Annotated in this window: 52 protein-coding genes (2 of these 52 cut by a window edge); 40 read left to right on the top strand and 12 right to left on the bottom strand. The window is 40.5% G+C overall.

The features are described 5' to 3' along the window. Positions 1–613, top strand: the end of a protein-coding gene (gene ezrA, locus ACIQCE_RS11350; protein WP_400495092.1) for a septation ring formation regulator EzrA. Its footprint begins 1,091 nt before the window's first position; the window shows 613 of its 1,704 coding nt (coding positions 1,092–1,704); its start codon lies beyond the left edge, outside the window; the stop codon is at positions 611–613. A gap of 40 nt (positions 614–653) precedes the next feature. Here the strand turns inward: ezrA and brnQ are convergent, their stop codons facing one another. Beyond that, positions 654–1,997: a branched-chain amino acid transport system II carrier protein gene (gene brnQ, locus ACIQCE_RS11345; RefSeq protein ID WP_400495091.1), complete on the bottom strand. Its 1,344-nt coding sequence runs from the start codon at positions 1,995–1,997 to the stop codon at positions 654–656. Positions 1,998–2,394: 397 nt separating this feature from the next. Here brnQ and ACIQCE_RS11340 point away from each other — a divergent pair, with 397 nt between their 5' ends. The 5 genes from ACIQCE_RS11340 (at position 2,395) to ACIQCE_RS11320 (ending at position 8,683) form a co-directional block, all read left to right on the top strand. Then, positions 2,395–3,540 (top strand): cysteine desulfurase family protein, encoded by a 1,146-nt coding sequence (locus tag ACIQCE_RS11340; protein ID WP_400495090.1) that lies wholly within the window; start codon positions 2,395–2,397, stop codon positions 3,538–3,540. A 5-nt stretch (positions 3,541–3,545) separates the two neighbouring features. Beyond that, positions 3,546–4,751 (top strand): tRNA uracil 4-sulfurtransferase ThiI, encoded by a 1,206-nt coding sequence (gene thiI / locus ACIQCE_RS11335; protein ID WP_400495089.1) that lies wholly within the window; start codon positions 3,546–3,548, stop codon positions 4,749–4,751. Positions 4,752–4,840: 89 nt separating this feature from the next. After that, complete coding sequence (locus ACIQCE_RS11330) at positions 4,841–5,053, top strand: alpha/beta-type small acid-soluble spore protein (RefSeq protein ID WP_353854936.1); 213 nt, start codon at positions 4,841–4,843, stop codon at positions 5,051–5,053. Between the two features lie 225 nt (positions 5,054–5,278). Beyond that, complete coding sequence (gene mbcS, locus ACIQCE_RS11325) at positions 5,279–6,856, top strand: acyl-CoA synthetase MbcS (protein WP_400495088.1); 1,578 nt, start codon at positions 5,279–5,281, stop codon at positions 6,854–6,856. Positions 6,857–7,330: 474 nt separating this feature from the next. Next, positions 7,331–8,683, top strand: a complete 1,353-nt coding sequence (locus ACIQCE_RS11320; protein WP_400495087.1) for an amidohydrolase family protein — start codon at positions 7,331–7,333, stop codon at positions 8,681–8,683. 336 nt (positions 8,684–9,019) lie between these two features. Here ACIQCE_RS11320 and ACIQCE_RS11315 read toward each other — a convergent pair whose 3' ends face one another. From ACIQCE_RS11315 to ACIQCE_RS11290, 6 genes are all read right to left on the bottom strand, one after another. Further along, positions 9,020–9,940 carry an iron-hydroxamate ABC transporter substrate-binding protein gene (locus ACIQCE_RS11315; protein WP_400495086.1) on the bottom strand — a complete coding sequence of 307 codons (921 nt, stop codon included), beginning with the start codon at positions 9,938–9,940 and terminating at the stop codon, positions 9,020–9,022. Between the two features lie 242 nt (positions 9,941–10,182). Beyond that, complete coding sequence (locus ACIQCE_RS11310) at positions 10,183–10,782, bottom strand: response regulator (protein ID WP_353854939.1); 600 nt, start codon at positions 10,780–10,782, stop codon at positions 10,183–10,185. Continuing rightward, positions 10,779–11,915: a sensor histidine kinase gene (locus ACIQCE_RS11305; RefSeq protein ID WP_400495085.1), complete on the bottom strand. Its 1,137-nt coding sequence runs from the start codon at positions 11,913–11,915 to the stop codon at positions 10,779–10,781. Before ACIQCE_RS11305 ends, ACIQCE_RS11310 begins: the two co-directional genes overlap by 4 nt. Positions 11,916–12,029: 114 nt before the next feature. Beyond that, positions 12,030–13,079 carry a Delta(5) desaturase DesA gene (gene desA, locus ACIQCE_RS11300; RefSeq protein ID WP_353854941.1) on the bottom strand — a complete coding sequence of 350 codons (1,050 nt, stop codon included), beginning with the start codon at positions 13,077–13,079 and terminating at the stop codon, positions 12,030–12,032. Positions 13,080–13,267: 188 nt separating this feature from the next. Further along, positions 13,268–14,710, bottom strand: coding sequence for a DEAD/DEAH box helicase (locus ACIQCE_RS11295; RefSeq protein ID WP_400495084.1), 1,443 nt, complete (start codon positions 14,708–14,710; stop codon positions 13,268–13,270). A gap of 115 nt (positions 14,711–14,825) precedes the next feature. Then, positions 14,826–15,629, bottom strand: coding sequence for an NAD kinase (locus ACIQCE_RS11290; protein WP_353854943.1), 804 nt, complete (start codon positions 15,627–15,629; stop codon positions 14,826–14,828). Positions 15,630–16,089: 460 nt separating this feature from the next. Here ACIQCE_RS11290 and sppA point away from each other — a divergent pair, with 460 nt between their 5' ends. The 13 genes from sppA to ACIQCE_RS11225 all read left to right on the top strand — a co-directional run bounded on the left by sppA (position 16,090) and on the right by ACIQCE_RS11225 (position 28,727). Continuing rightward, the gene (gene sppA / locus ACIQCE_RS11285; RefSeq protein ID WP_400495083.1) at positions 16,090–17,091 is read left to right on the top strand and encodes a signal peptide peptidase SppA; all 1,002 of its coding nucleotides are present in this window, start codon (positions 16,090–16,092) and stop codon (positions 17,089–17,091) included. A gap of 14 nt (positions 17,092–17,105) precedes the next feature. Beyond that, positions 17,106–17,630: an RDD family protein gene (locus tag ACIQCE_RS11280; protein WP_400495082.1), complete on the top strand. Its 525-nt coding sequence runs from the start codon at positions 17,106–17,108 to the stop codon at positions 17,628–17,630. A 114-nt stretch (positions 17,631–17,744) separates the two neighbouring features. Further along, complete coding sequence (locus ACIQCE_RS11275) at positions 17,745–18,437, top strand: DUF2953 domain-containing protein (RefSeq protein ID WP_400495081.1); 693 nt, start codon at positions 17,745–17,747, stop codon at positions 18,435–18,437. A 14-nt stretch (positions 18,438–18,451) separates the two neighbouring features. After that, on the top strand, positions 18,452–18,904 hold the full coding sequence (gene ytfJ, locus ACIQCE_RS11270) for a GerW family sporulation protein (RefSeq protein ID WP_353854947.1): 453 nt from the start codon (positions 18,452–18,454) through the stop codon (positions 18,902–18,904). 110 nt (positions 18,905–19,014) lie between these two features. After that, positions 19,015–19,515, top strand: coding sequence for a thiol peroxidase (gene tpx / locus ACIQCE_RS11265; protein WP_400495080.1), 501 nt, complete (start codon positions 19,015–19,017; stop codon positions 19,513–19,515). 88 nt (positions 19,516–19,603) lie between these two features. Then, positions 19,604–20,578, top strand: coding sequence for a class I SAM-dependent methyltransferase (locus ACIQCE_RS11260; RefSeq protein ID WP_400495079.1), 975 nt, complete (start codon positions 19,604–19,606; stop codon positions 20,576–20,578). A gap of 231 nt (positions 20,579–20,809) precedes the next feature. Further along, on the top strand, positions 20,810–21,994 hold the full coding sequence (locus ACIQCE_RS11255) for an acetate kinase (protein ID WP_353854950.1): 1,185 nt from the start codon (positions 20,810–20,812) through the stop codon (positions 21,992–21,994). Positions 21,995–22,094: 100 nt separating this feature from the next. After that, positions 22,095–22,610 carry a MogA/MoaB family molybdenum cofactor biosynthesis protein gene (locus tag ACIQCE_RS11250; protein ID WP_400495078.1) on the top strand — a complete coding sequence of 172 codons (516 nt, stop codon included), beginning with the start codon at positions 22,095–22,097 and terminating at the stop codon, positions 22,608–22,610. 174 nt (positions 22,611–22,784) lie between these two features. Further along, a complete protein-coding gene (locus ACIQCE_RS11245) occupies positions 22,785–23,996 on the top strand; it encodes an argininosuccinate synthase (protein WP_400495077.1) in 1,212 nt (403 codons plus the stop codon). Further along, complete coding sequence (argH, locus tag ACIQCE_RS11240; RefSeq protein WP_400495076.1) at positions 23,993–25,363, top strand: argininosuccinate lyase; 1,371 nt, start codon at positions 23,993–23,995, stop codon at positions 25,361–25,363. Before ACIQCE_RS11245 ends, argH begins: the two co-directional genes overlap by 4 nt. Before the next feature lie 399 nt (positions 25,364–25,762). After that, a complete protein-coding gene (locus ACIQCE_RS11235) occupies positions 25,763–26,518 on the top strand; it encodes an SDR family oxidoreductase (protein ID WP_400495075.1) in 756 nt (251 codons plus the stop codon). A gap of 61 nt (positions 26,519–26,579) precedes the next feature. Beyond that, positions 26,580–27,266, top strand: a complete 687-nt coding sequence (locus ACIQCE_RS11230; RefSeq protein WP_400495074.1) for a metal-dependent hydrolase — start codon at positions 26,580–26,582, stop codon at positions 27,264–27,266. A 138-nt stretch (positions 27,267–27,404) separates the two neighbouring features. Further along, positions 27,405–28,727, top strand: a complete 1,323-nt coding sequence (locus ACIQCE_RS11225; protein ID WP_353854957.1) for a DRTGG domain-containing protein — start codon at positions 27,405–27,407, stop codon at positions 28,725–28,727. Positions 28,728–28,766: 39 nt separating this feature from the next. On the opposite strand, the gene ACIQCE_RS11220 is transcribed toward ACIQCE_RS11225, so the two are convergent. Continuing rightward, entirely contained in the window at positions 28,767–29,069 is a 303-nt protein-coding gene (locus ACIQCE_RS11220; protein WP_353854958.1) for a YtpI family protein, read from the bottom strand. Positions 29,070–29,216: 147 nt separating this feature from the next. On the opposite strand from ACIQCE_RS11220, the gene ACIQCE_RS11215 reads away from it, so the two are divergent. Further along, positions 29,217–30,158 carry a DHH family phosphoesterase gene (locus tag ACIQCE_RS11215; RefSeq protein ID WP_400495073.1) on the top strand — a complete coding sequence of 314 codons (942 nt, stop codon included), beginning with the start codon at positions 29,217–29,219 and terminating at the stop codon, positions 30,156–30,158. A 49-nt stretch (positions 30,159–30,207) separates the two neighbouring features. Here the strand turns inward: ACIQCE_RS11215 and ACIQCE_RS11210 are convergent, their stop codons facing one another. From ACIQCE_RS11210 to ytrH, 3 genes are all read right to left on the bottom strand, one after another. Then, positions 30,208–30,393 carry a YtzJ family protein gene (locus tag ACIQCE_RS11210; RefSeq protein WP_400495072.1) on the bottom strand — a complete coding sequence of 62 codons (186 nt, stop codon included), beginning with the start codon at positions 30,391–30,393 and terminating at the stop codon, positions 30,208–30,210. Between the two features lie 109 nt (positions 30,394–30,502). Continuing rightward, positions 30,503–31,006 carry a sporulation membrane protein YtrI gene (ytrI, locus tag ACIQCE_RS11205; RefSeq protein ID WP_400495071.1) on the bottom strand — a complete coding sequence of 168 codons (504 nt, stop codon included), beginning with the start codon at positions 31,004–31,006 and terminating at the stop codon, positions 30,503–30,505. Then, positions 31,003–31,344: a sporulation membrane protein YtrH gene (gene ytrH, locus ACIQCE_RS11200; RefSeq protein ID WP_353854962.1), complete on the bottom strand. Its 342-nt coding sequence runs from the start codon at positions 31,342–31,344 to the stop codon at positions 31,003–31,005. The genes ytrI and ytrH overlap by 4 nt, the downstream gene beginning before the upstream one ends. A 137-nt stretch (positions 31,345–31,481) precedes the next feature. On the opposite strand from ytrH, the gene dnaE reads away from it, so the two are divergent. From dnaE to ACIQCE_RS11165, 7 genes are all read left to right on the top strand, one after another. Continuing rightward, the gene (gene dnaE, locus ACIQCE_RS11195) at positions 31,482–34,817 is read left to right on the top strand and encodes a DNA polymerase III subunit alpha (RefSeq protein WP_400495070.1); all 3,336 of its coding nucleotides are present in this window, start codon (positions 31,482–31,484) and stop codon (positions 34,815–34,817) included. Between the two features lie 147 nt (positions 34,818–34,964). Continuing rightward, positions 34,965–36,197, top strand: coding sequence for an NADP-dependent malic enzyme (gene ystJ / locus ACIQCE_RS11190; protein WP_353854964.1), 1,233 nt, complete (start codon positions 34,965–34,967; stop codon positions 36,195–36,197). Between the two features lie 303 nt (positions 36,198–36,500). After that, complete coding sequence (gene accD, locus ACIQCE_RS11185; RefSeq protein ID WP_400495069.1) at positions 36,501–37,376, top strand: acetyl-CoA carboxylase, carboxyltransferase subunit beta; 876 nt, start codon at positions 36,501–36,503, stop codon at positions 37,374–37,376. Next, the gene (gene accA, locus ACIQCE_RS11180) at positions 37,361–38,338 is read left to right on the top strand and encodes an acetyl-CoA carboxylase carboxyl transferase subunit alpha (protein ID WP_400495068.1); all 978 of its coding nucleotides are present in this window, start codon (positions 37,361–37,363) and stop codon (positions 38,336–38,338) included. The genes accD and accA overlap by 16 nt, the downstream gene beginning before the upstream one ends. Before the next feature lie 322 nt (positions 38,339–38,660). After that, a complete protein-coding gene (gene pfkA / locus ACIQCE_RS11175) occupies positions 38,661–39,620 on the top strand; it encodes a 6-phosphofructokinase (RefSeq protein WP_353854967.1) in 960 nt (319 codons plus the stop codon). Between the two features lie 27 nt (positions 39,621–39,647). Continuing rightward, positions 39,648–41,408 carry a pyruvate kinase gene (gene pyk, locus ACIQCE_RS11170; protein WP_400495067.1) on the top strand — a complete coding sequence of 587 codons (1,761 nt, stop codon included), beginning with the start codon at positions 39,648–39,650 and terminating at the stop codon, positions 41,406–41,408. Between the two features lie 97 nt (positions 41,409–41,505). After that, on the top strand, positions 41,506–41,892 hold the full coding sequence (locus tag ACIQCE_RS11165) for an FxsA family protein (protein ID WP_400495065.1): 387 nt from the start codon (positions 41,506–41,508) through the stop codon (positions 41,890–41,892). Positions 41,893–41,916: 24 nt separating this feature from the next. Here ACIQCE_RS11165 and ytvI read toward each other — a convergent pair whose 3' ends face one another. Beyond that, positions 41,917–43,035, bottom strand: coding sequence for a sporulation integral membrane protein YtvI (gene ytvI, locus ACIQCE_RS11160; protein ID WP_400495064.1), 1,119 nt, complete (start codon positions 43,033–43,035; stop codon positions 41,917–41,919). A 103-nt stretch (positions 43,036–43,138) separates the two neighbouring features. Here ytvI and ACIQCE_RS11155 point away from each other — a divergent pair, with 103 nt between their 5' ends. From ACIQCE_RS11155 to ACIQCE_RS11095, 13 genes are all read left to right on the top strand, one after another. Further along, entirely contained in the window at positions 43,139–43,603 is a 465-nt protein-coding gene (locus ACIQCE_RS11155) for a DUF441 domain-containing protein (RefSeq protein WP_353854971.1), read from the top strand. Between the two features lie 373 nt (positions 43,604–43,976). Next, on the top strand, positions 43,977–45,095 hold the full coding sequence (citZ, locus tag ACIQCE_RS11150; RefSeq protein ID WP_353854972.1) for a citrate synthase: 1,119 nt from the start codon (positions 43,977–43,979) through the stop codon (positions 45,093–45,095). A gap of 149 nt (positions 45,096–45,244) precedes the next feature. Beyond that, positions 45,245–46,516, top strand: a complete 1,272-nt coding sequence (gene icd / locus ACIQCE_RS11145; protein ID WP_400495063.1) for an NADP-dependent isocitrate dehydrogenase — start codon at positions 45,245–45,247, stop codon at positions 46,514–46,516. A gap of 34 nt (positions 46,517–46,550) precedes the next feature. Continuing rightward, positions 46,551–47,489, top strand: a complete 939-nt coding sequence (gene mdh, locus ACIQCE_RS11140; protein ID WP_353854974.1) for a malate dehydrogenase — start codon at positions 46,551–46,553, stop codon at positions 47,487–47,489. 184 nt (positions 47,490–47,673) lie between these two features. Next, entirely contained in the window at positions 47,674–48,402 is a 729-nt protein-coding gene (locus tag ACIQCE_RS11135) for a response regulator (protein WP_353854975.1), read from the top strand. Next, entirely contained in the window at positions 48,395–50,137 is a 1,743-nt protein-coding gene (pnpS, locus tag ACIQCE_RS11130) for a two-component system histidine kinase PnpS (RefSeq protein ID WP_400495062.1), read from the top strand. Before ACIQCE_RS11135 ends, pnpS begins: the two co-directional genes overlap by 8 nt. Positions 50,138–50,388: 251 nt before the next feature. Beyond that, the gene (gene polA / locus ACIQCE_RS11125; protein ID WP_400495061.1) at positions 50,389–53,028 is read left to right on the top strand and encodes a DNA polymerase I; all 2,640 of its coding nucleotides are present in this window, start codon (positions 50,389–50,391) and stop codon (positions 53,026–53,028) included. A 31-nt stretch (positions 53,029–53,059) separates the two neighbouring features. After that, positions 53,060–53,893, top strand: a complete 834-nt coding sequence (gene mutM / locus ACIQCE_RS11120) for a DNA-formamidopyrimidine glycosylase (RefSeq protein WP_400495060.1) — start codon at positions 53,060–53,062, stop codon at positions 53,891–53,893. Positions 53,894–54,065: 172 nt separating this feature from the next. After that, on the top strand, positions 54,066–54,698 hold the full coding sequence (gene ytaF, locus ACIQCE_RS11115) for a sporulation membrane protein YtaF (protein WP_400495059.1): 633 nt from the start codon (positions 54,066–54,068) through the stop codon (positions 54,696–54,698). Between the two features lie 13 nt (positions 54,699–54,711). Further along, positions 54,712–55,317 (top strand): dephospho-CoA kinase, encoded by a 606-nt coding sequence (gene coaE, locus ACIQCE_RS11110; RefSeq protein WP_400495058.1) that lies wholly within the window; start codon positions 54,712–54,714, stop codon positions 55,315–55,317. A 169-nt stretch (positions 55,318–55,486) separates the two neighbouring features. Then, a complete protein-coding gene (locus ACIQCE_RS11105; RefSeq protein ID WP_400495057.1) occupies positions 55,487–56,509 on the top strand; it encodes a glyceraldehyde-3-phosphate dehydrogenase in 1,023 nt (340 codons plus the stop codon). A gap of 234 nt (positions 56,510–56,743) precedes the next feature. Next, positions 56,744–57,124 (top strand): adenosylmethionine decarboxylase, encoded by a 381-nt coding sequence (gene speD, locus ACIQCE_RS11100; protein ID WP_353856723.1) that lies wholly within the window; start codon positions 56,744–56,746, stop codon positions 57,122–57,124. 183 nt (positions 57,125–57,307) lie between these two features. Further along, a protein-coding gene (locus tag ACIQCE_RS11095; protein WP_353854982.1) for a cytosolic protein crosses the window boundary here: on the top strand, positions 57,308–57,671 show its 5' portion. Its footprint extends 23 nt past the window's final position; 364 of the gene's 387 nt are visible here — the first part of the coding sequence; its start codon is at positions 57,308–57,310; its stop codon lies beyond the right edge, outside the window.

Genomic DNA, 57,671 nt, shown 5'->3' with positions numbered 1-57,671 from the left:
GCAAATTCGCGAGAAGCTTGATCGTGATCATGTGGCGTATTCGTTATTAATGGACGAAATAGACCAGCTTGCGACTTTTATCGATGAAGCAAAGGAATTGCATGAAGCATTTAAAGAACATCTTCAATCATTACGAAAAGAAGAACTGCAAGCAAGAGAAACGCTTGCTGAACTCAAAACGATACTGACGGATACGGTGCGTCAGTTGCAAAAAAGTAACATTCCAGGCATACCTGCTGACATAAAGGATCGAGCCCAAAAGGCGCAGGACATGATTCAGCAAGCCCATGAACAGCTTGAGAACCTGCCGCTTAATATGACAGCAGTCAATCAGCAATTAAAAGAAGCGTCTGAAACAGTGAGAAGTGTCTATAACGATACACAAGACATGCTGAATAAAGTTGATCAAATTGAACGTATTATTCAATATGGCAATCGTTTCAGAAGTCAAAATCATATTTTATCAGAGCAGTTAAAAGAAGCAGAACGAAGATTTTATGCATACGATTATACAGGTTCATTTGATGTGGCAGTAGCAGCGGTTGAAAAAGCATCACCTGGAGCAGTTGAGAAGCTACTGGCTCAACAGAAAAAAGAATATCAGCATCAATAAAAAAGCTGAAGTCCATTTACCGGACTTCAGCTTTTAAATGTTATGATGCTTGTTCTTGACGCTGCTCTGGAGCAGAAGAAGTGAAAAGAGAAATAATGAATCCAACAACAATTCCGAGTAAAGCAGGAACAATCCAGCCAATGCCAAGATCATATAAAGGTAATAATGTCATAAAGACGTCTTTTACTGGACCAATTGGGATGCTGGCAGCCGCTAAGCCGTCAAATAAGCTCACACAGCCAGTTAAAATTAAAGATATAACATAAACAGGTCTTCTATGACCAACCCATTTATCTGCCAGTGACAGGACAATGATCACAATGGCTAGCGGGTAAATAGCCGTTAGAACTGGCACAGAGAAAGCGATAATATGAGCAAGTCCAAAGTTTGAAATGATAAAACTGAATAATGTCACAAGTGTTATGACCATTTTATAAGAAAGTTTAGGTAATAACTTTGAGAAATACTCTCCGCATGATGTGACAAGACCAATACTAGTTGTTAAACAAGCCACAGTAATAGCGGCACCTAATACAATATTTCCTAGACTGCCGAATAGAAATTGAGAGGACTGAGCCAAAATTTTGCTTCCGTCTCCAATGAATCCAATCGCATGTGTACTAGAAGCGCCTAAATAAGCTAGTGACAGATATACAAATGTTAATCCGCACGCAGCAATAAGCCCAGCTTTGATACAAGCAGAAGCGAGAGCCTTTTTACTTGTCACACCGCGTCCTTTAATGGCATTGATGATGACAACACCAAACACAATAGAAGCAAGAGCATCCATTGTTTTATATCCTTCTAGAAATCCTTTGAAAAATGAACCATTGCTATATGAGGCGTCTGGTGTGCCAATGATTCCCATTGGCGTTAAAATGGCTTTCACAATGATAACAAAGATAATCATAAATTTAATCGGTGTAAGAATTTTCCCTACACGGTCGACAACCTTTGTTGGATTTAAAGCAAGATAATACGTAATACCAAAGAATACAAGTGTGAATAAAAGAAGCGACAGCCAAGCTGGTACACCAGCTAAAAATGGTAATGCTCCAATCTCATATGATACCGTTCCTGTTCGAGGAATGGCAAAAAGAGGTCCAATAGATAAGTATAAAATGACTGTAAACACTGTGCCGAATGTCGGGTGTGCTTTATCAGCAAGCCCTTTTGCATCACGACCTGTTAATGCGATTGCGATAATGCCAAGAAGTGGTAAACCAACACCTGTTAATAAAAATCCGCCCATTGCTTTCCACACATTTTGCCCAGCATATTGGCCGAGCTCTGGTGGATAAATCATATTACCGGCGCCGAAGAATAAAGCAAATAGCATAAAACCTATAATAACCGTATCTTTCGTCGACAAAGTTGCCTTCATTGAATAAAGCCTCCATTGTTATGTTGAAATATTCTGTTAATTAGTTGCTAAAAATCGTTCTTAATCAACATTCACTAATTATAAAGGATGTACGTCTGATGTCAACATGTGTTTTCATACAAAAGTCATGAATTTTTCTATTTCAGTATTTGAAGAAAAATAATAAATATTCGTAAGAAGCGAGCTGTTTGGCGGGGAAATAATTCGCTTCCTGTTTTTTATCATATTAAAATATTCTGACATTTTAGATGGCGATATGACAATGGCACTATGCATGATATAGTGAAAATGGAAAGTTGTCAACCTGCCATTTATCAGATGAATTCTCGGTCTATTTGCAATATGTTAACATATAGATAAACTTTTTTAAAAAAGCTTTTCTATAAGGAGTTCCGATATGATTTATCTTGACAATAGTGCAACAACAAAACCTTACCCAGAGGTTTTACATGTATATCAACAAGTAAGTGAACGGTTTTTTGGAAACCCGTCTTCCCTTCATCAACTTGGAATTGATGCAAATCGATTACTAAGTGAGACACGAAAGCAAATGCTTCAATATGTAGGCTTGAAACAACACGAGATCATTTTTACTTCTGGTGCAACAGAAGCGAATAACATTGCTATTAAAGGTGCTGCTCTCGCCAAAATGAATCGAGGCAAACACATTGTGACATCAACAATTGAGCATCCCTCTGTCATTGAATCATTCAAACAGCTTAAAGCGTTATTTGGCTTTGACATCTCCTATATTCATGTAAATAATCATGGACATTTAGATTTGACTTCATTGAAAGAAGTTCTTCGTCCTGATACGGTGCTCGTGAGTATCATGCATGTGAACAATGAAACGGGTGCCATTCAGCCAATTGAAGAGGCTGGCAAAATCATACGTGAGTATGCAAAAAACGCACTTTTTCATGTGGATGGTGTGCAAGGGATGGGGAAGGTAGAACTGAATAAACAACAAATCGATATCGACCTTTTGACAATGTCAGGCCACAAAATTCACGGGTTGAAAGGGACAGGTGCTCTCTTTTTTAAGAAAGGCACTGTGCTTACGCCTCTATTCACAGGAGGAGAGCAGGAGTTTGGTATACGTTCAGGTACAGAAAATCCTGCCGGAGCCGTCAGCTTAGTAAAAGCAGTGAAACAATCATTTGAAAAACTGGAGAAGCACCGCAATGAAATGCTGTTGCTCAAAACAAAGTTGCTTGACCAGCTTGCTGAAATAGATGGTGTCGTTATCAACACACCGAATATGCAAAGTGCTCCGCACATTGTGAATTTTTCTGTGCCAGGTATTCAAATAGAAGTCCTTCTCCATATGCTTGAAGAAGAAGGCATTTTCGTTTCCACAACATCCGCATGTTCAGCAAAGAAAAAGGAACCAAGTCGTGTACTGTTAGCCATGGGGAAATCAGAAGAAGTAGCTAAAAGCAGTATGAGAATCAGTTTAACATATGGACAAGGTCCTGAGCTCGTTTCACATGTCATCACATCCATCACACAAAGTGTGAAAAAATTAAAAGGAATGAGATAATCAACATGAAGTATGATCACATTTTAGTCCGTTTTGGTGAAATCTCTACAAAAGGGAAAAATAGAAAAAAATTCATTGAAAAACTGAGACAGCATATTCGATTCGTCCTGAAAGACTTTGAAGCATTAAAGTATGCTTCTGACAGAGACCGCATCACGATCATGCTAAATGGTGAAGATCCAGCGCCCATTTCAGATTGTCTAAAAGGTGTGTTCGGCATTCAAAGCTTTAGTCTTGCTGTTAAATGTGAAACAAATCTTGATGCGATCAAGCAGGCGGCACTAACTGCTGTACAAGAAGTGTATGAAAAAGGCAATACATTTAAAGTCACCACAAAAAGGTCATACAAACAATTTGAGCTTGATTCAAATGAAATGAACCGTGAAATTGGCGGACATGTGTTGCGAAATACAGAAAACTTGACTGTCAATGTAAAACAGCCGGATGTCCATTTGCGAATTGAAATCAGAGAGCACGCCACTTATATTACTTTTAAAGATGTAAAAGGAGCAGGCGGATTGCCAGTAGGTTCAAGCGGAAGAGCGATACTTATGCTGTCAGGCGGCTTTGACAGCCCAGTAGCAGGCTATCATGCCATGAAACGCGGCATTCAAATTGAAGCGCTTCATTTTTTTAGTCCGCCGTATACAAGTGAACGTGCAAAGCAGAAGGTGATTGATCTTGCAACCGACCTTGCCTCATATGGAGGTGAAGTCAAGCTTCACATTGTTCCGTTCACAAAAATCCAAGAGCTGATTCACAAACAAGTGCCAGAAAACTATACGATGACCTCGACGAGACGAATGATGCTGAAGATTGCCGATAAAATAAGAGCAAAGCGTGATGCACTTGCAATTATTACTGGGGAAAGTCTAGGCCAAGTAGCAAGTCAAACACTCGAAAGCATGTATGCAATTAATCATGTCACAAACACACCAATCATTCGTCCACTCATTGCAGTTGATAAAAATGACATTATCGAAGAGGCGAGACGAATTGGCACATATGATACAAGCATTCAGCCTTTTGAGGATTGCTGTACGATCTTTACACCACCTTCCCCAAAAACAAAACCAAAGCTTGAGAAAGTAGAAAGGTACGAAAGCTTTGCTGATTTCGAGCCGCTGCTTGACGAAGCATGTGAGCAAATGGAAACAATCGTTGTCACAAATGAAAAGAAAACGGCGGATCAATTTGCTGATTTATTTTAAAAAGAAAATTTCATAATAATTACCATCAAATCAATCGCATGAAGTCATGTGTTTCTACACAATCTATATTCACAAGGAGGTGAGAACACATGGCTCAACAAAACAGACAAAGCAGTTCTAACCAATTACTAGTACCAGGCGCTGCTCAAGCAATCGACCAAATGAAGTATGAAATCGCTTCTGAATTCGGTGTAAACCTTGGACCAGAAACAACAGCTCGCGCTAACGGATCAGTTGGTGGAGAAATCACTAAGCGTCTTGTATCTTACGCTCAACAACATATGGGTGGCGGATCTTTCTAAGACACACAATGAAAAAGCTATGGCTTATGAGCGGGATTATTCCCGCTCTTTTCTTTTTGTACATATGAATTGTTAGAATATTTATAAAAATGGAGACGAATCAAAAAAATTATGGCATAATACTAGGAGTAGGTCCTAATCTAAGCATTTTTCAGTTATGAGTGTTAAAATAGGTAAATCGAAACATAAAAGGTTTCAAAGAAAGAGGCTAAAAGGAGCGGTACCATGAAAAGAGAAGACTTAATTGCACCAGCACAATATAACTTAGTAAGTGAGATTGAAGCTTTCAGTCAAGACCGCGGGAAGATGGCCCTGCATTGGCAAGATGGAAATGGTCATGAAGCGCATTTGACATATGCAGCTTTAGTAGAAGAGGCCAATAAAATAGGTCATGTTTTATTAGATGCAGGGTTTAAAAAAGGCGATAAAATCATTGTGATGGTGCCGCGCATGTTAGAAGCATACAGCATTTATTTAGCTATTTTAAAAACAGGCATGGTGGTCATTCCTTGTTCAGAAATGCTTCGTGCAAAAGATTTAGATTACCGAATTTCACATGCAGAGGCAAAGGGAGCCATCGTTTACGCTTCATTCATACAATCGTTTGAGGGAACGAATGACCCGAAAGATTTTAAAACATTCTCAATTGGCAAAAATGATCAAGGTTGGACAAATATTGTAGAACAAAAGAACAATAAACCAAGTGAGCTTCAAATGGCACAAACAGACCGATCAGACATGGCATTTCTATCCTATACATCAGGCACAACAGGAAACCCAAAAGGGGTTGTTCATACTCATGGCTGGGCTTATGCCCATTTACGTACGGCGGCCAAAGCATGGCTCTCCATTCATGAAGGAGATAAAGTATGGGCAACAGCAGGACCAGGATGGCAGAAATGGGTGTGGAGTCCTCTCTTATCTGTCCTAGGCAGTGGAGCAGAAGGCTTTGTATACGGAGGGACATTTCATCCGAACACGTATTTAGAGCTGCTTGAAAAAAATGAAATCAACGTTCTGTGCTGTACACCAACAGAATATCGCTTTATGGCCAAAGTAGATAACTTGGATCAATATCAATTGCCAAAGCTCCACAGTGCAGTGTCTGCAGGAGAACCTCTCAATCGTGAAGTCATTGATACATTCAAAAAGTATTTTAATGTAGATGTACGAGATGGCTACGGTCAGACCGAAAGTACATTGCTTGTGGGCGTGTTAAAAGGAATGGACGTCAAGCCGGGCAGTATGGGGAAACCAACACCAGGTAATGAAGTGGATATCATTGATGAGGAAGGCAATGTATGTGCACCAGGAGAAATTGGTGACATTGCTGTTCATCTTGAAACGCCGGCACTATTTAAGGAATATTACAAAGATGAAGAGCGTACAAAAATGCAGCGCCGCGGAGATTATTTTATCACTGGTGACCGGGCAAAAAAAGACGAAGACGGTTATTTCTGGTTTGAAAGCCGCAGTGATGACATCATTATCAGCTCAGGTTATACCATTGGACCATTTGAAGTAGAAGATGCACTCATCAAGCACCCAGCAGTCAAAGAATGTGCCGTCGTCGCAAGCCCTGACGAAATTAGAGGATCGATCGTTAAAGCTTATATCGTACTTCGTGACGCATCTGCACAAAGTGACGAGCTCATCAGAGAGCTGCAAACACATGTGAAAAATACCACCGCACCATATAAATACCCGAGAGAAATCGAGTTCATTGATGAACTCCCTAAAACACCGTCAGCGAAAATTCGACGTGTGGAGCTTAGAGAAAGAGAACTTGCGCGAAAAGCATAATCAATCATACTGGAAACGAAAAGAAGCGTTTGGATGGAAGACATCCAACGCTTTTTTTATTGTGTCGTATCTTAAGATGGATGTTCCAGATACAACAAATATTTTTTATCGAAGTGACCGATCAAGTATTCAATGAGAGGGTGAAGAGACAATTAAGTGAGGGTATATGCTACTTTTGATATTTTTTGGGAAAGAAAGTTACATGAAAAATAGGAGAAGCATTTTTTGAGCTTCCCTTCTGGCAATTCGCAATTTCATGAGGTGTGAGTGATTCATTGGCAGCTAATTGTTTTAAGATCAATGTAATGTAGTCAAAAGGTAAACAAGACGTGAAGCGGAAGCGCATATATCGCATTTTCAAATGGACATCATGTATTCTAAGTCACTTTCCTTCTAATTTGAACCTGTTCTGATTTAAAATGACAATGATGGGTGAGATACCTCACCCTCGCCACATGAAAAAGGGGGATAATGATGAAAAAGACTCTATTTAAAGATGCGGCCCTGCTGACTCTTGATCCATCTTTAGGTTTTCTAGAAAAGGGAGATATGATCATTGAAGGGGCAAATATTTTAGAAGTCGCACCCTGTATAGAAGCAGGTGATGCAGAGGTGGTGGATGCATCAGATATGGTCTTAATGCCAGGACTTGTCGATACCCATCGCCACGTTTGGCAATCTGTCATTCGCGGTATTGGAACAGATTGGTCTCTGCAGACATACTTAAGCAAAATATATTACGGCAACTATGGGGCAATGAGGCGTCCATCTGATGATCGAATTGCAAATTATTTAGGCGCATTAGAAGCTTTAGATGCAGGCGTTACAACATTTTTAGACTGGACAATGATTAATTCAATGGATCATACAGAAGAGCTCATTGGGGGATTGAAAGATGCGGGCATTCGTGCCGTCTTTGCCTTTGGAACTTCTGGTGATGCAGCATATTGGGATAGAGAGAGCACACTCACAAATATGGAAGAGGCAGCTCGCGTGAAAAAAACGCATTTTCAATCATCAGATCAGTTGTTGACGATGGGACTGGCAATTCGCGGACCGGAATTTTCCTCGTGGGAGACATCAGTCTTTGAAATTGAAACAGCAAAGTCTTTAGATGCTCTATGTAGTATGCACATTGGGTTTGGAAATTGGGGGGGAGCTGACCGATCTATTGAACGGCTTCACCAAGCAGGATTACTAGGACCAGATGTAAACATGGTTCATATCAACGCAATCGATGCAGATCAAATGAAGATGCTGGCAGATAGCGGAAGCTCTATATCGATTACACCTGAAATTGAAATGATGATGGGACATGGTTATCCTGTGACAGGTCTTGCTATTGAACATGGTGTGCGCCCGACGCTTGGAGTAGACGTCGTGACAGCGACGGGAGGAGATCTTTTTGCACAAATGAAGTTTGGTCTTCAGGCAGAACGTGCGATTCAAAATCAATCTTTATTGATGGAAGGCATAATGCCAGGACCAGAACTCGGGCTGTCAGCACACCAAATGCTTGAAGCTGCAACCATTGACGGTGCACGTGCATTAAAGCTAGACCATAAAATTGGCTCGCTCACACCTGGTAAAGAAGCTGATTTCATTATGATCAATCGAACAAGCCTGAATTTCTTGCCAATGACAGATCCAGCCGGTGCGATCGTCCAAACTGCACATCCTTCAAATGTTGATTCAGTATATGTTGCAGGAAAAGCAGTGAAACGAAACGGAAAACTTATCGGTGTGAACCTAGAAGATGTCAAACAAAAAGCCTATGCTGCAAGAGACCATATTTTATCGCACAAGTTTGAATCGACTCCTTTATAAATGTCAACCTTCATAGGATGAGCCTATGGGGGTTAGCATGATCAAGCTTTCCTGATGACTAAACGATCGACAGGATACGAAGAAGGTCAACAGGTGAATTCTTGCATAACCTGATAGAAGTCTGTAATCTCATAGACATCATCAGACCAGTTGACGTAACGTTCTTTGTCTTTGATTTCTTGAAAAAGGGTTGTATCGTCCTCAATCAGTAAAATTTTAAACAAAACCAGCACCACACTTTATCGAAATAGCTTGTATGTAAATGGTAGCGAAAAAAATGCCCTGCCGCCAGAAGCAGACAAGAAAAAAGCAAGGGAAGAGCTCCCTTGCTTCATATTATTTACCTAAGAAATGCTTTTTAAAGAATGATAGTTGGTATTCTAGTGTGAGTGGATCATTAAAATAAAATTCTTCAGCATTTGCTTCAAACACACGATGTTTTTTCACAGCAGGAATGGATTTGTATATTTCACTGTTCTGATAAGAATTATCCATTTCGCTATTTTTACTAATAATCATATAGTCCCCAGCAAAGTCAGGTAGGACCTCTTGTGAAATCGTATAATAGCCGGGTTTTAAAGCTTTTTCTTTTACTTTTTCAGGCATTTTTAGTTTCATTGCTTGGTACAGAATTTCTGTTCCTCGACCCCAAGCATCTCCAAAAACGTAAAGATCTTTTGGACCGCTCTCAAAAACAGAGACTGTCGCATCTTGACCGATTTTTGCTTTGATTTCTTTACCAGCTTCAGTCGCTCGTTTTTTGAAATCTTTTACCCATGCTGTTGCTTCTTTTTCTTTGTTCAATACTTTCCCAATTTCAATATGCTGTTGTAAGTAATCGACTTTGTTATACGTAAACAAGACAGTAGGTGCGATTTTTTTTAGTTTCTCTACATTTTTTGTATTACTTAAGCCAATGATGACATCAGGCTTTAGTTTCATGATTTTTTCCACATTTTCATCGGATACTTCTTCCACATTTTTTAATTTTTTTTGGAAGCGAGGATTCTTTTTTGACCAAGAGTCAACACCAACAAGGTTTACTCCAAGTGACATGACATTGCCCGTATAAGAACCTAGAACAACCACACGTTTTGGATGTGCAGGCAGTTTTACAGGACCTGTTTCAGATTGGTATGTAATCGTGTCAGATGACTTCGATTGATTTCCTTTATTTGAGGATGAGTTGCTGCTACTACCGCAAGCGCTCAACGCAAGCACAAAGATGAGTATCAGAGGGAACAATAATTTCTTCATGAATGTAGACTCCTTTACAATCGGCTCACATGCCGAATATTTGGTATTTAAGTGATAATAATTATCATTATCACTCGAATATCATATCATAGAAGAGGAGTCTGTTGTCAATTACATTTTTTCAGATGCGCATGAAAAGAGGGTAAAAAGTCGGATAATATTCTTTTTTTGACAGAGAGGAGATCTTTTTCAATATAAAAAACCAAAAGATCGAGGCGGCGTATAGCCCTGATCCTTGGTTTTTATTTAAACCAACCTTTTTCTTTTGAGCGGGTAATGGCTTCAATTCGATTTTTTACTTCTAGTTTATCCAAAATGATGGATATGTAGTTACGGACAGTTCCGCTTTTTATGCTGAGTTGTTTTGCGATTTCTTTTGTGTTTTTTCCGTCTGCTACAAGCTCAAGGACGGATTTTTCTCTTTCGGTCAAAGGGTTTTCTTCTCTGTATAAGTCTTCCATCAGCTCGGGGGCATACACCCGTTTTCCTTTCATTACGCTCCGAATGGCACTTGCCAGTTCTTCACTAGGGCTGTCTTTAAGCATATACCCGCTCACACCAGCCTTCAGTGCCCTTTGGAAATAGCCGGGGCGGGCAAAGGTCGTTAAGATGATAATTTTCACATCAGTCTCTTTGAGTTCTTCTGCTGCATCTAATCCGGATTTCCCTGGCATTTCAATATCCATTAAGCAAATATCAACTGGCTGTTTTTTAGCAAAATCAATGGCATCTTGCCCATTTGTTCCTTTACCAACTACTGTCATATCCTCTTCTAAATCGAGGAGTGAACCAAGTGCACCGAGCAGCATTTGCTGATCTTCAGCTATGAAGATGTTGATCATGTGTGCGCCTCCTTTTCTTTTGATGATGAATCATTTGGGATGCTCATGATGAGCTTTGTTCCGCCTTTGGTCTCAATGCGCAGGCGACCATTGGCAAATTCCAGTCTTTCTCTAATTCCTAATAGACCGTGTCCTTTCGTCTGGGAGGACAAATGGTCTCCTTTAAACGTTCCGTCATCTTCAACTGTGATGACTGCTTCCTTTGACTTTTGATGGATCGTGATCTTACAGATGGTGGCATTACTATGTTTGACGACATTGGTGACGGCTTCTTTCATACACATACTCACAATGTTTTCGTTGAGAAGAGAGATGTGTTTCGGTGCTCCTTTTTCATCATATATCAATTTGATGTTGGCTGCTTTAAGAATTTGTTGAATGTTTGACAATTCATCCTTTATACGGATGCCTTTCATGGAAGATACAATTTTTCTCACTTCATTGAGAGACGTTCTGGCTGTTTGTTGGACGCTTTTCAGTTCAGTGCGTGCTTGTTCAGGGTCTTTGTGAATCAATTTTCGGGCAAGGTCACTTTTTAAGCCGATAAGCGATAGCTTTTGGCCAAGTGTATCATGGAGATCCCGAGCAATGCGTTGCCTTTCTTCAAGTTTCACAAGGTCAGCGATACGTTCATTGGCATATTCTAACTTCTCCTCAAGCTGCTCACGTTCCTTCCTGCTACGAATGCTAAGCGGCAGGAGAACGGCACTAATAAACGTGATGACAACAAAGGGAATCTGTGTGAGAAACCACCCTTTTTTTAAAATTAGACTAAAATTCACCGCAACAGCGGCACTAGCAACGTGGGTGTAGTACAAAATATAAAATGGTACTTTGTTTTTAATATGACCATTGAAATAAGCAATGCAAAAAGCAAAATAAAAGTAGCTGTACAGCATCACATATCCAGTAGAAATCGCAATAAGCAGAAGACCTAATACATATAAAGACCAACCTTTTGCGACAAAGGCAAAACGATAGGTCGCAAAAAAGACGATGTTCAAAATGATACCGACCACAATGCCTATAGTCGAAGGGGTCTTAAGGATAAAATAAAAGGGCAGGATGAAAAATATTGCCCATATATAAGGGGAGATCCCATGTAATTTTTGAAATTTAAAATGTTTTTTCATCCAAAGCCACCTTTTCCATATTTCATTCTTTCTCATTACTTTATCAAATTAGGGTCGTTGCTGCATCTTGCAAATACAACAAGCTCCTTCTATGAAAGAAAGAGCCTGCGTATATTAAGCGTTTTTATTTAACATTTCTCTATTGATTGGAGATGTGCTGTTAGCCTTACGTGCTTCTTTAAAGGTAACAAATGTTTTCAGCTCTTCATCCCAAAGTCTGAATTTTATTGAAGCTATACTTGTTTTAAGTGTGATCGTTGGGACGTTTTTGAGCGGCTCGCTCTCTTCATGTGCATGTTCTAATTTATAATTTGGTACTCTTGGGCTTAGATGATGGACATGATGATAGCCGATATTACCTGTTAACCATTGAAGCAATTTAGGCAGTTTGTAAAATGAGCTTCCTTCCACAGCTGCCTGCACATAATTCCAGTGTTCATCGGCTTCAAAGTAAGAATCTTCAAATGTATGCTGCACATAAAACAACCATACACCGATTGAGCCAGAAATTAGAAATATTGGACCTTGGACGAGTAACAAACCTTGCCAGCCAAAGAGAAACCATGTGGCAACTGCCAACAAAACAATCGTTACGTTTGTTAAATAGGTGTTCCAGCGTTCCTTTGTACGAGCGCTTTTGACGTTAAAACGGTTTTGAATTAAAAAGGCAAAAATTGGTCCTAAAATAAACATAACAAATGGATTGCGGTACAATCTGTAGCGGATTTTCGTCCATACAGATGCTTCTTCATATTCTTTCACAGTGAGGAGCCAAATATCGCCTGTTCCTCGTTTATCTAAGTTACTGCTTGTAGCATGGTGAATCGAGTGGCTTCTTTGCCACTGGAGATAAGGGAAAAGAGTGAGTACACCTGTCAGAAATCCAAAAAGGTGGTTAAGCTGTTTCTGCTTAAAAAAGGATTGATGGCAGCAGTCGTGGAAAATGATAAACACACGTACTAAAAATCCAGCTGCAAAGATAGAAAAGATGAGGGTCAAAAGATAGGAGATGTTGAGGCTATAGTATGCAAGAAACCAAAGTGCAAAAAATGGTACAAATGTATTAATCAGTTGCATGATGCTTTTTTTTGTATCGGCTCCAGAAAACTGACCCACTTGTTTTCTTAAAGTTGCTTGTTGTTTTGTATTCGATTGAGTCGTCATGAAAGTTCAAGTCCTTTCTGTTTCGTTTCTAATTCAAAGTATAGGAGGAAAGGGAAGCGGTTCATAGTAGCACCCATCATGCACCCAATATGACATTTGTCATATTGGACACTGAAAAGGCTGATAAATCAGTGTTTTTGAGCCAATATCATGAAAATAAAAAAAGTGGAGACCAGGGGCCTTCACTTTTAAGAACGAGCTTCATGTACTTTGAGTTGTTTTCCTTTAATGGTTGTTTGCCGCATGGCTTTCAGCACAAGATGTCCTTTACCATTTAAGATGTCCACATATGTTTTCGTTTCCTCAATCGTAATGATGCCGATGTCATCAACTTTAACGCCTTCAATTTTGGCAATGGTGCCAACGAAATCGATGGCTCGAAGTTTCTTTTTCTTTCCTCCGTTAAAATAAAGTTTCATTATATCTTGTTCAATCACAGCCTGTTTATTTTCTTTATGAAGAGGCGTTTCAATTTTCTCCTTAAAGATGGTCACATGCTGCTCAGCCTCTTCTTTTGTTGGATAGGGCTGAGTCATAAAGTCAATGTCTGCATCTTTTTCTAATTCGTGAATGAGCGGCTGTGCTGTTTTTGTCATAAAAGCAATCGTTTTCCCGCTTTTACCCGCTCTGCCAGTTCTTCCAGTTCTATGGATATACCGTTCTTTTTCATACGGGAGATCATAGTGAATCACGTGTGTCATATCGCTCACATCAATTCCTCTAGCCGCAATATCCGTTGCGACAAGGTAACGGAATTCGCCGTTTTTGAATTCTTCCATGACGGCAAAGCGATCTTCCTGTCTCATACCTCCATGAATTTTGTCACATGGGATATTCCAATCATCCAGCTTCGTTGTGAGTTCATTCACTCGTTCTTGTGTATTGCAGAAAATAATGCAGCTATCTGGATTTTCAATCACGATGATTCGTTGAAGAAGCGAAAACTTTGCCTCTTCGTCTGTTTCAATGAGGGTATGTGTGATCTGCTGTACAGATGTTTTCTCAGGCACGATATCAATCACTTTTGGCGATTGTAAAAATTGCTCGCTCAGTTCCTTCATCTCATCAGACATCGTCGCTGAAAATAACATCGACATGCGCTTTGGCGGAAGGTGCTGAATGATGGCTGACACTTGATCAATAAACCTCATACTCAGCATTTCATCTGCTTCATCCAAAACGAAAAATTTGAGTTTTTCTAAAGAAAGGGTGCCTTTTTCGAGATGATCCAAGATTCGCCCAGGGGTTCCGCAAACCATATGATTTTTTTGCGCAAGCTCTAATTTTTGTGCTTTAAAAGAGGATTTCCCATAAACTGCGGCTACTTTAATTCGTTTGAATCGTCCGAGCCTTGTGAGATCTTGCTTGACCTGCATGGCCAGTTCACGTGTTGGAACAAGGATGAGGGCTTGAGGTTTATTTTCATACCAATCCGCCATTTCACAGATTGGTAGACCATATGCAACTGTCTTTCCGCTTCCTGTCTGGGATTTGACGATAAGGTCTTGCTTTGAGAAAGCTACCGATAACGTTTCATGCTGAACCGGTGTAGGGGCATGGAAGTTAAGCGCTTCTAACGCTTGTTTCAATTCATGACTTAATGAATATTGATTAAAATGTTGGAATGGCATTGTGTTCTCCTTTTCGTAAGCAAGGCTTACATTCATACTTGTGACATCATATCACATCTTTTCAAAGACACCACATGGTGAAAAGAAAGAAAAGCCCCGTATAGGAGCTTTTCCTTTAAAGAAATCTGCGTTTTACTTTTTCCCAGTACGAGTTGTCCTTTAATTTGACGGTTTTCATCACTTTGCCTGAAAGACCAATGTCAATTTGTTTCACGTGTTTTGTGCCCAGTGCCTCATTATCAAGTCCAATAATCGGATGGTCGTTTCCATCTTGGACGACTTTCAGCGTTAGCTTGCGGTCACTGCTTAAAATGAATGGTGAGCCAAGTGTGCGATACGAGTTATTATTTAATGAAGCAAGCTCTGTCACTTGCATACAAGGGAGCATCGGATCTACAACGGCGCCGCTCACGGATTTATTATAGGCAGTTGAGCCGGTCGGTGTTGAGATAATCATGCCGTCCCCTCTAAACGTCTCAAAGTGAAAATCATCAATAAATACATCAATGACAAAAGTTTTAATGATGCTAGAGCGGATCGACAGCTCATTTAAACAATGGAACTGGTTGGTGCTGTCAACGCTTACATCAATGATTGGATATTTTCGCACTTCAATCTGTTCGGTGTTCATGGCATCCATCATCTTATCAAAATGCTCTAATGAAAAATCGCAGTATAGGTGCGAATTCTCTGTTTTTGATACCCCGACGTACAAGCAGTCATCACGGAAATTCGTTTTACGAACTGCTTGAAGAAATGTGCCGTCTCCACCAATTGAAGCAATTATATGGGCATCCTCTGCACGCTTGACGACATGAAAGCCTTGTTCTGTAGCGAGTTTCTCCAGAGAAGAAATGTGTTCATCCAATTCATGATCTTTTTTGTAAAAGAAAAATACATTGCGACGATTGTCTGTCATTGACGTTCTCCCCTTTGTTGTCAAAATAGATTTCCTATGAAAAGGATTCACATGAGAAAAATCCTTTTTCACATTTTACACTTTTTTCATATGAAAGTAAAAAGAATCGAAAGTGGCTGACAGAAAATAGAGAAAGAGGAGGTCGACTTTTTAGAAATGAGTCAATATACGTGAATAAGAATGACAGGATAGTAAGTATAATTTAGTATTTGTCTCCTTCTTTGAAGGAAAGTTTAGGTGTTTCGTTACGGTGAGTCTCTGTGCTAATGGACGTGTGGAGAAGGATAAAAAATCCATTTTCTTATATGTGGATTCTTACCTCAGACGATATAAAGTTGATCGTCATTTATGATAGGTGCTATCATATGTTGAAATGAAATGTAAAAAACAACAATTCTTGTGAAACATTTCATGTGGAGACTTGTATGTATGAAGTGAGTCAAAAAAGGAGGAAAAAGAAATGAATGCGAAAAGATGGGTAGCCTTAGTCATTGCACTTGGTGTATTCGGATTTTCTGTTGTGATTAGTGTCACGATGGCCTTGTTCGAAAACTTCAATGACAACAAAATGAGCTATCAATTTGGAGATGAAATCGAAGAAAAGGTATTAGAGGATGGCAGTGGCTCAAGTAAAATTGCAGTTCTTGAGATTAATGGAACAATTCAAGATAATGGCGGTGCTTCCAGCTTGTTAGGCGGAGAAACTTATGATCACCGTACGTTCTTAAAAGAACTAGACAAAGCAAAAGATGATGATACTGTCAAAGGTGTGTTGCTGCGTGTGAACTCGCCTGGAGGCGGTGTTTATGAAAGTGCCGAAATACATAAAAAATTAGAAGAAGTGAAAAAAGCGAAAAAGCCGGTCTACGTATCAATGGGGTCAATGGCAGCTTCGGGCGGATATTATGTGTCTACACCAGCAAATAAAATTTTCGCTTCACCTGAAACATTAACAGGCTCTCTTGGCGTCATTATGCAGAGTCTTAATTATTCAAAACTAGCGGATAATTTAGGCATTAAATATGAAACCATCAAGAGCGGAAAGTATAAAGACATTATGTCTCCAAATCGTGATATGACGAAAGATGAGCGCAATATCATGCAAAGCATGGTTGACAATTCATATGAAGGGTTTGTCAAAGTCATCGCTGATGGTCGTGGCATGTCTAAGCAAGACGTCAAAAAAATTGCCGATGGCCGTGTATATGATGGAACACAGGCAAAGGCTAATGGATTAGTTGATGAGCTTGGGTACTATGAAGATGCACTGAAAGCAATGAAGAAAAATGAAAAAGGCTTAAAAGATGCTGAGGTAATTAGCTATTCTCAAAGCTTTGGTTGGAACTCTCTTTTCTCTATGGGTGCAAGCAAGCTCTTTAAAAGTGAAATTGATTTTCTGAACTTGAAAGAAACACTGGCTGGCTCAAACGGGTCTAAACCAATGTATCTCTATTCAAAATAAAGGAGGGAACATAGATGGATTCCACATTCGATGAAGTAAGCGGAAGTCGTGGACCAGTGGAAGAGGCGAACTCGGACTTATTCAAACACTCTTCTATTGAGGCACAGGCATATGCGGGTTTTTGGATCAGGTTCTGGGCATTTATCCTTGATTGGCTCGTTGTCTGGAGTGTCAACCATTTGACGGTTTCTCCACTCTTTAGTTTGTTTGGCTGGTCTAAAGGAGGAGGTTGGTTTTCACCGTATTCGGTCACAACCACAATCGTCTTCCTGCTTTATTTCGCTATCATGACGAAAATCTTTCATCAAACACTCGGCAAAATGGTGTTTGGCATCAAAGTCGTCTCACTTCAGCCGGAGAAGCAGCTCACGTGGGATGTGATTTTCTTTAGGGAAATCGTTGGACGCTATATTAACACGATCGCTGTTCTGTATGCTGTCGTTGCTTTTTCATCCAAAAAGCAAGGTGTTCATGATTATTTTGCTGACACGGTTGTTGTCCATGAACATCTTTATGAAAAAAAAGAATCAAACGTGTAATCTGAAGAGCTTGACCGATTGCGGTCAAGCTCTTTTTTGATGTCTGGGTATAAAATCTAGATTTATAGCCATAATCGTAGAGGAAGCATCATTTGTTATGAAGGAAGTGATACAGTGCTTTATGTATTATGGATCGCAGCTATTTGTCTTCTGGTGATCTTATTGATCCTCATGAAAGTAACCATTTCGCTTGAATATTCACATGCAAATGACAATGATCATATTGCGCTTAAGGTCACCACTTTATATGGAATAGTCAGGTTGAAAAAAGAGATTCCGATGGTAAGAGTGAATATGGAAGATCAAACGATTGATATTCGTGAAAAGAAAATGGCCAAGTCCGAAACGCCTAGTCATAAAGATGAATCCGAACACAAAAAAGTTGGAAAACGTGATATGAAGCAAGTCCTTCATCAAATGGAGCGCATCACAAAAGAGATTGTGGATTTAAATCAAATCATGCGTCAATTCTTCATACATATGAAAATTGTGTCACTTCACTGGACTACATGGATCGGCTTTCATGATGCCGCTTTAACAGGCGTGGCAGCCGGCGGCGTGTGGTCCGTCAAAGGAGCACTGCTTGCTTTTCTTCAAGAGCATCTCACGTTCAAACATAAACCGGTGTATGAAGTGATCCCAGCCTTTCAGCACAATGTGTCAAAGACGCACTTTACATGTATAGCTTATTTTCGTATTGGACATGCTATGGTTGCAGCCATTCGATTACTTGCCCATTGGTTAAAAGGAAGAAAGGCGAGAAAAAATGCCTCTCTTCAAGCAACGAAGAATGAATCATCTGTTTAAGGAGGAACCCGAAAATGGCAGATCACCCAATCCAGGGTCTCATGAAGACTGCGATGGAAAACTTAAAAGAAATGATAGATGTGAATACGATCATCGGTGATCCAGTCGAAACACCTGATGGCAGTGTGATTCTCACAGTGTCAAAGGTCGGCTTTGGATTTGCAGCTGGCGGAAGTGAATTTAATGGAAACCAAAAGAAAGAAAAACGTTCTGATGAACAAGAACGAAAAGAACCGAGACTACCATTTGGCGGCGGAAGCGGTGGAGGGGTATCCATTACGCCCATTGCCTTCTTAATTGTGGGAACAAACGGAGTTCGAATGCTTCATTTGGATGAACACACACATCTGCTTGACAAGATATTGGATTCTGCTCCTCAAGCAATTGAACGTCTTCAACATATGTTTAAGCGAGATGAACGGGAGCATCGTCACAAAGAACGAAAACTAGATGATATAGACCTCTAAAGTTAACTGCTGTGCAGTTAACTTTTTTTTCAGAATGGACGATTATGCTTTGCAGTTTTTTGCTTTCTCTACTATGATAGAACCATACATTCGATAAGGGAGGAATTGTTTTGGCATCGATCACATTTAAAGGGAGTCCTGTGACGCTTGTAGGAAATGAAGTGAAAGTTGGCGAAAAGGCCCCTGATTTCACAGTATTAACGAATTCACTCGGAGAAGTATCGCTTTCTGATTTAGCTGGAAAAGTGACGATCATCTCAGTGATTCCTTCTATTGATACAGGTGTGTGTGACGCACAAACAAGACGGTTCAATGAAGAGGCAGCCGATTTAGGTCCGGTCAATATTTACACGATAAGTGCAGATCTTCCCTTTGCACAAGCTCGTTGGTGCGGAGCAAACGGCATTAAAAATGTGGAAACATTATCTGACCATAGAGACATGTCTTTTGGGGAAGCGTTTGGTGTATATATGAAAGAATTACGTTTATTGGCGCGTGCCGTTTTCGTATTAGACCCTAACGGTAAAGTGGTCTACACAGAATATGTGAGCGAAGCAACGAATCATCCAAATTATGAAAAAGCAATTGAAGCTGCGAAATCACTGTTATAATGGCAGCATTGAAAAGAGCTCCGGCTTCATACTGGGGCTCTTTTCAATGAAAGAATATAGCTTTTAACAAAGCGAGGAGAGAGAAGCATTGCAGAAAGATCAAGTAAGTACTATTTTTGAGCTGCTCGATACAGCGTCTATTCGATTGAAAAAGGAACATCACATCTCTTATATTGAAGCATTGGCAGAAGCTGGGGAGGCCTTTTTTCAGGCAAATGATCAGAACGGTTTACTAAAGGATTTAATAGAGAAAGCAGACTTTGCTTCTTATGACCATGAGCAGATTCGTAAAGCGTTTCAGCTCGCCGTACTAAAAGGACAAAAAGATATTTCACATCCAAATCGTCAAATGACACCAGATACGATTGGTTTGTTTGTGAGCTATTTGGTCAATAAATTTTTAGAAGGACAAAAAGAGCTTGTTGTTTTAGATCCTGCAGCAGGGACAGGGAACTTACTGCTTGCGGTTTTAAACAATGTCACGGCAGAAACAAAAAGAGGTTTTGCCTCTGAAATTGATGACGTGCTCATTAAAATTGCTTGGGCGCAGGCCAATTTGGAAGAGAAAGAAGTAGAACTTTTCCACCAAGACAGCCTTGAGCCGCTTCTCATGTCACCAGCAGATGTCACGGTGTGCAGTCTTCCAGTCGGTTATTACCCGAATGATGAGCGAGCAGCGGACTATGAACTAAAGGCGAAAGAAGGGCATTCCTTTGCTCATTATTTATTCATTGAACAAAGCCTTCGCTATACGAAAGATGGCGGCTTCTTGTTCTTCATCATTCCAAACGATTTGTTTGAAGGAAAAGAAAGTGCGCAATTAAAGGATTTCATCAAAGAAACAGCATATATGAACGCTTTAATTCAACTGCCAGTATCCATGTTTAAAGACAAAAAGCATGCCAAAAGCTTATTTGTGATGCAAAAGAAAAAAGAGGGCCTGGCAGCACCTAAACGGATGTTGTTTGCAAACTTACCATCTTTCTCTCAGAAGGAAGCCATGATAGCTGTCATGAGAAAATTAGACCAGTGGTTTATAGAAGAAAAAGAAACGAACGAATAGCCAGAGTATGATTCTGGCTATTTTACTTTTCAGAAAATAACGACTTATTGATGTAAGCGGTAACAGTTAGAAGGTGTACTTGAAAAGCAAAGTTTTCAGTGTTTAAATGAAAAAGTCAGATATTTTTCGGACTTATCGTTAAACTATAAAAGACCCGTTTCAGCAGGTTGAATATAGCACCGGAAAAAACGTGAAACCTCATATAACCATTGAGTAAAAGGAGCGACAAGAATGTCCAAAATTATTGCAATCAACGCAGGAAGCTCATCTCTTAAATTCCAATTGTTCGATATGCCAGAAGAAACCGTTTTAACAAAAGGTCTTGTTGAAAGAATTGGAATGGATAACAGCATCTTTACGATTTCTGTAGATGGAGAAAAGAAAACAGAAATCACTGATATTCCAGATCATGCAGTAGCGGTTAAAATGTTGCTTGAAAAATTAACGGAATATCACATCATCAAAGACTTTAATGAAATTCAAGGCGTAGGACACCGTGTCGTTCATGGTGGCGAGAAGTTCAGCGACTCTGTTCTATTAACGGATGAAGTGATCAATGACATCGAGAAGCTTTCAGAGCTTGCACCGCTTCATAACCCTGCAAACGTTGTAGGAATCAAAGCGTTCAAACAAATTTTGCCTGATGTACCAGCGGTTGCTGTGTTTGATACAGCCTTCCACCAAACAATGCCAGAGCAATCTTACCTATACAGCCTTCCGTACGATTACTACAAAAAATACGGTATTCGTAAATACGGTTTCCACGGGACAAGCCATAAGTTTGTCACAGAGCGTGCAGCAGAGCTATTAGGACGTCCGCTTGAAGAGCTTCGTTTGATTTCTTGTCACCTTGGTAATGGTGCGAGTATCGCAGCAGTAGAAGGCGGAAAATCTATTGATACTTCTATGGGATTCACACCACTTGCTGGGGTTGCAATGGGCACACGTTCAGGTAACATTGACCCTGCTCTTATTCCATTTATCATGGAGAAAACAGGACATACAGCCGAAGAAGTCCTGACTACTTTAAACAAGAAGAGCGGTCTTTTAGGTGTGTCAGGTATTTCAAGTGACCTTCGTGATATTGAAGAAGCAACAAAAGAAGGAAACGACCGTGCAGAAGTCGCACTTGATATCTTTGCAAGCCGTATTCATAAATACATCGGCTCTTATGCAGCAAGAATGAATGGCGTTGATGCGATTATCTTCACAGCTGGAATCGGTGAAAATAGTTCAGAAGTAAGAGCACGTGTTCTTCGTGGTCTAGAATTCATGGGCGTATACTGGGACCCTTCTCTTAATAACATAAGAGGCGAAGAAGCATTCATCAGCTACCCGCACTCTCCAGTTAAAGTCATTGTTATCCCAACAAACGAAGAAGTCATGATTGCAAGAGATGTTATGCGCTTAGCTTAACGTTTTGAGCTCTTTTCCTGATGGAAAAGAGCTTTTTTATGCTCAAATAGAAGTATGTTATTATATTGTCCAATAGGGAATGAAAGGGAGCGGTGTAAGGATGAGTGTTGCTGAACATAAACGAGAGGCAAGAACCACGCTTCGTTGTAAAGTAATTACAGTAAGTGATACTCGGACAAAAGAAACGGATAAAAGCGGCCGTCTCATGATTGATTTGCTCAAAGAACAAGGCCATTTGATTCTTGCCTACGATATTGTCAAAGATGACACTCTGGCCATTCAGGATGCAGTGTTAGAAGGAACGAGTCAGGCGTCTATTGATGCTGTTTTATTAAATGGGGGAACAGGCATTGCCACAAGAGATGTAACGATCGAATCAATTACTCCTCTTTTCTCAAAAGAACTGCCGGGCTTTGGTGAAATTTTTCGCATGCTAAGCTATACAGAAGACATCGGTTCAGCCGCTATTTTATCTAGAGCAACAGCAGGTGTCGTCAATCAAAAAGCCGTCTTTGCCACACCGGGTTCCACCGGAGCTGTCCGCTTAGCCATGACAAAACTCATCATTCCAGAGCTTCCACATGTTTTGCGAGAACTTCAAAAGGATCAACAATAGCCCCAAAAAACTCTGCCAAGAAAAATCGGCAGAGTTTTTTTCATAAAGGGGTTGAAAAAACAATTTTTCCTTGATACAGTGTATACATACTAAATGCATGTTTATAAATTAAAACTTATTTTTATGCAAAAATTGAATCACAGCATCATAACAAGTGAGAGGAGCTTTTCAATTATGTCACAAAATCAAAAAGTCGTATTAGCATATTCTGGAGGTCTTGATACCTCTGTTGCAATTAAATGGTTACAAGAACAAGGGTACCAGGTTGTCGCTTGCTGCCTTGACGTAGGTGAAGGAAAAGACTTAGCCTTCATTCAGCAAAAGGCCTTACAAGTCGGAGCAGTTCAATCATATATGATTGACGCAAAAGAAGAATTTGCCGAAGAATTTGCACTTACTGCATTAAAAGCACACACGATGTACGAAGGGAAATACCCGCTCGTCTCTGCACTGTCTCGTCCGCTCATTGCCAAAAAACTAGTGGAAGTGGCAGAGAAAGAAAATGCAGTAGCTGTTGCACACGGATGTACAGGAAAAGGGAATGACCAAGTTCGTTTTGAAGTATCCATTAAAGCGTTAAATCCAGACTTAGAAGTCCTTGCACCAGTACGTGAATGGAAATGGTCTCGTGATGAAGAAATTGATTATGCACAAAAACACGGTATTCCAATTCCGATTAATTTAGACAGCCCATATTCAATTGACCAAAACCTTTGGGGCAGAAGTAACGAATGCGGTATTTTAGAAGACCCTTGGGCTGCCCCGCCAGAAGGTGCGTATGATCTGACAAATCCGCTTGAAAAAACACCAGATACACCAGATGTAATTGAAATCACATTTGAACAAGGAAAACCAACAGCCATTGATGGTGTGAAATATTCTTTATCTGACTTGATTCTGCACCTTAACGAAGTCGCTGGTCAGCATGGTATTGGCAGAATTGATCACGTTGAAAACCGCCTAGTCGGGATCAAATCACGTGAAGTATACGAGTGCCCAGGTGCGATTACATTACTGACAGCACACAAAGAGCTTGAGGATTTAACGCTTGTCAAAGAAGTAGCACATTTCAAACCAATCGTTGAACAAAAAATGGCTGAATTAATATACAATGGTCTATGGTTCTCTCCATTAAAAATTGCACTTGATGCATTCTTGCAAGAAACACAAAAGAACGTTACTGGTGTTGTGCGTGTGAAATTATTTAAAGGTCATGCCATTGTAGAAGGCCGTAAATCAGCTTTCTCACTTTATGATGAAAAGCTGGCAACTTATACAAAAGAAGACGAATTCGATCATGATGCTGCTGTAGGATTTATTAATCTTTGGGGATTACCAACAAAAGTAAACAGCATTGTGAACAAAAAGGAGCAGGTTAAGGCATGAAAAAGCTTTGGGGAGGCCGATTTCAAAAAACACCAGAAAAATGGGTTGATGAGTTTGGCGCATCCATTCATTTCGACCAACAATTAGTTAAAGAAGACTTGACCGGCTCCCTTGCCCATGCAAGTATGCTGAACAAATGCGGCATCCTCACTGATGAGGAAGCATCAGTGATCAAAAATGGTCTGAATACGCTGATGAAAAAGGCAGAGGCGAATGAACTAGATTTTTCAGTTGAGTATGAGGATATTCACTTAAACCTTGAAAAAATGCTCATTGATGAGATTGGTCCACTTGGTGGCAAATTGCACACAGCGAGAAGCCGAAATGATCAAGTGGCGACAGATATGCATTTATACTTGAATAACCAAGTAGAGTATATCATTGAGCTTATTTCATCTTTCCAAAAGGTGCTTGTGGAAAAAGCAGAACAGCACGTTGAAACGATTTTTCCAGGATATACGCACCTGCAGCGTGCACAGCCTATCTCATTCGCACATCATATGCTCGCCTATTTCTGGATGCTAGAGCGTGACAAAGCGCGTTTTCAAGATTCTTTGAAGCGAATCAACGTGTCTCCACTTGGATGCGGTGCGTTAGCAGGAACGACATTCCCGATTGATCGTGAATATACAAAAGAGTTACTTGGCTTTGACCATATTTACGAAAACAGCCTTGATGGCGTGAGTGACCGTGATTTTATTTTAGAATTCCTTTCTAACAGTAGTCTTGTCATGATGCACCTCTCACGTTTTTGCGAGGAAATCATTTTATGGTGCTCACAAGAATTCAAGTTCATTGAATTAGATGACACGTACGCAACAGGAAGCAGCATGATGCCGCAGAAAAAAAACCCAGATATGGCTGAATTAATTCGCGGGAAAACAGGTCGTGTGTATGGCAACCTAATGGGGCTTCTAACAATCATGAAAGGTCTTCCGCTTACGTATAACAAAGACCTGCAAGAAGATAAAGAAGGCATGTTTGATACAGTCAAAACGATCGCCGGTAGCCTGCAAATCTTCACAGGCATGATTCAAACGATGACAGTGAACGAAGATGTTATGAAAAAAGCAACAAAGGAAGATTTCTCAAATGCGACCGAAGTGGCAGACTATCTTGCGAAAAAAGGAATGCCATTCCGTGAAGCACACGAAATCGTTGGAAAGCTTGTGTATACGTGCATTCAAAAAGGCATCTACTTAAGTGACCTTCCTTTCGAAACATTCACAGAAGCAAGCGGTCTCTTTGAACAAGACATTTACACTGTTCTTGATCCGTATGTCGCTGTCGAAAAAAGAACAAGTGCAGGTGGGACTGGATTCAAACAAATTCAGCTAGCACTAGAGAAGGCAAAAGCCTGTCTATAAAACGATCAAAAACCATTCGTGTTGCTATGCGAATGGTTTTTTGCTGTGATTTAAAAAGGAGATCCATCATCATTGGAGAAAATGAAAGCATATGGTGTGAACTGCAAATGGGGAACCTTTTCTTACTCATCATGTCGGTCAAAACGTTAGACACAAGACTATGAAGAAATTTGCCCACTGCCTGATTAGCTCACGGTAGAGAACGCTACCGCATTGTTCCTTTGCTCCTTGATATTCATGGCTCATGGAAATGCAAAAGGAGATGAATCATCCTGTGCTGTTCAACCGCATACTTAATAAAGGGTTCAGAAGTGCGCAGGGTGATGGTTTATAGTAAAGTAAAAGTAGTATCAGAATGAATCACATGAACTTGCAACCTTTGCTTTAGGAGGAGATTGTGTGCGACACGCATTAATTACAGCGGGTTCTAAAGGGCTTGGACGTAAAGTAACGGAGTCCTTACTGAATATGGGGTATTCTGTGACAGTCAATTATCGAAGTGATGATGAGGCTGTACGGCGCATGAAAGAAGAATTGCAACAATACGAAGAAAAGCTTCAATTTGTTCAAGGTGATGTTACAAACAAAGAAGATTTAAAAAACATGGTAGAGCTGGCATTTGAACGATTTGGGCGGATTGATGCCCTCATCAATAATGCCGGTCCTTATATTTTTGAACGAAAGAAGCTGGCTGATTATACAGAAGATGAGTGGTATCAAATGATTGAAGGAAATCTGTCAGCTGTATTTCACTTGTTCCGTATGGTTATCCCGATGATGAGAAAACAAGGTTTTGGTCGTATTATCACGTATGGTTTCCAAGGTGCAGATCATGCACCAGGCTGGATGAACCGTTCGGCTTTTGGTGCTGCCAAAGTAGGACTAGCTTCACTGACGAAAACCATTGCCATTGAAGAGGCTGAAAACGGTATTACCGCCAATATGGTTTGTCCGGGTAAAATTGTTGGTGATATGAAAGAATCAACAATAGAGGAAGCACGTCTGATCAAAGACGACGAAACACCAGTTGGTCGTTCTGGGACCGGAGAGGATATTGGTCGCATCATCTCGTTCTTATGTGATGACCGATCAGATCTCATTACGGGAACAGTCATTGAAGCAACAGGCGGACTTAATGTCATTCATAAACATTAAGTTTTTCAGCCATTGATACAGGGAATAGATAATGTTATATAAAAAAGAAAGGTGGATACACATGAAAGCTACATATCATGGACATTCAGTCGTACACATTGAAACAAATGAATATCATATTTGGATTGATCCATTTTTAAATGGAAATAAGCATACGGATATCAAACCGCATGATGTGAAAGCGGATGTGATTTTGCTGACACATGGGCATGGGGATCACCTTGGTGATACGATTGAAATATCAAAAAACAATGACGCCCTTGTCGTAGCGCCGAATGAACTAGCAGTCTATTTAAGCTGGCAAGGCGTGAAAACGCACCCGCTTCATATTGGCGGTGGGTGTCAATTTGAATTCGGTAAAGTAAAGCTTACGCAAGCGTTCCACGGCTCGGCTGTCATTGATGAAGAATCCAAAACCATTACGTATACAGGCATGCCATCAGGTGTTTTATTTACCGCAGAAGGCAAAACGATTTATCATGCAGGAGATACGGCACTATTTTCAGATATGAAGCTGATTGGTGAGCTAAATCATATTGATCTTGCGTTTCTCCCAATCGGTGATAACTTTACAATGGGACCAGAGGATGCAAGAATAGCGGCAGAATGGCTTCGTGCAAAACAGGTCGTTCCGATTCATTACAGTACGTTCCCGCCGATTGAGCAAGACCCGCATGCGTTTGCAGACAGCTTGCACGGCGGAGTAGGTCGTGTGTTAAATAGCGGAGAATCCATAGAAATTTCATAAACATGCAGATAAGCCGGCGTAAAATGCCGGCTTTTTCATGCCTCATCGCTTGCGCAAAAGACAAATTGCTATTAAAAGCCTCCTGCCGTTATAATGAAACATAGATGATAACGCTGAAAATAAAAAGGGTGAACGGGATTGGCGACAAAGCATGAGCAAATTTTATCGTATATTGATTCATTAGATGTCGGTGAGAAGATTTCTGTCCGGCGGATTGCCAAGGAAATGAAAGTAAGTGAAGGTACGGCATACCGAGCCATTAAAGATGCTGAAAATAAAGGATTCGTCAGTACAATTGAACGGGTGGGTACCATTCGGATTGAGCAAAAGAAAAAAGAAAATATTGAAAAATTGACATATGCGGAAGTCGTAAATGTCATTGATGGGCAAGTGCTTGGGGGGCGAGCCGGCTTACATAAAACATTAAACAAATTTGTGATCGGTGCAATGGAGCTAGATGCGATGATGAGATATACGGCTGCTGGCAACCTGCTGATCGTCGGAAACCGGATCAATGCCCACAGGCAAGCGTTAGAGGCAGGGGCAGCTGTGCTTGTCACAGGTGGATTCTCAACAGACGAGCAAATTATTCAATTGGCTGATCAGCTTGAGCTGCCAATCTTATCGACAAGCTATGATACGTTTACAGTAGCTGCTCTCATAAACAGGGCGATTTATGACCAATTAATTAAAAAAGAAATTGTGCTTGTGGAGGATATTTTAACGCCAATTGAACGTACAGTGTATTTATCTCCAGAGGACAAGCTTGAGAAATGGTATGAAAAAAATTATGAAACAGGACACGGTCGCTTCCCAGTAGCAGATGATCAAATGAAGATTCATGGGATTCTTACCTCAAAGGATATTGTAGGTCATGACCGCTCGACACCAATTGAAAAGGTGATGACCAAACAGCCGCTGACGGTGATTGGCAAGACGTCTGTTGCCTCTGCCGCACAAATGATGGTATGGGAAGGCATTGAGGTGCTGCCAGTTGTAGATGACCATGAGAAGCTCATTGGCATGATTAGCCGTCAGGACGTTCTGAAGGCGCTACAAATGATCCAAAAGCAGCCGCAGGTCGGGGAAAAACTGGATGACGTTGTCTCTAGAGGGTTTAAAGAGACAGATACAGAAAAGCCAAAAACAGATGCTGTCTATCAATATGAAGTCACACCGCAAATGACAAACCAGCTAGGAAATATCTCATATGGCGTGTTTACACAAATTTTAATTGAATCAGCCAATCGTTTCTTAAAATCTCATAAAAAAGGAGAACTGATTGTTGAGAGTCTCTCTGTCTATTTTCTAAAGCCGGTTCAAATGGAATCCACCATACAGATTAAACCGAATATTTTAGAGGTAGGACGCAAGTTTGGAAAGCTGGAAGTCGAGGTTTACCACCAAGCAAATATTGTAGGAAAAGCAATGCTGATGGTGCAGTTAATGGAGAGAGGATAAACAAGCAAAGAAGGGCGGAGTGGATTCGCCCTTCCTCTTTTAAGCGTGATCTTTTTCGCCTTCCTTTAAAAAGAGCGGAAGATAATGCTTGTAGGCTTTATATCCAGCCCACGTACTGCCGATACCGACTGCAACAAAAATAAATCCAATGACAAATGCGAGTGACGAGCGATTTAAAAATAATTGATTCACACCGAAGAGCAGGACAAAGCAACCAAGTGCCATACTGGATTTAGCAGACCAGAATTTCTTCTCGACAGGTCTCTTTGTACGGACATTCTTTGCTTTGTAGTATAAATAAAACATGGCAGAACAAATAATAAACACCATCAAAACAAGCATGTGCCAAGCCTCCATTGTAAGTGGTTACAACCCTATTTTAAACATAAATAGGCTTGCTTACTAGAATAAATTGTCTATTCCTCACTTTTCCGTCAGGATAGATTATGATTTAATAATAAAAAGAGTATCGCATGAGAAGGAGTTTTTATGAAAAAAGAACTGATTAGAACCATATCATTATATGACACCATCATCATCCATAGACATGTAAGACCTGATCCTGACGCATATGGATCACAGTGTGGCCTTACGGAAATCTTACGTTGCACCTTTCCAGAAAAAAATATTTATGCGACAGGAACGAAAGAACCCTCCCTTTCATTCTTATATGAACTGGATGTGGTACCGGATGAAGCTTATCAAGGTGCACTTGTGATTGTCTGTGATACGGCAAATGAGGCACGAATTGATGATCAGCGCTATTTGATGGGTGATAAGCTGATAAAAATTGATCATCATCCAAATGAAGACCCTTATGGTGACTTGCTCTGGGTTGATACAGAGGCAAGCTCTGTGAGTGAGATGATTTATGAGCTGTATTTAGAGGGGAAAGAAGAAGGATATCAGCTCAACACAAAGGCGGCTGAACTCATTTATGCCGGCATAGTAGGAGACACAGGCCGCTTCCTTTTCCCAAACACAACGAAAAAGACACTCAAATATGCAGGGGAACTCATTGAATATCCGTTTTCATCATCAGATCTATTCAACCAATTGTATGAAACGGATTTGAATGTCGTGAAATTAAATGGCTTTATTTTTCAACATATATCTTTGTCAGAGAATGGAGTGGCATCCGTTTTTATTAAGCGGGACATTTTGGAATCTTTCCAGACAACGGCTCATCAGGCCTCGCAACTTGTTGGCACACTTGGAAATATTGCGGGAATTAAGGCTTGGGTCTTTTTTGTGGAAGAAAAGGATCAGATTCGTGTCAGATTTCGCTCAAAAGGTGTCGTCATTAACACGATTGCTAAAAAATATAATGGCGGCGGTCATCCACTAGCAGCCGGTGCGTCCATTTATGACTGGGCAGTGGCAGATGATATTTTGCGTGATTTAGAAGAAGTATGTAAATCTTCATCATGAGAGAGAGGGAAGCCTGTTCCCTCTCTCTTTTTCATGGCAGAGAAAAGGGTTATTTGGATAAAGGGATAAACCAGCAGCCGATGTCAGTTGAATCTTCATAAGCTTGGAGATTTTGATGCTTTAATTCTTTTTTGATTAAATGCGCCATCCTATCTGTCTCAGCATAAGCACACATGCCGTCTTTAATCCGGCTTGCTTTGTCTCGTGCCATTTGACGATAGCTGTAAACCTCCATTGTGCTCACCTCTTTCTATTCAAGATGTCGTTCTTCTTTTAGTTTATAAAAATTGCCGGTGAAAAGCGATTATGGAGTGTAGAAATTCATAAAAATTCCACATCATGATTTATTCAGCAAATGAAATACGTACCTGAAGTGAGAGCTTTGTATAAATCGTCAGCTCTGTTACTTTGGCGCGATATGCTTTTTCCCTTATGATATATTCCTTATGTTCGACAGTTCGTTTTAATAATTCCTTTGTTTTATACACACTTTCAATATCCTTTGTAATTACCTCTGAAATATCCTCTTTTACTTGTTCTTCAAACTTTAAAGTATCTGGCTCTGGAATTTTATATTGTTCACGATTGACTAGATGGACATCCACACTCTGAATCAGTAGCCGCTGCTTATTGTCTTCGTTTAGTTTATGCAGCTCTTCCCGATAGAGTGTGATTTGTTCTTTGAGGCTGTCCATATGGTGTTGCTGGTTTCTTAGTAAGGTCACTTGCTTTTCTTGAAAGGTACCATAGGTAAATAAGAAGATCAGCCAACTGATAATGGCACCGAACATCATTCCAGCAAAAAAACGCTGCCATCCTGGGCGTTTATACAGTTCTGGCACTCTCATGACGATACATGCTCCTGTGTAAGCCAAGTAATAATTAAATAACCTGTTTGAGCACCACCCATGGCTGAGATAATTAATAAAATTTGTTTGAAAATATCACGCGTATTTCCTTCAAAAATACCTCTTTCAAAACTATAGACCGCATCAAATGTCCCGCCAATGGCAGCAACAAGTGCCCAAATTTTTAAGCGGTTGGCAAGACTTGAGATGATTGTCATGGGAGGTTGCCCTGATAAATAAGCACCCACACCGCCTATGATCGCACCGCCTAAAATGACCCCAAGCGCTATAAAGTAACAACTGATAAAATTTGGAATAAAGGCTTCCTTTACATCCATTTTTCCCACCTCACTCTATTCAATATATGGCGTGATCTGGACAAGTATGAACAGACGGAAAAGAAAGAACATTTGTTTCTCACAGCATCGCGTTTTATAATGAAAGAATGACTTGAGACGAAAGGAGCGGATGAAGCATGTCCTATGTTCATCTTCAGGTCCACAGTGGATACAGTTTGTTAAACAGTGCAGCCAAGATAAAGGATCTTGTGATGAAGGCGAAGGAACTTGGTTACAAGGCTCTCGCTCTTACTGATGACCATGTGATGTATGGAACAGTTGAATTTTATAAGGAATGTAAGAAACATGGCATCAAGCCAGTGATCGGTTTAACAGCTTCTGTCTTCATAGATGAACAAGAGACAGAGGCTTATCCCTTGGTACTACTTGCAAAGACAAATGAAGGCTATCAAAATCTGATAAAAATTAGTAGTGTATTGAAATCGAAATCAAAAGCTGGCCTGAAAGAAAAATGGCTTAAAAGTTATGCTGACGGTCTGATTGCGATCACGCCAGGAGCATCTGGTTATATTGAAACGTTACTGCAAAATGGTCAGTTAGAAGAAGCTCGCCGTGCTGCACGCCATTTAAAGGCTATCTTTGGTGAAGGACATGTTTATTTGTCTGTTCAGGTGTTTCAACAAGACCAAGCGCTTGTTGAGGGGCTTTACGACGTCTCAAAAGCCACTGATATCCCTCTTGTCGCAACTGGAGATGTCCATTACATCAACCCGCAGGATAAAACAGCTTATACATGTTTAAAGGCCATTAAAGCTGGACAGCAGCTTTCAGATATGGAAGAAGATCCAGGGGACAAGCATTTCAGATCAATCGAAGAAATGACGCAGTTGTATGCAGACCATCGTGAACTCCTCACAAGGGCTAGCGAGATTGCCCGTAGCTGTGAGGTAGATTTAACCCTCGGTCAGACAAAGCTGCCATCTTATCCGACCCCTGATCAATCGACAGCAGACCACTTTTTGAAAAAGGTTTGCTATGAAGGCATGAAACAAAGAAACATCCATTCAAATGAAACATATGTCAAAAGACTTGAGTATGAGCTGAGTATCATACAGAGAATGAATTTTAGTGATTATTTCTTAATTGTTTGGGATTTTATGAAGTATGCCCATGATCATGGGATTGTCACAGGTCCAGGACGGGGATCAGCGGCAGGATCTCTTGTTGCGTATGTTCTTTTTATTACAGATGTAGACCCTATCCGTCATGGACTTTTATTTGAGCGGTTTTTAAACCCTGAACGAATTAGCATGCCTGATATTGATATTGATTTTCCAGACACAAGAAGAGATGAAATGATTTCCTATGTAAAAGACAAATATGGAAAAATGCATGTCGCTCAAATTGTCACGTTTGGAACACTTGCTGCAAAGGCGGCCTTAAGGGATGTCGGGCGCGTGATGGGAATTGATACAAAGGCAGCGGATCGACTTGCAAAGCTCATTCCATCAAGACCTGGAATCACTTTAAAAGAAGCGGTAACCACCTCTCCAGAATTAAAAAAACGGCTAGAAGAATCTGAAGAGCTTCGAATGGTATTTCAAACAGCCCTCAAAGTGGAAGGCTTGCCGAGACATACCTCAACACATGCAGCAGGCGTTGTTCTAAGTGAAGAGCCACTGACTCAGATCGTTCCTATCCAAGAAGGTCATGACGGTGTGTATTTGACGCAGTATGCCATGAATTATTTAGAAGATCTCGGACTGTTGAAGATGGATTTTTTAGGCTTGAGAAATTTAACCTTGATTGAATCGATTAAAAACCAGATTGAAAGACAGGAAAACGTTCACATTCATTTTAGTGACATTTCATATCAAGACAAAAAAACGTTTGACCTGTTATCAAGAGGAGATACGACGGGTATCTTCCAGCTTGAATCACAAGGAATGCGTCAAGTGCTAAGAAGGCTGAAACCGTCAAGTCTCGAAGACATTGTTGCGGTGAATGCGCTCTACCGGCCAGGTCCAATGGAGAATATTCCGCTATTTATCGACCGAAAGCATGGCAGAGCCAGGGTGACTTACCCTCATCCAGACTTGTATGACATTTTAAAAGACACGTATGGAGTCATAGTGTATCAAGAACAAATTATGCTGATTGCAGCGAAGATGGCAGGCTTTCAGCTTGGAGAGGCAGATTTGTTAAGACGAGCTGTTTCTAAGAAGGATAAGAAGGTACTTGATGAGGAGCGAAGCCATTTTGTTGAAGGATGCCTAAAAAAGGGGTATCCTGTTAATATTGCAAATGACGTTTACGACTTAATTGTCAAATTTGCAAACTATGGTTTTAATAGAAGCCATGCTGTAGCATATAGCATGATTGGCTTTCAGCTTGCTTATTTAAAAGCACATTATCCGCTGTATTTTATGTGCGGACTTTTGACTAGTGTGATTGGAAATGAAGACAAAATCGCTCAATATTTCTATGAGGCAAAGGAAAAAGGGATCTCTGTGTTGAAGCCTTCTATTAATAAGAGCGAATTTCCATTTACGGTCGAAAAAGGGGAGATTCGCTACAGTTTAAGAGCGATCAAAAATGTCGGTATATCAGCAGTAAAGGATATTTACAGAGCAAGGCAGGAAAAGCCGTTTGAAGATTTATTTGATTTTTGCGCAAGAGTATCATCAAAGAGTGTGAACCGAAAAACGATAGAAGCGCTCATTTTTTCAGGGGCAATGGATGAACTTTATCCAAATCGTGCTTCGTTATTAGCATCTATAGATATCGCATTAGAACACGTGTCGTTTTTAACGCCTGAGGATCAGCTAGACTTTCTTGGGGATACAACCTTCTCCATTAAGCCAAAATATGCTGAAATAGACGAAATGCCGCTTGTAGACCTCTTGCAATTTGAAAAAGAGGCACTAGGGTTATATTTATCAAATCACCCAGTACAAACCTATCGAGATCGCTTGAGAAAGAATGGGGCAGTGGAGATCATCAAACTTTCTTCCTATATGAAGCGAAAGGTCTCTTTAGGGGGGCTTTTGACAAAGGTGAAATCAATTCGGACAAAAAACGGACAATCGATGGCATTTGTCACATTTGGGGATGAAACAGGAGAAATGGAAGGCGTTGTCTTTCCAGAGCAATTTAGAAAGCTGTCCCCCTTATTGGAGGAGGGCGCAATGCTTTATGTTGAAGGCAGAATAGATATGAGAAATGACAGCAGTCAAATCATCGTGCAAGAGGCGGTTCTGCTTGAAGAGATGGGTACAAAAAGAAAAGAGGCCGTCTACATCCGTGTCAAAGAAGAGAACCATTCGCAGGAACTGCTAAAACAAGTGAAGCGAGTGATCTCTCTCCACAGAGGAGAAGCGGATGTTTATTTGTATTATGAAAAACAAAAAAAGACGATAAGACTCCCAGATGCTTACAAAGTCCATGCAGATCATGCTGTGATCTTCCAGCTAAAAGAGTTGCTCGGTGAACAAAACGTTGTCATGAAATGATGACAAATCGTCTGAATGTGTTTTACAAATTCACCTATTGTGTTATCATTTTAAAGATTCTGTGTATTGAAAACTGCCAGTGCCAGTATGTGCCTATCAACTTAGCAATTCAATTCATCATTTTCCACTTGAAGGAGTGTTCATCAGATGTCATTAAGAGAAGAAGCATTACATATGCACAAAGAGAACCAAGGCAAACTCGAAACAAAATCAAAAGTACAAGTGAAAAATGCGAAAGACTTGAGCTTGGCTTACTCACCTGGTGTTGCAGAACCATGTAAAGATATTTATGACGACACAAGCAAAGTGTATGATTATACAATGAAAGGCAATATGGTTGCTGTTGTCACAGACGGAAGCGCTGTTTTAGGACTAGGTAATATCGGTGCAGAAGCTTCTCTTCCAGTGATGGAAGGAAAAGCCGTTCTGTTCAAAAGCTTTGCGGGCGTAGATGCATTCCCAATTGCCCTTGCGACAAACGATGTTGACAAAATTGTTGAAACAGTGAAGCTACTTGAGCCGACTTTTGGTGGTGTCAACCTTGAAGATATTGCAGCACCTAATTGTTTTATCATTGAAGAGCGTTTGAAAAAAGAGACAAACATCCCAGTTTTCCATGATGATCAGCACGGAACAGCGATTGTTACAGTGGCGGGACTTGTCAATGCCCTCAAACTTTCTGGAAAATCTATGTCTTCTATCAAAGTCGTAGCAAACGGTGCTGGTGCAGCAGGTATTGCAATTATTAAACTGCTTTATCATTTCGGTGTACGTGACATCATCATGTGTGATACAAAAGGCGCGATTTATGAAGGACGTCCTAATGGCATGAACGCAGTCAAAAACGAAGTAGCAAAATTCACGAACCAAGACCGTAAAGAAGGCGCATTAGAAGAAGTCATTGAAGGTGCGGATGTGTTCATTGGTGTCTCAGTAGCAGGTGCTTTAACAAAAGAAATGGTTGGAAAAATGGCAAAAGATCCTGTGATCTTTGCGATGGCTAACCCGAACCCAGAGATCATGCCGGAAGATGCTCATGCGGCAGGTGCAAGTGTTGTAGGAACTGGTCGTTCTGACTTCCCGAACCAAGTGAATAATGTACTGGCTTTCCCTGGTATTTTCCGCGGAGCGCTTGATGTACGTGCGACACATATTAACGAAGAAATGAAAATCGCAGCAGTTGAAGCCATTGCTTCCCTTGTTTCAGATGAAGAATTAACAGCAGAATATGTCATCCCTGCACCGTTTGATGCGCGAGTAGCCCCTGCAGTAGCAAAAGCAGTGGCAAAAGCAGCAATGGAGACGGGTGTTGCAAGAATGAAAGTTGACCCAGAAGCCGTTGCAGAAAAAACAAGAAGATTAACAATCATTGGCGAGTAACCAACTGGAAAAGTGTGCACGTTTTTTCTGAAATTGGAGGAAAAATGTGTACACCTTTCTTTCTTAAATGAATTTTTTTCATCCTGAATAAGATTTTTTTGTAGACGTTCACAATTCAAATATATCAACTGTTCAGCTCCCCAATTACACACTCATTTCTCGTCAATTCCCCACTGAAAAAATGGAATGAAGGATGACAGCGTTTGACAAAAAAAGTACAATAGTTTCGGTACAGTGATGACATGTCCTATAATAGTGGATGTGCGTGAAAAGAAAAAACCCTTCAAAAAGGGAGGTAGTCATTTGTCAATCAAGAATATTTTTAGTAAAAAGAAAAAATATGCATCTGTACCCTCTGAACAGGCAAGTCAAGATGTGCCTGAAGGCATCATGACCAAATGTCCGCAATGTAAAAAAATAATGCTTACCAAAGAATTAGATAAAAACTTACGAGTTTGCATGAATTGCGGCAGACATTTGCAAATGAATGCAAAACAGCGAATTGAAAGCCTTGTAGATGAAGGTACATTTGAAGAGTTTAACGGGCATCTGATTTCAGAAAACCCGCTTGGTTTCCCAGGCTATGAAGAAAAGCTTGAGAAAGACAGAGAAAAAACATCTTTGAATGAAGCCATTGTCACAGGTAAAGGTGAAATCGAAGGTCAAAGTGCCGTGATCGCTGTAATGGATGCCTCATTCCGTATGGGTAGCATGGGCTCAGTTGTAGGTGAAAAAATTACTCTGGCTATTGAGAAAGCAAAAGCGGACAAGGTGCCATTTATTATCTTTACTGCATCTGGCGGAGCAAGAATGCAAGAAGGTATTCTTAGTCTAATGCAGATGGCCAAAACAAGTTCTGCATTAAAAATGTTCAGTGAGGACCAAGGTTTGATTATCTCTGTGATGACCAACCCAACAACTGGCGGTGTATCAGCAAGTTTTGCGTCTCTTGGTGATTACAACTTTGCAGAGCCTGGTGCATTAATTGGTTTTGCGGGTCGTAGGATTATCGAACAAACCATTCGTGAAGAACTGCCAGAGGACTTTCAAACGGCTGAATTTTTATTAAAACATGGTCAATTAGATGCCGTCATTCACCGTGCTGATATGAAAGAATCACTAGGGCGAATCTTAAAATTACACAGCACAGGAGGTGAGCGAGAGTGGCTGGAGAATTAGAATTTGAAAAACCTGTGATTGAACTTCGCGCAAAAATTGATGAATTGAAAAAGTTCACACAAAACTCAGAGATGGATTTAAGTACGGAAATTGAACGTCTTGAAGCACGTCTCAGTAAGCTTGAAACAGACATTTATACAAATTTAAAGCCGTGGGATAGAGTGCAAATTGCACGTCATGCGATGCGTCCAACAACTCTCGATTACATTCAAGAGCTGTTTGACAACTTTTTTGAATGTCATGGTGACCGTTATTATGGCGATGATGAAGCCATCGTTGGAGGAATTGCCACGTTTAAAGGGCTTCCGGTAACTGTCATTGGTCATCAGCGCGGAAAAGATACAAAAGAAAACTTGCGTCGTAATTTCGGTATGCCTCATCCAGAGGGCTACCGTAAAGCACTTCGTTTGATGAAACAAGCAGATAAATTTAATCGTCCAATCATTTGCTTTATTGATACTAAAGGAGCTTATCCTGGTAAAGCAGCTGAAGAACGTGGACAAAGTGAAGCAATTGCTAAAAACTTATTCGAAATGGCTGGACTTCGCGTACCGGTTATCTGTATTGTCATTGGAGAAGGCGGAAGTGGTGGTGCGCTTGGCTTAGGCGTAGGAAACCATCTATTTATGCTAGAGAACTCAACGTATTCTGTGATTTCTCCTGAAGGTGCTGCTGCACTGCTCTGGAAGGATTCATCACTTGCCAAAAAAGCTGCTGAAACAATGAAAATTACAGCTCCAGACCTGAAAGAATTAGATATTATAGATGATGTTATTAAAGAAGTGAAAGGTGGAGCACATCGAGACGTGAAACAACAAGCAGCCTACATGGAAGAAACATTAAAACAGTCACTTACATCTTTGCTCAAGCTAACTCCAGAAGAATTAGTGGACCAAAGATATCAAAAATACAAAGCAATCGGTAAAGTGTCGATTAAAAATCAATATATTGGGGCAAATTAAATAAACGTACAGCCTTTTTGGCTGGCGTTTATTTTTTTCTCATTTTTGAAAGCGCTATTTGAAAATAATTTTCTTTTGTTTTCATAAAATTTGAGACGTCTAAAACCCTTGATATGAAAGACTTGAGAGTGTTTTAACCGATATGATTTCCTCAGGATTGTTTTCATGATTTTCTTAACTTTTGTTTAAAAACAGTTTATTTAATTGTATAATAGGTACGGTTTTAGAAATTCGTATTGAAAACAGCCGGTTTTGCACATGATTGTTTTCAAGCAGTGGAAATGGTATGTTTAATTCATATATGGTCTCTGAGGTGAAAAAGATGAAGCGTATAGGAGTTTTAACGAGCGGTGGGGATTCCCCAGGAATGAATGCAGCTGTGCGCGCAGTTGTGAGAAAAGCAATTTACCATAATGTTGAAGTATACGGTATTTATAATGGATATTCAGGTCTAATTAACGGTAAAATTGAGAAACTCGAAATTGGTTCAGTCGGCGATATTATTCATCGTGGAGGAACTAAACTTTACACGGCAAGATGCCCTGAATTCAAGACAGTTGAGGGTCGTAAAAAAGGGATTGAAAACTTAAAAAAATTCGGGATTGAAGGTCTTGTTGTTATTGGGGGAGATGGCTCTTTCATGGGAGCTAAGAAATTAACTGAACTTGGTTTTCCGTGTGTAGGTGTGCCGGGTACCATTGATAACGATATTCCAGGTACTGATTTTACAATTGGCTTTGATACAGCACTGAATACAGTGATTGATGCCATTGATAAAATTCGAGATACAGCTACATCTCATGAACGTACATACGTAGTGGAAGTAATGGGAAGACATGCTGGTGATATTGCTCTTTGGTCAGGTCTTGCGGGTGGAGCCGAATCTATATTAATTCCCGAAGCAGATTATGACATGGACGAGATTATTGCCAGATTGAGAAGAGGACATGAGCGTGGTAAGAAGCATAGTATCATCATCGTTGCAGAAGGTGTGGGCAGCGGAGTTGAGTTTGGTAAACGAATTGAAGAGGAGACAAGCCTTGAAACACGTGTGTCTGTCTTAGGGCATATTCAGCGCGGGGGATCTCCAAGTGCGTTTGACCGAGTGCTTGCAAGCCGTTTAGGAGCTTATGCGGTGGAACTTCTCCTTGAAGGAAAAGGCGGACGCTGTGTTGGTATTCAAAGCAACGAACTCGTTCACCACGATATTTTAGAAATCTTAGATAAAAAACATACAGTCGATCAAAATATGTACCGACTTTCACAAGAGCTCTCAATTTAAAACGAGAAGACCTTAGGAGGAACAGTGATGAGAAAGACAAAAATCGTTTGTACAATCGGTCCAGCAAGTGAAAGCATTGAAAAGCTGACTGAATTGATTGAAGCAGGAATGAATGTAGCCAGACTAAACTTCTCTCATGGAGATTTTGAAGAGCATGGTGCACGTATCGAAAACATTCGTAAAGCTGGCAAAGCATTAGGCAAGGACATTGCGATTCTTCTTGATACAAAAGGTCCGGAAATCCGCACACGTACAGTTGAAAACGGCGCAATTGAGCTAGTAGCTGGTGCTGATCTTGTTGTGACTATGGAAGACATTGTCGGGAATACCGACAAAATTAGTGTTACATACGAAGATTTAATTCATGATGTACAAGTGGGATCAACGATTTTATTAGACGATGGTTTGATTGGTTTAGAAGTTAAAGAACTCGACTTTGACCGTAAAGAGATTTTAACCAAAGTCATGAACACAGGTACATTGAAAAATAAAAAAGGTGTAAACGTACCAGGTGTTAGGGTGAACCTCCCAGGTATTACAGAAAAGGATGCAAACGATATTCTTTTCGGTATTGAACAAGGCGTTGATTTCATCGCAGCTTCTTTTGTGAGACGAGCTTCTGATGTTCTTGAGATTCGTGAGCTTCTTGAAAAGAACAATGCAGCAGATATTCAAATCATTCCTAAGATTGAAAACCAAGAGGGTGTCGATAACATTGATGAGATCCTTGAGGTATCTGATGGCCTTATGGTCGCACGTGGAGATCTTGGTGTAGAGATTCCTGCAGAAGAAGTACCGCTTGTTCAAAAAAAATTAATCAAAAAATGCAATAAATTAGGCAAGCCTGTCATCACAGCAACACAAATGCTTGACAGTATGCAGCGTAACCCGCGTCCAACTCGTGCGGAGGCTAGTGATGTTGCTAATGCTATCTTTGACGGCACAGATGCCATCATGCTTTCTGGAGAAACGGCAGCAGGAATTTACCCTGTTGAAGCTGTTCAAACAATGCATAACATTGCTTCACGTTCAGAGGAAGCATTGAATTATAAAGCCATTCTTACTCGCAGAAGCGAAGAAGTAGATGTCAGTATTACAGATGCTATTGGTCAATCCGTTGCACATACTGCAATGAAGCTGGACGTAGCAGCCATTGTCACACCGACGGAAAGTGGTCATACGGCTAGAATGATTTCAAAATATAGACCAAAAGCACCAATCGTTGCAGTGACAGCAAATGAGTCTGTTGCAAGAAAGCTATCTCTTGTATTCGGTGTATTTGCAAAGAGCGGTTCAAATACGAACTCTACAGATGAAATGCTTGAGAATGCAGTAGAAAAATCAATCGAAACAGGCTATGTGAGGCATGGCGACTTGATTGTCATTACGGCGGGTGTTCCAGTTGGTGAAGCGGGTACAACAAACTTAATGAAAGTTTATGTTGTAGGTGACATCATTGCTAAAGGTCAAGGCATTGGCCGTAAATCTGCATATGGACCGGTTGTGATTGCACAAAGTGGAAAAGAAGCAGAAGAAAAAATGCAAGAAGGCGCCATTTTAGTGGCGAACTGCACAGATCGTGATATGATGAGTGCACTTGAGAAGGCATCTGCTCTTATCACTGAGGAAGGCGGTTTAACAAGCCATGCAGCAGTTGTTGGACTCAGCCTTGGTATTCCAGTGATCGTAGGTCTAGAGAATGCCACAACACTTCTAAAAGAAGGAGAAGAGATTACAGTAGATCCAGCACGCGGAGCGATTTATAAAGGCCGTGCAAGCGTTCTTTAAACAAGACACGAGGGGAGTTTTCTGACTCCTCTCTTTTTTTATGTTACACTGAAGAAGAAAACAGCTTTCTATGAAAGAGACCCATGAGGTGATACGGTTGAAATATTTTCTACTATTACTGATTCTGTTTCCTGCAGTGGAAATTGGTTTATTTTTAATATCAAGTCAATTAATCGGAATCCTGCCAACGATGTTTTTTATTATACTCACTAGCGCACTAGGTGCTTATTTAGCGAGAAAACAAGGGATTGCAGCCTTTCAAAAGCTGCAAAGAGATTTACAATATGGCAAAATGCCAGGTGCGACCATTGTAGATGGTTTTTGCATTCTAGCCGGCGGTTTACTTCTCTTGATTCCTGGGTTTTTATCCGATGTTATCGGTGCGCTGCTTTTGATACCTATGACGAGAAAACGATTCAAGCCATTACTTGAGCGCTGGTTAAGAAACATGTCCAACCGCAGACGCTTTACAATTATTCGATAAAGAGACCCTCGTATGAGGAGCTCTTTACTTTTGTATGCCGTGCATAATGAAGTGATGAATATCCCGAAAAACGCCTGCGTGATGAAAAGCCTGCCCCACGACAAGAGAAGCAGGGCCAAGGACAAGCCCGAGAAAACCAAACAATTTTAACCCAACAAATAGTGAGACAAGTGTAGCAAGAGGATTGAGCCCGATGGAATTACTTAAGACTTTCGGTTCTGATATTTGTCTTTGAATTAAAACAACAATATACAAAATACCTAGCCCGATGGCGAGAGAGAGATTCCCTGTTATGACTGAATAAATGATCCATGGCAAAAAGACAGTGCCACTTCCAATATAAGGAAGTAAATCGACGAGACCTATGCATAATGCGATGATGAGGGCATGCTTTACCTTTAAGATGAAAAGTCCAATTAAAACGATGCCAATAGTCATCGCAACGAGCAAGAGCTGTGCTTTCAAAAATCCAGTGATTGCTTTTTTTAATTCAGATAGAATGGCACGTGTATGTAACATCCACCGTGCGGGGAACATACGTGTACCATACTTTTTTAATGTAAACCAATCTTTTGTGATAAAAAAAGTCGCAAGTGCGGAGAATAAAAGAGTCGCTGCCGCATTAGGTAAAAGGCCTAAAAAAGCCGGAATCAGTTCGAGCGTTTTTGAAAGAAAAGACCCGATTTTTGCTGCTGCCTCATCGCCAAGCGCTTGGATTTGTCCTAAAATAGATTCCTTTTGTCCCGCATGAAGTGTGTTAAATTGTGCGGTCAGATCATGATATAAAGGCAGAATCTTATCTGTAAAAAAGCGTTCAACAACATTGATCATCTGATCAAGGTGAGAAGGCAGGACTTTTGCTAAATAAGCACTCCCAGAAATGATTTCGACCACGAAAAGGGTCATCATGCCTGCCGCTGCGACTAAAAACAACAGCAGCACTATGATGACAACAAAGCCTCTTGGCATACCAGTCACTTCTTCTATTTTGCAAACGGCCGGATGAATCAAACAAGAAACAACAAAAGCGATCCAAAATGGATATAAAAACGGAAATGACTGATATAAAAAGACAACCGCAAACACGGCAATGCTGATGATCATCAAGCTTCGCAGAAAAATAGCAATGTAGGTGTGATTCACGCAATCCCCTCCAAAAAACGAGCATGTCCGATACTTCATTTTATTCAAAAAGATTAGTAATATGAAAAAGTCGCAATAAAAAGAAAGGAGGGCGAGCGGCATCATGTTTACTCAAGCAAACTTATTTTTACTTCTCTTACTCGTTATTGCACTTATTGCGAAGAATCACTCGTTAATTTTAGCTGTTTCTGTGTTAATCGTGATTAAAATCATTGGATTGGATCAAAAAATTTTTCCGGTTCTACAATCAAAAGGCATCAATTGGGGTGTGACGGTAATTACGATCGCTGTGCTAGTTCCAATTGCAACAGGTGACATAGGGTTTAAACAGCTTGGAGAGGCCATGAAATCTTCCTATGCATGGATTGCTCTTGGAGCTGGTATATTAGTAGCACTTATTGCAAAGAACGGCATTGTTTTACTCGAGAATGATCCGCACATAACCGCAGCACTTGTGTTTGGCACCATTTTGGCTGTTAGTTTATTTAAAGGGGTCGCTGTTGGCCCACTGATCGGTGCAGGAATTGCTTACTTGGCGATGCAGGCTGTGAAATTTTTTAGCGGATGAAAAGAGAGTGGCAAGTGCCGCTTTCTTTTTTATTTTTTCTTTCTTGAGTTTTTGCAAAAAAACATAATTAAATATATTAAAAGAAGCAAAATCCCTTTATTCCATGTCCTGCACGAAAGGCTGGAAAAAAAATAATCAAAAAAAATTATAGTTAAACATTTAACAAATGTCTGATTATTGTTTATAATGGGAATAGGCTTAATTTTAAACTCATTGATCACATAAGAGAAATGAGGCTAAAAGTGCTATAACCGTATAGGTAAATGTAAGCATTTTCTTTTTGAATCTGCCACCGTATTCGGATTGGATAGCGCTTTCACAAAGCAAGAATTCTGCAACGAAGGGGAATTTTTTAAAAAAGGGGAGATTGAACATGACAGCAACAAGAGGTCTTGAAGGTATTGTGGCAACAACTTCATCTGTAAGCTCAATTATTGATGATACTCTTACTTATGTAGGGTACAATATCGATGATTTAACTGAAAAAGCTTCATTCGAAGAGATTGTCTACCTGTTATGGCACCTGAAGCTGCCTAATGAGCAGGAGCTGAGTGAATTAAAGCAGCAGCTCGCAGAAAACGCTCAAGTTCCACAGGAGATCATTGAGCACTTTAAATCATATTCGCTGGATGGGGTTCATCCAATGTCAGCGATTCGTACAGCGGTATCCCTATTAGGTTTACTTGATAACGAATCGGAAATTATGGACAAAGAAGCGAATTACAGAAAAGCCATTCGATTGCAGGCGAAAATTTCTGGACTTGTCGCTGCATTTTCACGTGTTCGAAAGGGACTTGAGCCTGTACAGCCAAAAGAAGAATACAGCTATGCTGCTAACTTCTTGTATATGTTAAAAGGCGAGGAGCCGTCTCCTGTAGAAATTGAAGCGATTGATAAGGCACTCATTCTACACGCAGACCATGAATTAAATGCGTCGACATTTACAGCAAGAGTATGTGTTGCCACCCTATCTGATATCTACTCTGGTGTGACAGCTGCAATCGGCGCACTGAAGGGACCACTGCATGGCGGTGCAAATGAAGGCGTTATGAGAATGCTTTCAGAGATTGGTGAAGTCGAAAACGTAGATTCCTATATTCATGGTAAGCTAGAGAAGAAAGAAAAAATTATGGGTTTTGGACACCGAGTATACCGTCAAGGTGACCCGCGTGCAAAACATCTAAAACAAATGAGTCAGCGTTTAACCAACCTTACAGGCGAGCCGAAATGGTATGAAATGTCTGTCCGTATAGAGGAAATCGTGACATCAGAGAAAAATCTTCCACCGAATGTTGATTTTTATTCTGCATCTGTATATCACAGTCTTGGTATTGATCATGACTTGTTTACACCGATTTTTGTGATTAGCCGATTTTCTGGATGGATTGCTCACATTTTAGAGCAATATGACAACAACCGTCTCATCCGTCCAAGAGCTGAATACATTGGACCTGATCTTCAAACATTTATTCCGATCAGTGAAAGAGACTAATGTTTATAGAATAAGTGGAGGCTGATTCAAACAAACCAATCAGTCTCCATACCGGCAAAAAAACGAAACATGTGAAAAACTTCTTCGCTTTTAGACAAACAAGCCAAGAAGTTTCAAATATTCACTACATAACCTGGGAGGTAATATCATTGTCACAAGGTGAAAAAATTACAGTAACTGGCGGCGTATTGAATGTACCAAATAATCCAATCATCCCGTTTATTGAAGGGGACGGAATTGGTCCTGACATTTGGAAAGCAGCATCAAGAGTTCTTGAAGCGGCTGTAAAAAAAGCATATAAAGGTGAAAAGCAAATCACTTGGAAAGAAGTATATGCAGGTGAGAAAGCTTACCATAAAACTGGAGAATGGCTTCCTAAGCAAACACTAGAAGACATTCGCGAATACTTAATTGCTATTAAAGGACCACTGACAACACCAATTGGCGGGGGAATCCGTTCATTGAACGTAGCACTAAGACAAGAGCTGGATTTATTCACATGCTTACGTCCAGTTCGCTGGTTCCGAGGTGTACCTTCTCCTGTTAAACGTCCGCAAGATACAGACATGGTCATCTTCCGTGAGAATACTGAGGATATCTATGCTGGAATTGAGTATGCAAAAGGTTCAGATGAAGTGAAAAAATTAATCAACTTCTTAAAAAACGAATTAGGTGTGAACAAAATCCGTTTCCCAGAAACATCAGGTATCGGCATCAAGCCTATTTCTGAAGAAGGCACTCACCGTCTTGTGAGAGCTGCCATCCAATATGCGATTGACCAAGGCCGTAAATCAGTGACACTTGTTCACAAAGGAAATATCATGAAGTTTACAGAAGGTGCTTTCAAAAACTGGGGCTATGAAGTTGCTGAAAAAGAGTTTGGCGACAAAGTTTTCACATGGGCTCAATATGATCGTATTGTAGAAAAAGATGGGAAAGATGCGGCGAACAAAGCGCAAAGTGAAGCAGAAGCTGCTGGTAAAATCATTGTCAAAGACAGCATTGCGGATATTTTCCTTCAACAAATTTTAACGCGTCCAAGTGAGTTCGATGTTGTGGCAACAATGAACTTAAACGGAGACTACATTTCTGATGCCCTTGCAGCACAAGTTGGAGGAATTGGTATTGCACCAGGTGCGAACATCAACTACGAAACTGGACATGCTATTTTTGAAGCGACTCATGGAACAGCGCCGAAATATGCTGGTCTTGATAAAGTCAACCCATCTTCTGTGCTTCTATCAGGTGTGCTATTACTGGAACACCTTGGCTGGCAGGAAGCGGCTGATCTAGTGATTCAATCTGTTGAAAAAACCATTGCATCAAAAGTCGTCACTTACGATTTTGCTAGATTAATGGATGGCGCTAAAGAAGTGAAGTGTTCTGAGTTTGCTGACGAGCTCATCAAAAACTTGTCTTGATTCTTAAACTTTAAAGTTAAAGGGGAAAAAGGAAATGGCAAACAAGCGTAAAAAAGTATCTGTCATCGGAGCAGGTTTTACAGGAGCAACAACAGCATTTCTAACAGCTCAAAAAGAATTAGCGGATGTGGTTTTAGTGGACATCCCGCAACTTGAGAACCCAACAAAAGGGAAAGCACTTGACATGCTTGAAGCAAGCCCTGTTCAAGGATTCGATGCGAACATTACAGGAACTTCTAACTATGAAGATACAGCCGGTTCTGATGTAGTAGTGATTACGGCAGGAATTGCTAGAAAGCCGGGCATGAGCCGTGACGACCTCGTGTCAACAAATGAAAAAATCATGCGAAGTGTGACACGCGAAATCGTTAAATATTCTCCAGAAGCGATCATCGTTGTATTAACAAACCCAGTTGATGCAATGACATATGCCGTTTATAAAGAATCAGGATTACCAAAAGAAAGAGTCATCGGGCAATCTGGTATTCTCGATACAGCGCGTTTCCGAACGTTCGTTGCACAAGAATTAAATTTATCTGTCAAAGACGTGACTGGATTTGTTCTCGGTGGCCATGGCGACGACATGGTTCCGCTTGTTCGTTACTCTTATGCAGGCGGTATCCCAATTGAAACATTGATTCCAAAAGATAGAATCGATGCGATTGTCGAAAGAACAAGAAAAGGCGGCGGCGAGATTGTGAACCTTTTAGGTAATGGTAGTGCCTATTATGCACCTGCTGCTTCACTTGTTGAAATGGTTGAGGCGATTTTGAAAGATCAGCGTCGCGTCATTCCAACGATTGCTTACCTAGAAGGTGAATACGGTTATGAAGGAATTTACCTTGGTGTGCCAACAATCGTAGGTGGTAACGGCCTTGAGCAAATCATTGAGCTTGAGTTAACAGAAGAAGAGAAAAGTCAGCTTGACCGCTCTGTTGAATCTGTTAAGAACGTGATGAAAGTATTATCTTAATATGAACAAAAAAGAAGGCTTCTCTAAGAGAGGCTTTCTTTTTGTGTACAAAACGAATCTTGTTGAAATTTTAAATTGTCCTCTTGTTAAGCTTTCGTTAAAATAAAATAGAAAGCATGACTTCTCGCTTTTCACATAACATAAAAATACGGATGCAGGGGAAATCACTAATTGGAGGCACAACATGAATAAAAAAATATTAGTTGTGGATGATGAAGAATCGATTGTAACACTTCTAAGTTATAACCTTGAAAGGGCTGGTTATGATGTCGTAACGGCAAGAGACGGGGAAGAAGCGCTTGAAAAAGCAGTAAGTGAGCAACCTGATCTTATTGTGTTAGACTTAATGCTTCCAAAAATGGACGGCATTGAAGTGTGCAAACAACTTAGAATTCAAAAAATGATGTTCCCTATTTTAATGCTGACAGCAAAGGACGATGAATTTGATAAGGTGCTTGGTCTTGAACTTGGAGCCGATGATTATATGACAAAGCCTTTCAGTCCTAGAGAAGTTGGTGCTCGAGTAAAAGCCATTTTACGAAGAGCGCAGCAATCGCAGCCTGCCCCGTCGCATGAGGAAAAGGAAGAGATCCTAGCAGACCAAATCAAAATCGGTGAGTTGCGAATCTTACCCGAACACTATGAAGTATATTTCCAAGAAGAACGTCTAGAGCTAACGCCAAAAGAATTTGAGTTGCTGCTCTATTTGGCTAAACACAAAGGACGTGTACTGACACGTGACCTTCTGTTAAGTGCTGTTTGGAATTATGATTTTGCAGGTGATACACGTATTGTCGATGTACATATCAGCCATTTGCGTGACAAAATTGAAAAGAATACGAAAAAACCAACATACATTAAAACGATTCGCGGCTTAGGGTACAAATTGGAGGAGCCAAAGCCAAATGAATAAAATTAGAACCCGGCTTTTTTCTGGGCTCATCTTTCTCCTGTTTATTGTCTTTTTAGGACTCGGACTCTTTTTGGATCACATGTTTCATGTCTTCTATGAAACAAAATTAACAGAACGAATGGAAAAAGAATCGAACTTTCTCCTTTCTTCAATAAATGGTGATGATCTGAGCGCAAAGCAAAACGAGGACATCCTCAAAAAAGCAAAACAGCATCTCAATATCAATGCTTCTATTGTGGATACTGAGGGGAGCATCATACATACAACGGGTCAAGGAGAACAAAAAGCCATCATTCAAAGAGTGCTGCAAAATGAACGTCTCCAATCAAAAGGAACAGTCATTGATGATGAGCGTGATGCTTTATTTCATTATGCTGTACCTATCATGAAACAGAACGAACCGGCGGGATATCTTTTTCTACATGCTACATTCCAGCCTTTAAATGAAATTGACAGCCAGCTTTGGCTTGCACTTGCATTTTGTCTTGGGACTGCTGTGATCATTATTGTCTTCTTTGGCTACCGAATGTCGATGAAATATGTGAAGCCGATTGATTATGCCACAAAGGTAGCAAAGCAGCTTGAACGAGGTAATTATGATACGAACAATTATGAAGAACTGATCATTGAAACAAGTGAGCTCAATACGTCTATGAAGCGTCTTGCAGAAAGTCTTCAAGAAATGACGAGTACAGGAGAAATGCAGAGAGATCGTCTTCAAACGGTTATTGAAAACATTGGAGCGGGCATTATTTTGATTGATAAGATGGGATATATCAACCTTGTCAATCGAACATTCCGCAAACAATTTAAAGTACAAAAGCACATTTACATGCACAAGCTGTATCATGAAGCATTTACTCATGAAGAAATTATCGAATTAATTGACGAAATTTTCATGACGGAAACCAAAGTTCGGAAGTTTTTGCGTCTTGCAATTGATATTGAACGTCGCTACTTCCAAGTCGACGGCGTCCCGATTTTAAGTACTGATGATGAATGGAAAGGAATTGTCCTTGTTTTTCATGATGTCACGGAAACAAAGCAATTAGAACAGATGCGGAAAGACTTTGTTGCCAACGTCTCCCATGAATTAAAAACACCCATTACATCGATTAAAGGATTTACTGAAACGCTACTTGATGGAGCAATTGATGACAAAGAAGCACTTACGGAATTTCTCTCAATTATACTAAAAGAGAGTGTCCGCTTAGAAACACTCATTCAAGATTTACTAGATCTCTCTAAAATAGAACAGCAGCATTTTAAGCTAAATATACAAGAAGCAAATGCGACAGAAATCATACACGAGATCAAAACCTTGCTTCAGCATAAAGCCGCAGAAAAAGGGATTCAATTACATGTGCGTGTTCCGAAAGAACCCGTCTATGTCATGGCAGATCCGCTGAGATTAAAGCAAATATTCTTAAATCTTGTCAACAACGCACTCACCTATACACCAGAGGGTGGAAGTGTCACGATCACTGCGAGACCACGGAAGGATGGCTATGAATTTGATGTGGAAGATACAGGAATTGGGATGAAAAAAAGCGAGATTCCAAGAATTTTTGAGAGATTTTATCGAATTGATAAAGATAGAAGTAGAAATTCAGGCGGCACAGGGCTCGGGCTTGCCATTGTGAAACACCTTGTAGATGCTCATGAAGGGACGATCTCTGTCCGCAGTAAACAAGGCAAAGGAACGACTTTTACAGTGAGCTTGAAATCGAAATAGAAAAAGGAAAGAGATGTGAAAATTTACATCAACTTTACAATGAGTTCACGTTTTGTTAAACAATCATTGATAGGATGAATAGGAACCCCTTCATCCAAGGAGCCAATTTTGGAAGGACGAAAACACGTTTGTTTTCGTCCCTTTTTTATGCAGGTTCGTCTATTTTCTTTTCAAAATGAACTTTGATAAAATAAAGATACGACTTGATAAAGAGACGGCTGATAGGGCTCAGCCGATGGAGGATTAGAATAATGACAGACAAAAAGAAATTAGTACTTGTTGATGGAAACAGTCTCGCCTATCGAGCATTTTTCGCATTGCCGCTATTATCAAATGATAAAGGCGTTCATACAAATGCTATTTATGGCTTTGCGATGATCTTAATGAAGATGCTAGAGGACGAGAAACCGACACATATGCTGGTCGCATTTGATGCTGGAAAAACAACATTCCGTCACGAGACGTTCAAAGAATATAAAGGTGGAAGACAAAAAACGCCACCAGAGCTATCAGAACAAATGCCGTTCATCCGTGAACTTTTAGATGCTTACAACGTCAAAAGGTACGAGCTCCCTCAATATGAGGCGGATGATATCATCGGGACATTAGCTGTTGAAGCAGAAAAAGATGGCTTTGAGGTCAAAATCTTTTCAGGAGATAAAGACTTAACACAGCTTGCAACAGACCATACAACGGTGGCCATTACGAAAAAAGGAATTACAGAAGTAGAATATTACACCCCCTCACATATTGAAGAGAAGTACGGACTACGCCCAGAGCAAATCATAGATATGAAAGGGTTAATGGGTGATTCCTCAGATAATATTCCGGGTGTCCCTGGTGTCGGAGAAAAAACGGCAATTAAACTGTTAAAGCAGTTTGAATCGGTCGAAAATCTGCTTGAACATCTCGACGAAGTCAGCGGCAAAAAGTTAAAGGAAAAGCTTGAGGAACATAAAGAACAAGCCTTGATGAGTAAAAAGCTTGCCACCATTCAAATTGAAGCACCTATTGATGTGTCAAGTAAAGATCTTGCTTATGAAGGTCCTCACATAGATCAGGTCATCTCACTTTATAAAGAACTAGGCTTTCAAACATTGCTAGAACGTTTAGGAGAAGCACCAGAAGCAGGTGAGCAAGTCGATCTGTCAGCTTTAGAAGTTATCAAAAGCACTGATGCAACGGATGAAATGCTGACAGATCACGCATCGCTCGTGGTAGAACAGCTTGGAGATAATTATCATGAAGCGGATTTGATCGGTTTTGCTATTCACAATGAAAATGGTGCCTTTTTTATGACAAAAGAGGATGCCTTAAGGTCAGAAGCTTTCAAACAATGGGCACAAGATGACACGAAGAAGAAATGGGTGTTTGACTCAAAAAGAGCCGTCGTAGCACTGAGGTGGCATGATGTGGATTTAAGAGGTGTCGATTACGATGTATTGTTAGCTTCTTATGTGGTCAATCCTCAGAAATCCTATGAAGACGTCGCAAGTGTTGCGAAGGATTATGGGTTGAATATATCCTTTTCAGATGAAAAAGTGTACGGAAAAGGAGCAAAGCAGGCGATACCAAATGAAGACGAGCTAAAAGACCATCTTGGACGTAAGGCAGCGGCTATCTCTGCCTTGCATGACCTGACGCTAGAAGCATTAGAAAAAAATGATCAGCATGAATTGTATGAGGATTTAGAGCTTCCGCTTGCACTGATATTAGGTGAAATGGAATCTCTTGGCGTCAAGGTTGATATTGATCGTCTACAGAAGATGGGAGAAGAGTTAACGAAGAAGCTAAAGGAATATGAAGAAACGATTCACCGTTTAGCAGGGGAAACGTTTAATATCAATTCTCCTAAGCAGCTTGGCGTGATTCTTTTTGAAAAGTTGGGTCTGCCCATTATTAAGAAAACAAAAACAGGCTACTCTACGTCTGCAGATGTACTAGAAAAACTTGAAGACAAGCATGAAATTATTCGCTCTATTCTGCATTACCGTCAAATCGGAAAGCTGCAATCTACCTATGTCGAAGGTTTGATGAAGGTAACGCGCAAAGACACTCATAAAGTCCATACGAGATTTAATCAGGCGCTCACACAAACAGGACGATTAAGCTCAACAGATCCTAACCTTCAAAATATTCCAATTCGTTTGGAAGAAGGTAGGAAGATTCGTCAAGCCTTCGTTCCTTCAAAAGAAGGCTGGCTCATGTTTGCAGCCGACTATTCTCAAATCGAGTTGCGGGTGCTTGCCCATATTTCTCAAGATGAGAACTTAATCGAGGCTTTTACGCAGGATATGGATATCCATACAAAAACAGCAATGGATGTGTTCCATGTATCAGAGGATGAAGTGACCTCATCCATGAGAAGGCAGGCAAAAGCCGTCAACTTCGGAATTGTTTATGGGATAAGCGATTACGGACTTTCTCAAAATCTAGGAATTACAAGAAAAGAAGCAGCTGCATTTATTAAACGGTATTTAACAAGCTTCAAAGGGGTCAAAACTTATATGGAAGACATCGTGCAGGAAGCCAAACAAAAAGGCTACGTCACCACGCTCCTTAAGCGTAGACGATATATTCCAGATATCACAAGCCGTAATTTTAATATCAAAAGCTTTGCGGAAAGAACGGCAATGAATACACCCATTCAGGGCAGTGCGGCAGATATTATTAAAAAAGCGATGATTGATATGGCACGGAAGCTGAAAGAAGAGAATTTGCAGGCGAACCTGTTATTACAGGTACACGATGAACTTATCTTTGAAGCGCCGAAAGAAGAAATCGCTATATTAGAAAAAATTGTTCCTGAAGTGATGGAAAATGCACTTCAGCTCGATGTGCCGCTTAAAGTAGAAATTGCATCAGGCCCATCTTGGTATGACGCAAAATAAAAATAAATAGAGAGATAAAGGAGCGAGGAGCATGCCGGAATTACCAGAAGTCGAAACCGTCCGGCGCACTCTTAAGCGGTTAGTCAAAGGAAAAACGATTGAAAAGGTCGATATCAAATGGCCAAACATCATCAAACGTCCTGGGGAACCGGAGGAGTTCGCACGAATGATGGTGGGAGAAACCATACAGAACATTAAAAGAAGAGGAAAGTTCCTACTCTTTCATCTAGATCACTATGTCATGGTCTCTCATTTAAGAATGGAAGGGAAATATCGTGTACATGAGGCAAAAGAGCCTTATGATAAACACGTTCACGTCGTCTTTACGTTTACAGATGGTACCGAGCTTCGGTACCATGATGTACGTAAATTTGGCACGATGCATCTGTTTCAACCTGGTGAAGAAGAAAAAGAGTTGCCACTATCTCAGCTTGGGTACGAGCCTTTTTCAGAACAATTCACACCGGAGTATTTATGGGAGCAATTGAACAAGACATCACGTGTTATCAAAACAGCTCTGCTTGATCAAAAGATTGTTGTAGGGCTTGGAAATATTTATGTCGATGAAGTCCTCTTTAAGTCAGGTATTCATCCCGAAACTAAGGCACATCAGCTAAGCCTTGATGCTTGCAAGGTGCTCCACAAACATATCATAGACACACTTCAAGTGGCTGTTGATGCGGGAGGAAGCACCATTCGCTCATATCTCAATTCACAGGGGGATATTGGCACATTCCAGTTGCAGCTTCTTGTGTATGATCGGCGGGGAGAGCCTTGCCAAACATGTGGGAGTATTATTGAGAAAACGGTTGTTGGAGGGCGCGGCACACATTTTTGTGTGACTTGTCAAAAACGACCACAATAAGGTTCGTCATCAGCATGCTTCCTTTTTGCTGTGCATACGATAAAAAACATTCATTTTTCAGCAAGGTGTAAGACTGACACAAAGCCCACCTGCTCTTCATATAGTGAAGAAGAGTCTCGAAGCCTAGAGGCTCTTGATCATCGTTGCATGAACAGAAAGGAAGAGTTCTAGTATGATTTCGATTTCGCTCCTGTTTTTAGCTATGGCAGTCAGCATCGACAGCTTTTCAGTGGGCTTTACGTATGGTCTTCGGAAAATGAGGATTCCATTTAAAGCCATTGTCATTATTGCTTGCTGTTCAGGGATTGTGCTACTTGTCTCCATGCTGATTGGCAGCCTATTCACCACATTCCTCCCTGTCTCAGTTACAGATAAGCTTGGTGGAGGGATTTTAATCATCATCGGACTTTGGGTTTTGTACCAATTTTTCAAACCTGCGAAAGAGCGCGATTTGCTCCTTCATGAGAAGACCTTACTGAATGTAGAGGTGCAGTCACTCGGACTTGTCATTCAAATTTTGCGAAAGCCGACAAGCGCAGACATTGACCGTTCTGGTACTATTAATGGAATGGAAGCAATTCTGCTAGGGATTGCTTTATCGATTGATGCTTTTGGAGCAGGGATTGGTGCAGCAATTCTAGGTTTTTCTCCAATTGTCATGAGTATCACTGTTGCGGTGATGAGCTCACTTTTCGTTTGTATCGGGCTTCGTGCCGGACATTTTCTGTCAAACTGGCGCTGGATGGATAAACTTGCATGCTTACCGGGTTTTTTACTCATTTTAATTGGTGTGTGGAAGCTATAAAGGGGGAAACAGATTGACGCTTGTGATTGGATTAACAGGCGGGATCGCTAGTGGAAAAAGCACGGTCTCGCACATGATAAAAGAGCAGGGCATTCGGCTCGTGGATGCAGATGAGATTGCAAAAGAAGCTGTTTCTAAAGGGAAACCAGCTCTTCATCAAATCGTTCAAACCTTTGGTGAGGATGTCTTGCTTTCAAATGGTGAGCTAAACAGGCAGCAACTAGGGTCTATCATCTTTTCTGATGAAAAAAAGAGAAAGCAGTTAAATGCGATTATTCATCCTGAGGTCAGAAAAGAAATGCTCAAGCAGCGGGATGAAGCGGTGAAGCAAAACGAAACATTCGTTGTACTGGATATCCCTCTTTTATTCGAAAGTGAGCTGGAGGGTCTTGTCGACCGTATCATTGTCGTGTACACAACGCCTGAACTTCAGCTATCTCGTCTGATGAATCGAAATGGACTTCATGAGGAAGAGGCTCTAAAACGCATACATGCCCAGATGCCTCTTGAGGAAAAATGTAAAAAAGCAGACCGTGTCATAGAAAACACAAAAGACTTGGCTTATACAAGGAAACAATTACAGAACATATTAAACGAATGGGAACATACAGATAGGTAAGAGTACATACACGTACTCTTCTTTTTTATGCTTTTTTCTATTTTCCTTGAAATGATCAGCCCTTTTTAGAAAATATACGTTTACATACTGGCAATTGTATTCTAATGTGATATACTAATTTCATAAATAATTTATTGAGTATAACACATAATAGAGGAGTGACCTGTTCATGAAGGTAAAAGCAGCGATCAATGGGTTTGGCAGAATTGGACGCATGGTCTTTAGAAAAGCAATGCTTGACGATCAAATTCAAATTTTAGCGATTAACGCAAGCTATCCTGCCGAAACGCTAGCACATTTAATAAAATATGACACAAATCATGGACGTTATGAATGCGATGTGATTGCAGATGGCGACGCTTTGATTGTAAATGGGAAAAAAGTACTTTTGCTAAATAACAGAGACCCAAAGCAGCTTCCATGGGGAGAGCTTGGAATTGATATTGTCATTGAAGCAACTGGAAAATTTAATTCAAAAGATCAAGCGATGGGTCATATAGATGCCGGAGCAAAAAAAGTCATATTAACGGCTCCAGGTAAAAATGAAGACATCACCATTGTAATGGGTGTGAATGAGGATGATCTTGATCCTGAAAAGCATGTCATTATTTCAAATGCATCTTGTACAACAAACTGTTTAGCACCAGTTGTCAAGCTGTTAGATGACGAATTTGGAATCGACAACGGCTTAATGACAACTGTTCATGCCTATACAAATGATCAAAAAAATATCGACAACCCGCACAAGGATTTGCGCCGGGCAAGAGCGTGTGCTCAGTCCATCATTCCAACAACGACGGGTGCAGCTAAAGCGCTTTCTTTAGTGCTTCCTCATTTGAAAGGAAAGTTACATGGGCTTGCACTAAGAGTCCCTGTATCGAATGTCTCAATGGTCGATCTTGTTGTAGACTTGAAAAAAGATGTAACAGCCGAAGAGGTAAATGCTGCTTTCTCAAATGCGTCAAAAACATCACTTGCTGGCATTTTAGATTATACGGAAGAACCGCTCGTATCAACAGACTTTAACACAAACCCTTACTCAGCCGTTGTAGATGGACTTACGACTATGGTCATGGAAGGAAGAAAAGTGAAGGTACTCGCATGGTATGACAATGAATGGGGCTATTCATGCAGAGTCGTTGATCTCGTGAAGTTTGTAGGCTCACAGATGAAAGAGCTATCTGTTGTTTGAAATGAAGAAGACAAACTCCCCTTTTCAAGAGATGAGAGAAACCCCTACTAAAAACACAGCTTGCAAAATGGGTCTAAACAAAGTATACTATCTTTCGTGAACTTCTTGTTCGCAGACTCATTCGGGTATACTTAAAGGGTTAGGACCTCTTAGGACTAACTTTCCCCCGTGGTATATGTCCGGTCCGGCTGCTTAGAACTTCACTCTTTTATTCTTGTTTAAGGGGGGTCCATGATGGAAACAATCGGACGTCACGTTATCTCTGAGTTATGGGGATGCGACTGTGATAAACTGAACGACATGGATTTTATTGAAAAAACTTTTGTAAATGCAGCTTTGAAAACAGGAGCTGAAGTAAGAGAGGTTGCTTTTCATAAATTTGCACCTCAAGGAGTAAGTGGAGTTGTCATTATTTCTGAATCTCATCTGACAATTCACAGCTTTCCTGAACATGGTTATGCGAGCATAGATGTATACACTTGCGGCGATCTCAATCCGAATATTGCAGCGGACTTTATTGGAGATGAACTAGGTGCTGAAACAAGAGAAAACATCGAAATACCTCGAGGCATGGGACCTGTACAAGTAAAACAGGCACAAGCCAAAGCACTGTAAACTGAAAAAAGATTACAATGGGAGCTGGCCAAAAGCATTGAATGCCTTTGTGTTATGCTCCTTTTTATATTAGATTGATGTGCAAAACCAACATTCCCCACCTTGTCTAAACTTTTGTTCTAGGAAAACAAAGGTTTTTTTTATAAAATAAAGAAGAGGAGTCACGACAAAGGGGATACGTGTATGACTTTAGGACAAAAAATGAAACAATTCATTTCAAATCATACGGAAACGTCTGATCGCCACCCGGTGTCAGAATTGAAAAGCCGTTACTACAAATCGACAAACAAGCAAGTATTTGAAGTGGTGGAAGCGATGCTTTCCCGAAAAGATTCATTTCAGGTGACATCTGTTTCAGCAGAACGAGGTGAAATCAGTGCGAAAATACGAACACCTAAAAAAGCCTTTATTGTGGCAACTGTCATTTCAATTCGTCCTTTTGAAACAGCTGTCGATTTTAACGTGACAACAGAAACGGCACTACCCATGGACTTTGGTTATAGTAAAAAGACTGTTCTGTCCCTTTATGAAGAATTAGATAAACAAC

This window comes from Bacillus sp. NPDC093026 (assembly GCF_044754665.1).
Taxonomy (GTDB): domain Bacteria; phylum Bacillota; class Bacilli; order Bacillales; family Bacillaceae; genus Bacillus; species Bacillus maqinnsis.
The sequence above is the reverse complement of the archived record's forward strand: the minus strand, read 5'-3'. Positions and strand labels throughout refer to the sequence as shown.

Bases quoted from the DNA above. Each gene is read 5' to 3' on its own strand.
- pyk (WP_400495067.1), top strand. From the start codon at position 39,648: ATGAGAAAGACAAAAATCGTTTGTACAATCGGTCCAGCAAGTGAAAGC.
- sppA (WP_400495083.1), top strand. From the start codon at position 16,090: ATGAATGCGAAAAGATGGGTAGCCTTAGTCATTGCACTTGGTGTATTC.
- ACIQCE_RS11330 (WP_353854936.1), top strand. From the start codon at position 4,841: ATGGCTCAACAAAACAGACAAAGCAGTTCTAACCAATTACTAGTACCA.
- ystJ (WP_353854964.1), top strand. From the start codon at position 34,965: ATGTCATTAAGAGAAGAAGCATTACATATGCACAAAGAGAACCAAGGC.
- mbcS (WP_400495088.1), top strand. From the start codon at position 5,279: ATGAAAAGAGAAGACTTAATTGCACCAGCACAATATAACTTAGTAAGT.
- ytrH (WP_353854962.1), bottom strand. From the start codon at position 31,344: ATGGATGTAAAGGAAGCCTTTATTCCAAATTTTATCAGTTGTTACTTT.
- pnpS (WP_400495062.1), top strand. From the start codon at position 48,395: ATGAATAAAATTAGAACCCGGCTTTTTTCTGGGCTCATCTTTCTCCTG.
- ACIQCE_RS11290 (WP_353854943.1), bottom strand. From the start codon at position 15,629: ATGACAGACAATCGTCGCAATGTATTTTTCTTTTACAAAAAAGATCAT.
- pfkA (WP_353854967.1), top strand. From the start codon at position 38,661: ATGAAGCGTATAGGAGTTTTAACGAGCGGTGGGGATTCCCCAGGAATG.
- citZ (WP_353854972.1), top strand. From the start codon at position 43,977: ATGACAGCAACAAGAGGTCTTGAAGGTATTGTGGCAACAACTTCATCT.
- ACIQCE_RS11210 (WP_400495072.1), bottom strand. From the start codon at position 30,393: ATGGAGGTTTACAGCTATCGTCAAATGGCACGAGACAAAGCAAGCCGG.
- ytfJ (WP_353854947.1), top strand. From the start codon at position 18,452: ATGGCAGATCACCCAATCCAGGGTCTCATGAAGACTGCGATGGAAAAC.
- ACIQCE_RS11250 (WP_400495078.1), top strand. From the start codon at position 22,095: ATGAGTGTTGCTGAACATAAACGAGAGGCAAGAACCACGCTTCGTTGT.
- ACIQCE_RS11215 (WP_400495073.1), top strand. From the start codon at position 29,217: ATGAAAAAAGAACTGATTAGAACCATATCATTATATGACACCATCATC.
- thiI (WP_400495089.1), top strand. From the start codon at position 3,546: ATGAAGTATGATCACATTTTAGTCCGTTTTGGTGAAATCTCTACAAAA.
- ACIQCE_RS11155 (WP_353854971.1), top strand. From the start codon at position 43,139: ATGTTTACTCAAGCAAACTTATTTTTACTTCTCTTACTCGTTATTGCA.
- ACIQCE_RS11295 (WP_400495084.1), bottom strand. From the start codon at position 14,710: ATGCCATTCCAACATTTTAATCAATATTCATTAAGTCATGAATTGAAA.
- ACIQCE_RS11245 (WP_400495077.1), top strand. From the start codon at position 22,785: ATGTCACAAAATCAAAAAGTCGTATTAGCATATTCTGGAGGTCTTGAT.
- ACIQCE_RS11320 (WP_400495087.1), top strand. From the start codon at position 7,331: ATGAAAAAGACTCTATTTAAAGATGCGGCCCTGCTGACTCTTGATCCA.
- ACIQCE_RS11305 (WP_400495085.1), bottom strand. From the start codon at position 11,915: ATGAAAAAACATTTTAAATTTCAAAAATTACATGGGATCTCCCCTTAT.
- ACIQCE_RS11315 (WP_400495086.1), bottom strand. From the start codon at position 9,940: ATGAAGAAATTATTGTTCCCTCTGATACTCATCTTTGTGCTTGCGTTG.
- argH (WP_400495076.1), top strand. From the start codon at position 23,993: ATGAAAAAGCTTTGGGGAGGCCGATTTCAAAAAACACCAGAAAAATGG.
- dnaE (WP_400495070.1), top strand. From the start codon at position 31,482: ATGTCCTATGTTCATCTTCAGGTCCACAGTGGATACAGTTTGTTAAAC.
- ACIQCE_RS11105 (WP_400495057.1), top strand. From the start codon at position 55,487: ATGAAGGTAAAAGCAGCGATCAATGGGTTTGGCAGAATTGGACGCATG.
- mdh (WP_353854974.1), top strand. From the start codon at position 46,551: ATGGCAAACAAGCGTAAAAAAGTATCTGTCATCGGAGCAGGTTTTACA.
- ytaF (WP_400495059.1), top strand. From the start codon at position 54,066: ATGATTTCGATTTCGCTCCTGTTTTTAGCTATGGCAGTCAGCATCGAC.
- ACIQCE_RS11135 (WP_353854975.1), top strand. From the start codon at position 47,674: ATGAATAAAAAAATATTAGTTGTGGATGATGAAGAATCGATTGTAACA.
- desA (WP_353854941.1), bottom strand. From the start codon at position 13,079: ATGACGACTCAATCGAATACAAAACAACAAGCAACTTTAAGAAAACAA.
- mutM (WP_400495060.1), top strand. From the start codon at position 53,060: ATGCCGGAATTACCAGAAGTCGAAACCGTCCGGCGCACTCTTAAGCGG.
- ACIQCE_RS11280 (WP_400495082.1), top strand. From the start codon at position 17,106: ATGGATTCCACATTCGATGAAGTAAGCGGAAGTCGTGGACCAGTGGAA.
- ytrI (WP_400495071.1), bottom strand. From the start codon at position 31,006: ATGAGAGTGCCAGAACTGTATAAACGCCCAGGATGGCAGCGTTTTTTT.
- ACIQCE_RS11255 (WP_353854950.1), top strand. From the start codon at position 20,810: ATGTCCAAAATTATTGCAATCAACGCAGGAAGCTCATCTCTTAAATTC.
- polA (WP_400495061.1), top strand. From the start codon at position 50,389: ATGACAGACAAAAAGAAATTAGTACTTGTTGATGGAAACAGTCTCGCC.
- ACIQCE_RS11220 (WP_353854958.1), bottom strand. From the start codon at position 29,069: ATGCTTGTTTTGATGGTGTTTATTATTTGTTCTGCCATGTTTTATTTA.
- speD (WP_353856723.1), top strand. From the start codon at position 56,744: ATGGAAACAATCGGACGTCACGTTATCTCTGAGTTATGGGGATGCGAC.
- ACIQCE_RS11340 (WP_400495090.1), top strand. From the start codon at position 2,395: ATGATTTATCTTGACAATAGTGCAACAACAAAACCTTACCCAGAGGTT.
- brnQ (WP_400495091.1), bottom strand. From the start codon at position 1,997: ATGAAGGCAACTTTGTCGACGAAAGATACGGTTATTATAGGTTTTATG.
- ACIQCE_RS11310 (WP_353854939.1), bottom strand. From the start codon at position 10,782: ATGATCAACATCTTCATAGCTGAAGATCAGCAAATGCTGCTCGGTGCA.
- ACIQCE_RS11230 (WP_400495074.1), top strand. From the start codon at position 26,580: ATGAAAGCTACATATCATGGACATTCAGTCGTACACATTGAAACAAAT.